Origin of the sequence: Mesorhizobium sp. B2-5-4, from assembly GCF_006441095.1 — a bacterium.
GTDB lineage: Bacteria > Pseudomonadota > Alphaproteobacteria > Rhizobiales > Rhizobiaceae > Mesorhizobium > Mesorhizobium salmacidum.
Window position 1 is genome coordinate 1 of the sequence record NZ_VFUR01000030.1, and the last position, 57,671, is coordinate 57,671.

General features: G+C 63.3%; 48 protein-coding genes and 1 pseudogene (1 of these 49 running past the window's edge). 23 read left to right on the plus strand and 26 right to left on the minus strand.

Annotated features, from left to right (window positions below; genetic code table 11):
- Positions 1 to 485 precede the first annotated feature (485 nt).
- The gene (locus tag FJ492_RS26255; RefSeq protein WP_140773058.1) at positions 486 to 4,415 is read left to right on the plus strand and encodes an Ig-like domain-containing protein; all 3,930 of its coding nucleotides are present in this window, start codon (positions 486 to 488) and stop codon (positions 4,413 to 4,415) included.
- A gap of 1,017 nt (positions 4,416 to 5,432) precedes the next feature.
- On the opposite strand, the gene FJ492_RS26260 is transcribed toward FJ492_RS26255, so the two are convergent.
- The 5 genes from FJ492_RS26260 to FJ492_RS26280 all read right to left on the minus strand — a co-directional run bounded on the left by FJ492_RS26260 (position 5,433) and on the right by FJ492_RS26280 (position 10,692).
- Entirely contained in the window at positions 5,433 to 6,260 is an 828-nt protein-coding gene (locus tag FJ492_RS26260; protein WP_140746336.1) for a dipeptide ABC transporter ATP-binding protein, read from the minus strand.
- Positions 6,257 to 7,114: an ABC transporter ATP-binding protein gene (locus FJ492_RS26265; protein WP_140773060.1), complete on the minus strand. Its 858-nt coding sequence runs from the start codon at positions 7,112 to 7,114 to the stop codon at positions 6,257 to 6,259. The genes FJ492_RS26260 and FJ492_RS26265 overlap by 4 nt, the downstream gene beginning before the upstream one ends.
- 2 nt (positions 7,115 to 7,116) lie before the next feature.
- The gene (locus tag FJ492_RS26270) at positions 7,117 to 7,971 is read right to left on the minus strand and encodes an ABC transporter permease subunit (protein WP_246672893.1); all 855 of its coding nucleotides are present in this window, start codon (positions 7,969 to 7,971) and stop codon (positions 7,117 to 7,119) included.
- Positions 7,972 to 8,041: 70 nt separating this feature from the next.
- Entirely contained in the window at positions 8,042 to 9,049 is a 1,008-nt protein-coding gene (locus FJ492_RS26275) for an ABC transporter permease subunit (protein ID WP_140716583.1), read from the minus strand.
- A 50-nt stretch (positions 9,050 to 9,099) separates the two neighbouring features.
- A complete protein-coding gene (locus FJ492_RS26280) occupies positions 9,100 to 10,692 on the minus strand; it encodes an ABC transporter substrate-binding protein (RefSeq protein ID WP_140509230.1) in 1,593 nt (530 codons plus the stop codon).
- 470 nt (positions 10,693 to 11,162) lie between these two features.
- Between FJ492_RS26280 and FJ492_RS26285 the strand changes: the two genes are divergently transcribed.
- Together FJ492_RS26285 and FJ492_RS26290 are read left to right on the plus strand one after the other, a co-directional pair.
- Positions 11,163 to 13,151, plus strand: coding sequence for a long-chain fatty acid--CoA ligase (locus FJ492_RS26285; protein WP_140773064.1), 1,989 nt, complete (start codon positions 11,163 to 11,165; stop codon positions 13,149 to 13,151).
- Between the two features lie 92 nt (positions 13,152 to 13,243).
- Positions 13,244 to 13,903 (plus strand): 50S ribosomal protein L11 methyltransferase, encoded by a 660-nt coding sequence (locus tag FJ492_RS26290; RefSeq protein WP_140509227.1) that lies wholly within the window; start codon positions 13,244 to 13,246, stop codon positions 13,901 to 13,903.
- Here FJ492_RS26290 and FJ492_RS26295 read toward each other — a convergent pair.
- Together FJ492_RS26295 and pgi are read right to left on the minus strand one after the other, a co-directional pair.
- Positions 13,887 to 14,609 carry an HAD family hydrolase gene (locus tag FJ492_RS26295; RefSeq protein ID WP_140509225.1) on the minus strand — a complete coding sequence of 241 codons (723 nt, stop codon included), beginning with the start codon at positions 14,607 to 14,609 and terminating at the stop codon, positions 13,887 to 13,889. The genes FJ492_RS26290 and FJ492_RS26295 overlap by 17 nt on opposite strands.
- Positions 14,610 to 14,614: 5 nt before the next feature.
- Positions 14,615 to 16,258, minus strand: coding sequence for a glucose-6-phosphate isomerase (pgi, locus tag FJ492_RS26300; protein ID WP_140773066.1), 1,644 nt, complete (start codon positions 16,256 to 16,258; stop codon positions 14,615 to 14,617).
- Between the two features lie 315 nt (positions 16,259 to 16,573).
- Here pgi and FJ492_RS26305 point away from each other — a divergent pair, with 315 nt between their 5' ends.
- Complete coding sequence (locus FJ492_RS26305) at positions 16,574 to 18,067, plus strand: PLP-dependent aminotransferase family protein (protein ID WP_015314107.1); 1,494 nt, start codon at positions 16,574 to 16,576, stop codon at positions 18,065 to 18,067.
- Positions 18,068 to 18,247: 180 nt separating this feature from the next.
- The gene (locus FJ492_RS26310; RefSeq protein ID WP_140773068.1) at positions 18,248 to 19,837 is read left to right on the plus strand and encodes a trimethylamine methyltransferase family protein; all 1,590 of its coding nucleotides are present in this window, start codon (positions 18,248 to 18,250) and stop codon (positions 19,835 to 19,837) included.
- 21 nt (positions 19,838 to 19,858) lie between these two features.
- On the opposite strand, the gene FJ492_RS26315 is transcribed toward FJ492_RS26310, so the two are convergent.
- The 4 genes from FJ492_RS26315 to FJ492_RS26330 form a co-directional block, all read right to left on the minus strand.
- The gene (locus tag FJ492_RS26315; protein WP_140716575.1) at positions 19,859 to 20,257 is read right to left on the minus strand and encodes a hypothetical protein; all 399 of its coding nucleotides are present in this window, start codon (positions 20,255 to 20,257) and stop codon (positions 19,859 to 19,861) included.
- A gap of 66 nt (positions 20,258 to 20,323) precedes the next feature.
- Complete coding sequence (chrA, locus tag FJ492_RS26320) at positions 20,324 to 21,715, minus strand: chromate efflux transporter (RefSeq protein WP_140773070.1); 1,392 nt, start codon at positions 21,713 to 21,715, stop codon at positions 20,324 to 20,326.
- On the minus strand, positions 21,712 to 22,530 hold the full coding sequence (locus tag FJ492_RS26325; RefSeq protein WP_140509216.1) for a sulfurtransferase/chromate resistance protein: 819 nt from the start codon (positions 22,528 to 22,530) through the stop codon (positions 21,712 to 21,714). The genes chrA and FJ492_RS26325 overlap by 4 nt, the downstream gene beginning before the upstream one ends.
- A gap of 256 nt (positions 22,531 to 22,786) precedes the next feature.
- The gene (locus FJ492_RS26330) at positions 22,787 to 24,592 is read right to left on the minus strand and encodes an IlvD/Edd family dehydratase (protein WP_140773072.1); all 1,806 of its coding nucleotides are present in this window, start codon (positions 24,590 to 24,592) and stop codon (positions 22,787 to 22,789) included.
- A gap of 151 nt (positions 24,593 to 24,743) precedes the next feature.
- On the opposite strand from FJ492_RS26330, the gene FJ492_RS26335 reads away from it, so the two are divergent.
- A complete protein-coding gene (locus FJ492_RS26335) occupies positions 24,744 to 25,193 on the plus strand; it encodes a carbon monoxide dehydrogenase subunit G (RefSeq protein ID WP_140509213.1) in 450 nt (149 codons plus the stop codon).
- A gap of 11 nt (positions 25,194 to 25,204) precedes the next feature.
- Here FJ492_RS26335 and FJ492_RS26340 read toward each other — a convergent pair whose 3' ends face one another.
- The 3 genes from FJ492_RS26340 to FJ492_RS26350 form a co-directional block, all read right to left on the minus strand.
- Positions 25,205 to 26,374, minus strand: a complete 1,170-nt coding sequence (locus tag FJ492_RS26340) for an Mrp/NBP35 family ATP-binding protein (RefSeq protein ID WP_140773074.1) — start codon at positions 26,372 to 26,374, stop codon at positions 25,205 to 25,207.
- Positions 26,375 to 26,449: 75 nt separating this feature from the next.
- On the minus strand, positions 26,450 to 27,454 hold the full coding sequence (locus FJ492_RS26345; RefSeq protein ID WP_027142150.1) for an inorganic phosphate transporter: 1,005 nt from the start codon (positions 27,452 to 27,454) through the stop codon (positions 26,450 to 26,452).
- A gap of 3 nt (positions 27,455 to 27,457) precedes the next feature.
- On the minus strand, positions 27,458 to 28,099 hold the full coding sequence (locus tag FJ492_RS26350) for a DUF47 domain-containing protein (protein ID WP_140773076.1): 642 nt from the start codon (positions 28,097 to 28,099) through the stop codon (positions 27,458 to 27,460).
- A gap of 226 nt (positions 28,100 to 28,325) precedes the next feature.
- On the opposite strand from FJ492_RS26350, the gene FJ492_RS26355 reads away from it, so the two are divergent.
- The 12 genes from FJ492_RS26355 (at position 28,326) to FJ492_RS26405 (ending at position 38,967) form a co-directional block, all read left to right on the plus strand.
- On the plus strand, positions 28,326 to 28,703 hold the full coding sequence (locus FJ492_RS26355; RefSeq protein WP_027142152.1) for a VOC family protein: 378 nt from the start codon (positions 28,326 to 28,328) through the stop codon (positions 28,701 to 28,703).
- 92 nt (positions 28,704 to 28,795) lie between these two features.
- The gene (locus FJ492_RS26360) at positions 28,796 to 29,695 is read left to right on the plus strand and encodes a LysR family transcriptional regulator (RefSeq protein WP_140509206.1); all 900 of its coding nucleotides are present in this window, start codon (positions 28,796 to 28,798) and stop codon (positions 29,693 to 29,695) included.
- Between the two features lie 132 nt (positions 29,696 to 29,827).
- A complete protein-coding gene (locus FJ492_RS26365) occupies positions 29,828 to 30,307 on the plus strand; it encodes a formate dehydrogenase subunit gamma (RefSeq protein ID WP_140509204.1) in 480 nt (159 codons plus the stop codon).
- Positions 30,304 to 31,860: an NADH-quinone oxidoreductase subunit NuoF gene (locus FJ492_RS26370; RefSeq protein ID WP_140773078.1), complete on the plus strand. Its 1,557-nt coding sequence runs from the start codon at positions 30,304 to 30,306 to the stop codon at positions 31,858 to 31,860. Before FJ492_RS26365 ends, FJ492_RS26370 begins: the two co-directional genes overlap by 4 nt.
- Before the next feature lie 10 nt (positions 31,861 to 31,870).
- Entirely contained in the window at positions 31,871 to 34,783 is a 2,913-nt protein-coding gene (fdhF, locus tag FJ492_RS26375) for a formate dehydrogenase subunit alpha (RefSeq protein WP_140773080.1), read from the plus strand.
- A gap of 2 nt (positions 34,784 to 34,785) precedes the next feature.
- Complete coding sequence (fdhD, locus tag FJ492_RS26380) at positions 34,786 to 35,616, plus strand: formate dehydrogenase accessory sulfurtransferase FdhD (protein ID WP_140509198.1); 831 nt, start codon at positions 34,786 to 34,788, stop codon at positions 35,614 to 35,616.
- Complete coding sequence (locus FJ492_RS26385) at positions 35,606 to 35,917, plus strand: formate dehydrogenase subunit delta (RefSeq protein ID WP_027142158.1); 312 nt, start codon at positions 35,606 to 35,608, stop codon at positions 35,915 to 35,917. Before fdhD ends, FJ492_RS26385 begins: the two co-directional genes overlap by 11 nt.
- Before the next feature lie 105 nt (positions 35,918 to 36,022).
- A complete protein-coding gene (locus tag FJ492_RS29345; protein WP_246676129.1) occupies positions 36,023 to 36,886 on the plus strand; it encodes an alpha/beta hydrolase in 864 nt (287 codons plus the stop codon).
- On the plus strand, positions 36,883 to 37,575 hold the full coding sequence (locus FJ492_RS29350; RefSeq protein ID WP_246676130.1) for a LuxR C-terminal-related transcriptional regulator: 693 nt from the start codon (positions 36,883 to 36,885) through the stop codon (positions 37,573 to 37,575). Before FJ492_RS29345 ends, FJ492_RS29350 begins: the two co-directional genes overlap by 4 nt.
- Positions 37,576 to 37,684: 109 nt before the next feature.
- On the plus strand, positions 37,685 to 38,164 hold the full coding sequence (locus FJ492_RS26395; protein ID WP_140716557.1) for a carboxymuconolactone decarboxylase family protein: 480 nt from the start codon (positions 37,685 to 37,687) through the stop codon (positions 38,162 to 38,164).
- 82 nt (positions 38,165 to 38,246) lie between these two features.
- Positions 38,247 to 38,609 carry a nuclear transport factor 2 family protein gene (locus FJ492_RS26400; RefSeq protein WP_140716555.1) on the plus strand — a complete coding sequence of 121 codons (363 nt, stop codon included), beginning with the start codon at positions 38,247 to 38,249 and terminating at the stop codon, positions 38,607 to 38,609.
- Positions 38,610 to 38,652: 43 nt separating this feature from the next.
- Complete coding sequence (locus FJ492_RS26405) at positions 38,653 to 38,967, plus strand: hypothetical protein (RefSeq protein WP_015314126.1); 315 nt, start codon at positions 38,653 to 38,655, stop codon at positions 38,965 to 38,967.
- A 150-nt stretch (positions 38,968 to 39,117) separates the two neighbouring features.
- Here the strand turns inward: FJ492_RS26405 and FJ492_RS26410 are convergent, their stop codons facing one another.
- The 8 genes from FJ492_RS26410 to FJ492_RS26445 form a co-directional block, all read right to left on the minus strand.
- Positions 39,118 to 40,545, minus strand: coding sequence for a gamma-aminobutyraldehyde dehydrogenase (locus FJ492_RS26410; RefSeq protein WP_140716553.1), 1,428 nt, complete (start codon positions 40,543 to 40,545; stop codon positions 39,118 to 39,120).
- 95 nt (positions 40,546 to 40,640) lie between these two features.
- Entirely contained in the window at positions 40,641 to 41,456 is an 816-nt protein-coding gene (locus FJ492_RS26415) for an ABC transporter permease (RefSeq protein ID WP_140509190.1), read from the minus strand.
- Complete coding sequence (locus FJ492_RS26420; RefSeq protein ID WP_140509240.1) at positions 41,446 to 42,405, minus strand: ABC transporter permease; 960 nt, start codon at positions 42,403 to 42,405, stop codon at positions 41,446 to 41,448. The genes FJ492_RS26415 and FJ492_RS26420 overlap by 11 nt, the downstream gene beginning before the upstream one ends.
- Positions 42,406 to 42,511: 106 nt before the next feature.
- Positions 42,512 to 43,510 (minus strand): ABC transporter ATP-binding protein, encoded by a 999-nt coding sequence (locus FJ492_RS26425; RefSeq protein ID WP_140773083.1) that lies wholly within the window; start codon positions 43,508 to 43,510, stop codon positions 42,512 to 42,514.
- 197 nt (positions 43,511 to 43,707) lie between these two features.
- The gene (locus FJ492_RS26430; protein ID WP_140773085.1) at positions 43,708 to 44,862 is read right to left on the minus strand and encodes an ABC transporter substrate-binding protein; all 1,155 of its coding nucleotides are present in this window, start codon (positions 44,860 to 44,862) and stop codon (positions 43,708 to 43,710) included.
- Positions 44,863 to 45,067: 205 nt separating this feature from the next.
- Entirely contained in the window at positions 45,068 to 45,979 is a 912-nt protein-coding gene (locus FJ492_RS26435; RefSeq protein ID WP_140509184.1) for a LysR substrate-binding domain-containing protein, read from the minus strand.
- Between the two features lie 80 nt (positions 45,980 to 46,059).
- A complete protein-coding gene (locus tag FJ492_RS26440; protein WP_140773087.1) occupies positions 46,060 to 46,677 on the minus strand; it encodes a DedA family protein in 618 nt (205 codons plus the stop codon).
- Complete coding sequence (locus tag FJ492_RS26445; protein WP_140773089.1) at positions 46,674 to 47,273, minus strand: rRNA adenine N-6-methyltransferase family protein; 600 nt, start codon at positions 47,271 to 47,273, stop codon at positions 46,674 to 46,676. The genes FJ492_RS26440 and FJ492_RS26445 overlap by 4 nt, the downstream gene beginning before the upstream one ends.
- Positions 47,274 to 47,562: 289 nt before the next feature.
- Between FJ492_RS26445 and FJ492_RS26450 the strand changes: the two genes are divergently transcribed.
- Complete coding sequence (locus FJ492_RS26450; protein ID WP_140509178.1) at positions 47,563 to 48,237, plus strand: response regulator transcription factor; 675 nt, start codon at positions 47,563 to 47,565, stop codon at positions 48,235 to 48,237.
- Positions 48,238 to 48,247: 10 nt separating this feature from the next.
- Positions 48,248 to 49,609 (plus strand): HAMP domain-containing sensor histidine kinase, encoded by a 1,362-nt coding sequence (locus FJ492_RS26455; protein WP_140773091.1) that lies wholly within the window; start codon positions 48,248 to 48,250, stop codon positions 49,607 to 49,609.
- A gap of 121 nt (positions 49,610 to 49,730) precedes the next feature.
- Here FJ492_RS26455 and FJ492_RS26465 read toward each other — a convergent pair whose 3' ends face one another.
- Positions 49,731 to 50,507, minus strand: a complete 777-nt coding sequence (locus FJ492_RS26465) for a DeoR/GlpR family DNA-binding transcription regulator (RefSeq protein ID WP_140773093.1) — start codon at positions 50,505 to 50,507, stop codon at positions 49,731 to 49,733.
- 419 nt (positions 50,508 to 50,926) lie between these two features.
- Between FJ492_RS26465 and FJ492_RS26470 the strand changes: the two genes are divergently transcribed.
- Positions 50,927 to 51,814, plus strand: a complete 888-nt coding sequence (locus FJ492_RS26470) for a phosphotransferase family protein (RefSeq protein ID WP_140773096.1) — start codon at positions 50,927 to 50,929, stop codon at positions 51,812 to 51,814.
- The gene (locus tag FJ492_RS26475) at positions 51,811 to 54,264 is read left to right on the plus strand and encodes an FAD-dependent oxidoreductase (protein ID WP_140773098.1); all 2,454 of its coding nucleotides are present in this window, start codon (positions 51,811 to 51,813) and stop codon (positions 54,262 to 54,264) included. Before FJ492_RS26470 ends, FJ492_RS26475 begins: the two co-directional genes overlap by 4 nt.
- Here FJ492_RS26475 and FJ492_RS26480 read toward each other — a convergent pair.
- Complete coding sequence (locus tag FJ492_RS26480) at positions 54,261 to 54,893, minus strand: class I SAM-dependent methyltransferase (protein ID WP_140773100.1); 633 nt, start codon at positions 54,891 to 54,893, stop codon at positions 54,261 to 54,263. The genes FJ492_RS26475 and FJ492_RS26480 overlap by 4 nt on opposite strands.
- A 94-nt stretch (positions 54,894 to 54,987) precedes the next feature.
- Here FJ492_RS26480 and FJ492_RS26485 point away from each other — a divergent pair.
- Positions 54,988 to 55,879: pseudogene (locus FJ492_RS26485) on the plus strand (phosphotransferase family protein).
- 226 nt (positions 55,880 to 56,105) lie between these two features.
- On the opposite strand, the gene FJ492_RS26495 reads toward FJ492_RS26485, so the two are convergent.
- Both FJ492_RS26495 and FJ492_RS26500 read right to left on the minus strand, forming a co-directional pair.
- The gene (locus FJ492_RS26495; protein WP_027142177.1) at positions 56,106 to 57,029 is read right to left on the minus strand and encodes a DMT family transporter; all 924 of its coding nucleotides are present in this window, start codon (positions 57,027 to 57,029) and stop codon (positions 56,106 to 56,108) included.
- An 82-nt stretch (positions 57,030 to 57,111) separates the two neighbouring features.
- Positions 57,112 to 57,671 carry the 3' end of an amidohydrolase family protein gene (locus FJ492_RS26500; RefSeq protein WP_140509164.1) on the minus strand. 721 nt of this gene lie beyond the right edge of the window, so the window shows 560 of its 1,281 coding nt (coding positions 722-1,281); its start codon lies off the right edge, out of view — the gene reads right to left on this strand; it ends in the stop codon at positions 57,112 to 57,114.

Here is a 57,671-nt window from a genome sequence, read left to right on the forward strand (position 1 = left end):
GCGTTGAAGGGCGGGCAGGTAGGAACCGACCGCTATTTCTCGTCCATCCGTGACGGCCTTCAGAATTGACCATGACGATCGATGCTCTCGTGCGGCGAATAGAATGTGTGCCGTACTCAGTTCTGGAGTCAATCATCGCCTCCTCCTCCTCCCAAGCGCGAACTCACGTCCGGTTTCTCGAGCAAGGGCACTCCGCCGTAAACACCCAAGCAAGTACAAGATAATATTAACGTTTCGGCTCGGGGTAGATTTCTGAACTGAATATTGGACTCAACGTGATAAATCAGATATTGCTAATATGAATAAAAAACAGGGGACGCTACTCAAACACGGTAGCTCCGGAGACGTGAATGCTTGGGTGGTTTGCGCCCCCCAACTGCGTGAACGCATCGCCATGGCCTGAACCATGAGTTCCCTTCGTACACGCAAACTCCGAGCTAGCGGCAGCGCCGGGTAAGCCCCACGGCTATCACCAGGGGTGTGTTATGGCGAACAAATTACCGAAGGCCGACAAAATCACCGTTAATGGTTTGGAGGATCACCTTTCCACGATCGTGTTGAGCGGGTCGGACCCGGACGGGTCGGTCACGGGATATTCCGTAAGTTCATTGCCGTCGAACGGCACACTCTACCTCGATGCCGCACACACGACCCTCGCAGCCATCAACACGGTTTACGCGAGCAAGACGTTTTATTTTTTGCCCGGATTGAATTTCAACGGTGCTGCCTCTTTCAACTACAATGTCGTCGATAACAAAGGCGGTATTTCCTCAAGTTCGGCGTCTGTCACGATCAACGTAGCGGCGGTAAATGACGCACCGATTTTAGATCTCAACGGCGCTGCTGGTGGGACTTCCACAACCCTTTCCTATTCGCCAGGCGGCTCGGCCGCACGGATCGCCCCTTCTGCAACGGTTGCCGACATTGACTCCTCCAAGTTCGGCGGCGGCTCGCTGCGGGTCTCGATTACCCAAAATAAGGCGGTGTCGGACCAGATCACTATCTCCACAGACGCGTCGGTGACGATATCGAATGGTTCTGTGTTCGTCGCGGGCATCAAGGTCGGAACGGTCTCCGGCGGCAGCAACGGTTCCGACCTCGTCGTCAGCCTGGTCAGCGGGGCGACACCCAGTTCAGTCTCCGTGCTTCTCGAGCACATTTCCTATTCGAATTCATTGGGCAGCCCACCTACGTCCGCTCGCACTGTGGCATTCACCCTGGTGGACGGCGGTGGGACCGCAAACGGCGGGACCGATACGGGACTTGCGACGGCCACGATTAACGTCGGCGCGGGCAATCACGCCCCGACTGGTGCGGTGTCGGTCGCCGGCGTGGCGACGGAAGACCATGTGCTGACTGCCTCCAACACGCTGGCCGATGCCGACGGGCTCGGTACGATCAGCTATCAGTGGCAGCGCAACAGCGGCTCGGGCTTTACCAACATCGGCGGGGCGACGAACACCACCTATACGCTTGGCGACACCGATGTCGGTGCCACGGTGCGCGTGGTGGCGAGCTACACCGACGGGCACGGCATGGCCGAGGCTGTGCCGAGTGCCGCGACCGCGGCCATCGCCAACGTCAACGATGCCCCGACCGGTTCGGTGACGGTCGCCGGCGGGGCGACGGAAGACCAGGTGCTGACGGCTTCCAACACGCTGGCCGATGCAGACGGGCTCGGCACCATCAGCTACCAGTGGCAGCGCGACACCAGCACCGGCTTTGCCAACATCGGTGGCGCGACGAACACGACCTACACGCTTGGCGACGCCGATGTCGGCGCGACGCTGCGCGTGGTGGCGACCTACACTGACGGTCATGGCACGCCGGAATCCGTGGCGAGCGCCGCGACCGCGGCTATCGCCAACGTCAACGATGCCCCGACCGGTTCGGTGACGGTCGCCGGCGTGGCGACGGAAGACCAGGTGCTGACGGCCTCCAACACCCTAGCTGATGCAGACGGGCTCGGCACGATCAGCTATCAATGGCAGCGCCACACCGGCTCCAGCTTCGTCGACATCGGCGGGGCGACGAACACGACCTATACGCTGGGGGATGCCGATGTCGGCGCGACGATCCGCGTGGTGGCGAGCTACACCGACGGCCACGGCAAGGCAGAGTCTTTGAGCAGTGCGGCGACCGAGGTGGTCGCGCCTGTTCAGGATGGATACGTCATTGATGGTTACATATCAGGCGCCACGGTGTTTGCCGACGCTAACGGCAACGGCCAATTCGACGCTGGTGAGTATTCGGCAGTTACTGACAACTTCGGGCACTTTGTACTCCAGGGGGGATCAGAAGACCTTGTTGTCGTTGGGGGAACAGATACGTCGACCGACCAAGCCCTAATTGGAAAGCTGACGGCACCATCGGGGTCAGCGGTTGTTACTCCGCTGACAACTTTGATCACGCTTCTGGTCAATGACCCAGCTTCAAATCTGGATGTCGCAGACGCCGAAGCACTGGTGCGCGGCGCTTTAGGCCTTGCGCCGGGTAGCGATCTCCTGACACTCGATCCCGTCACGGCAGCTTTCCAGAACAATGCCGATACTTTCCTTGCCGGCATTTCCGTCCTGAACACGGTCAGCATGGTCGCGGCCGCGATTGCTGGCGCCGGCGGAGATCAGGATGCCGCCGCAAGCAATGTTTTTTCGGCGATTGCAAACCAGATATTGGGTCTTGGGGCGGGGGAGATCCTTGACCTGACGAGTTCATCGACGATCGATGCCATTGCTGACGGTGCTGCGACTGTTGCTCTGGATACCGATCTCCTTCAGGCGCTTGAAGAGGTCGTGGTTGCCAGCAATCAAACATTGGCGGACGATGCCGCGACCGCTTCAACGCCTGCGCAATTGGTCACAAACGCCACTGCCACGGCTTTTGTTGCCCAAGGCAGAGCTTCCGATGCCTTGGCCACCGCGGCAGATGACCCCGGCCAAATCGGTACTGTCGTCAATTCATATACTGGCGTTGGGCTTGATGCCGCTGTCAGTTCAGCTCTGAACCAGATCGGCGACATTGCGCCCGTCGTACAGGCCCATGCCACCCTAACGGAGGGAGCCGACAATCTCGAACCATCGATCCTCAATACGAGGGTTATATCGACCGCGCCGAGCCTGAACCCCACGGACAGCATCGACCTTGGGGGTGGCTATGACGTGCTGGCGCTGTTTGGGAACGGCAGCTTCGACCTGAATGGGCCGTCGGTTCTGGCGGGCGTCGATGAGGTGCGGCTCACCTATGTGAACGGTTCCGGTCCCTCCGCGCTCACGCTGCGCGACGGGATGGACGTTTCGGTGAGTGTCAGCGGTTTCGGCAACGAGACGTCGATCTATCTGTCTTCGGGCAATGTGTCGCTCGACCTGGACGGCATCAATGGGGGCTTTTACCATTTATCGAGCGGCACTGCGATCATTGATGGATCGGATAGCGGCTTCGACGACTCATCCTATTATTTCTCGACCGGCGAGGCCACCGTCTCGGACGCCAATGCCGGCCGCAACCTCTATTATCTGTCGAGCGGGACTGCGACCATCCATGCCGGAGGAGCGTACGATTACGATGCCGACCACGGCTACAATTACTACTATCTTGCCGATGGCACCTATGCCCTGCACGGGGCCGATGCCAACCAGGATATCTTTGTCCTGAACAATGCCGCGCAGCTTCAGACGGGTAGCCTGATCGATGGTGGCACGGGCAGCTACAATGAGGATGGTTTCACCTATTCACTAAAAGACACCGTCGCGTTTAATGGCTCCTTCGACATCACGGTTCCGTTTTCGACGACGATCTCCAACATCGAGGCCTTCTCGATCGGTGGCACGCTCAAGGTCGGCCAAGCGAACCTGGCGGGCATCAGCTCCATCAGTGGCGGTACGCTCACCACCGCGGAGGCCGCGCTCGACCTGTCGGGAATGACTGTCAGCTCCCGGATCGAGAGCAGCAATGCCGACGGCACCACCTTCACCGTCGCCGACGTTGCCGCGGCGTCCCATGTCTATGGCGGAGAGGGCAACGATACCCTCGTCGCCAGCGGCTTCACGCTCTCCCCTGATCAGAGGGACAGCATTTTTTTGACAAGCTCAGTCGAAGCCATCCGTGACGATAGCGGGCTCTACGGCAACGATCTGCCCAACGTTCTGTACGCAATCGCCAATGACATCATGACCGGCCAGGGAGGTAGCGACACATTCGTATTTTCGGCAGGTTTCGGGAGCGCGGTGATCAAAGACTTCACACCGGGAAGCGATATAATTCGGATCCCCGATGAGCTTTTCGCTTCACCTCAGATCTTGGATCATGCGACGCAGCAAAATGCGGATGTCGTTTTCGAAACACTGACTGGAGATATTCTCAGTCTCTACAACGTGAACCTCGCAAGTCTAGGCTCAAATGACTTCGACTTGGTATGATGGCGAGCGGAGTCCGCTCCCCCGGACGGAAAGGCGCTTGTTCCCCTGGATAACGAATGTCTTTTGCCGCTTGCCCACCAGGGCAGCGCCTAGCGCCGAAGCGCGACTGCCGTGGGCGAGGCGCTTGCGATTGTTGGCCGAAGCATCGCAGGCGCCCTCCCCTTGGCCCACAAGGCGATAGAGGTCTTGGCCTATGTCCTATTGGCGGTACCGATTGCCGCTGCGCTGCTCGCCGTCAAGGACGTGGCACAGCTGGACCTTGCGCGAGTTGCCCGCTTGGCCACCTTAAATGGCGGTGTACTGTCCGGGGGTTGACGTTAGCACGATCGGCAACGCCCCTGCAGTTTTTCGGCGAACTTACCCGCTCAGCAAACGATTTGAGTGACTGCACTGTGCTGGCAGATCCCTCCTCCGACTCGCCCCGACAGGCTGGTGCAGCGCGGCTCAATGTCTGGACGCCGCTACAAGCTGGCATGAGGCCGCCTTCCTACGACAGCAACGAAGTGGAAGAATGCGGGTCCGATCATTTGCAGCCGGCGAAATCGGAGTTGCCGTATGTGTCGCGGCAGCTGGCACCGACGTCGCAAAGCTAAACATCGATGCTTGGCTAATCGACAAGATTGCACGCTATAATTTGCCCAAACGGTATCTGTTCTGGACCGAACTGCCAAAGTCCGGTTATGGAAAGGTGTCGAAGAAGAGGGTCAGGGAATTGCTCGCTAACCAGGTCTAACCGACGGTAGCCAACAATGTTATCTGGTAAGACAATAATCCATGCTTGTTGTGAGCGACTGCCTCGGCCAGCGAGTGTTGGTTTTAAGGTTCGCAGTTCGGGGAAGCAATTGTGGTTCAGGCGGATGCGCCTCCGTCGAGACCTCCGGCTTGTGATGTCTGCTCTCAGGCTTCGACCAGCGTATCTCAACGACCGACGTGAGCGCAAAGCGGTCGTCCAGGTCTTGGCAGACGTAAGCCGTCTTTGAGTAAAACCCGGTCGTTCAGAGCAGTTGGGCTTTGACTCTAGGCGGCCTTCTTCGCCAACCGCGCTTTAATGCTGGCGACGTCGGCGCGTGGCGTCGCGGCGAACAGCGTCCTGGTGTAGCCGTGCTTGGGGTCGGCGAAGACCTCGTCGCGCGAGCCGTATTCGACGGCCTCGCCGAAATACATCACCATCACGTCGTCGGCGATATAGCGCACCACCGAAAGGTCGTGGCTGATGAAGACATAGGTCAGCTGGAATTCATCCTGCAGGTCGGCGAGCAGGTTGAGCACCTGCGCCTGCACCGACAGGTCGAGTGCGGAGACCGGCTCGTCCAGCACCAGCAGGCTCGGGTTCAGCATCAGCGCACGGGCAATGGCGATGCGCTGGCGCTGGCCGCCCGAAAACATGTGCGGATAGCGGTTGTAGTGTTCGTGACCGAGGCCGACCTTCTTCAGCATCTTCATGGCGAGGTCGCGCCGTTCGGCGGCCGGCTTGTCGGTGTTGATCAGCAGCGGCTCGCCCAGCACGTCGCCGATCTTCTGGCGCGGATTGAGCGATCCGTAAGGGTTCTGGAAGACGATCTGCACCTTGCGGCGCATCTCCTTCGTCAATCCGCCCTTGGCGATGTCGACCTTGTTACCGTCGATGAACAATTCGCCTGACGTCGCGGGATCGATCAAGGTGATGATGCGGGCGAGCGTGGACTTGCCACAGCCGCTTTCGCCGACGATGGCCAGCGTCTTGCCCTTGTCCACCGTGAACGAGACGCCCTTGACCGCATGCACGGTGCGCGGTCCGGTGAACAGGCCGCCGCCGATATGGTAGTCGCGAACGATGTTCTTGCCTTCGAGGACCGTGGTGCTCATGCGGAGGCTCCCGCTGCCGAGGGGGCAGGCTCGAACAGCATGTCGGAAACGGTCGGCAGCCGGTCGCCGACGGCGTTTTCCGGCAACGCCGAGAGCAGCGCGCGGGTGTAATTGCTCTTCGGCGATTCAAAAAGCGACAGCACATCGGCCTCTTCCATCTTGCGGCCCTTGTACTGGACGATGACGCGGTCGGCGGTCTCGGCCACCACGCCCATATTGTGAGTGATCATGATCAGGCCCATGCCGTATTTGGCCTGCAGCGAGACGAGCAGATCGAGGATCTGCTTCTGGATGGTGACGTCGAGCGCGGTCGTCGGCTCGTCCGCGATCAAAAGCTTCGGATTGCAGGCAATGGCGATGGCGATCATGACGCGCTGGCACTGGCCGCCCGACATCTGGTGCGGAAACGAGCTAAGCCGTTCTTCCGGATCGGCAATGCCGACCAGCTTCATCAGCTCGATGGCGCGGGTCCGGCGCCGGGCGCGATCCATGCCCATGTGGAAGCGCAGCACTTCCTCGATCTGGAAGCCGACCGTGAAGCACGGGTTGAGGCTGGCGATCGGTTCCTGGAAGATCATCGAGATCTCCTTGCCGACAATCTTGCGGCGTTCGGACGGGCTGAGCTTCAACAGGTCGACGCCGTCGAAGGCCATGCGGTCGGCCTTGACGGTCGCGGTGTTTGGCAACAGCCCCATGACCGCCAGCATCGACACCGACTTGCCGGAGCCGGACTCGCCGACAATGGCCAGCACCTCGCGCGGCTCGACCGAAAGATCGATACCTTGCACGGCCATGAACGGTCCGGCGGCGGTGTCGAAGGAAACGGTAAGGTTCTTGATCTCAAGCAGGGACATGCTCACGACCTCTTCAGCTTGGGGTCGAGGGCGTCGCGCAGGCCGTCGCCGATCAGGTTAATGGCAAAGACGGTGATCAGGATGGCGAGGCCGGGAAAGGTCACCACCCACCATGCGCGCAGAATGAACTCGCGCGCTTCGGCGAGCATCGTGCCCCATTCGGGTGTCGGCGGCTGCGCGCCCATACCGAGGAAGCCGAGTGCGGCCGCCTCGAGGATGGCGTTGGAGAAGGACAGCGTCGCCTGCACGATCAGCGGGGCGATACAGTTGGGCAGGATGGTGACCAGCATCAGCCTGAGATGGCTGGCGCCGGCGACCTTGGCCGAGACGACATATTCGCGGGTCTTCTCCGCCATTACAGCGGCGCGGGTCAGCCGGGCGAAGTGTGGCTGCAGCACGAAGGCGATGGCGATCATGGCGTTGACGAGGCCAGGGCCGAGCACCGCGACCAGCACCAGTGCCAGCAGCAGCGACGGGAAGGCCAGGATGATGTCCATGATGCGCATGATCAGCGTGTCGACCCAGCCACGGCAGTAACCGGCGAGCAGGCCGAGGATGACGCCGGAGATCAGCGCCGTGGTGACGACGACGAAGCCGATGGCGAGCGAGAAGCGCGAGCCATAGATCAGGCGCGAAAGCATATCGCGGCCGACGGCGTCGGTGCCGAGCAGGAACTGCGCGTTGCCGCCCGTCTGCCAGGCCGGCGGCGTCAGGAAGAAGTCGCGGAACTGATCGTCCGGCGAATGCGGGGCGAGCAGTGGCGCGAAGATGGCGATCAGGATCAGCAGGGCGAAGACGAAGAGACCGATCACCGCGCCCTTGTTGATCGAGAAATAGTGCCAGAATTCGCCGAACATCTGCAGCCGCGCGTCCTGCGGCTTGACGATGGTCGCGGCTTCGATGGCGGCTGGGCCTTCATTGCTCATGTCAATTCGCCCGGATACGCGGGTTGATGACGGCATAGAGCACGTCAACGATAAGGTTCACCGACATGACGATCAGCGCGATCAAAAGCAACCCGCCCTGCACGGTGAAATAGTCGCGCTTGGAAATGGCGTCGATCATCCACTTGCCGATGCCCGGCCACGAAAAGATGCTCTCGGTCAGGATGGCGCCGGTGAGCAGCGTGCCGACCTGCAGGCCGATGGTGGTGACGACCGGGATCAGCGCATTGCGGAAGGCATGCAGACCGATGACACGGCGCGGCGCCAGGCCCTTGGCGCGCGCGGTGCGTACATAATCCTCGCCCAGCACTTCGAGCATGGCCGAGCGCGTCTGCCTGGCGATGACCGCCAGCGGAATGGTGCCGAGCACGATGGTGGGCAGAATGAGGTGCGACACCGCCGAGCGGAAGGCGCCCTTCTGGCCCGAGATGAGGGAATCGATGGTCATGAAGCCGGTCACCGGCTTGAAGAAGTAGAGAAGGTCGATGCGGCCCGAGACCGGTGTCCAGTGCAGCGTACCGGAGAAGACGATGATCAGCAGCAGGCCCCACCAGAAGATCGGCATGGAATAGCCGGCGAGCGCGGTGCCCATGGTCAGCTGGTCGAACCAGGAGCCGCGGCGGATTGCGGCGAAAATGCCGAAGGCGACACCGAAGATGATGGCGAAGATCATGGCGAAGATGGCGAGTTCGACAGTCGCCGGGAACCGCACGAGGAAATCCTTGAGCACCGGCGTCTTGGTGGAAAACGAGGTGCCGAAATCGCCACCGAGGATGTTGGCCAGATAGGTCAGATATTGTTGCCAGATCGGCAGGTCGAAACCGAACTGATGCATCAGCGCCGTGTGGCGTTCGGGCGACAGGCCACGTTCGCCCGCAAGCACCAGCACCGGATCACCGGGCAGGATGCGCACGAAGCCGAAAGCGAGGATGGTTATCCCGATGAAGGTCGGGATGATGAGGGCGAGCTTGCCGAGGATATAACGCAGCATGGCGGGCGAGGTGGGGCGGCGCCCTGTGGCGCCGTCCCGTTTCGCGAACCTTATTCGGCGATATCGACGCCGTCAAAGCGATGGATGCCGAGCGGATCCATCGCGAAGCCGGAGACTGTCTTCTGCATCGGCATGAACACCTTGGAGTGGGCGAGCGTCGCCCACGGTGCCTGCTCCTTGAAGATGACCTGTGCCTGTTCGTAGAGCTTGGTGCGCTCGGCCTGATCGGAAACCGTCTTGGCCTTGTTGATGAGCGCATCGAAGTCCTTGTTGCACCATTCCGCGCGGTTGTTCGAACCGACGGAAGCGCAGCTCAGGAGCACGCCGAGGAAGTTGTCCGGATCGCCATTGTCGCCGGTCCAGCCGACGATGACGGCGCCGTCGTGATCGACCGCCGAAGCGCGCTTGAGGTATTCACCCCAATCATAGCTGACGATGTTGACGGTGACGCCGACCTTGGCGAAGTCGGCCTGGATCAGCTCGGCGGTGCGGCGCGCGTTCGGCATGTACGGACGCGACACGGGCATGGCCCAGACGTTCATCTTGAGGTCCTTGACGCCGGCCTCTTCAAGCATCTTCTTGGCCGCGTCCGGATCGTACGGATCGTCCTTCACGTCCTTGTTGTAGGACCACATGGTCGGCGGGATCGGGTTGATCGCCACCTGGCCGGCGCCCTGGAACACGGCGTCGATAATGGCCTTCTTGTTGATGGCCATGTTGAGCGCCTTGCGGACGCGCACGTCGTCGAACGGCTTCTGCTGGGTGTTGTACATCAGCGCGCCGACGTTGAGGCCTTCCTGCTCCGCGACCGTCAGGTTCGGATCCGCCTGCAAGCCGGCGATGTCGGCCGGCGCCGGGTAGGACATGATGTTGCATTCGCCCGCCTTCAGCTTCTGCGCGCGCACCGCCGGATCGGTGGTGATGGCGAAGACCAGATCGTCGATCTTCTGCTTGCCGCCCCAATAGTCCGGGTTGGCCTTGTAGCGGATGGCGGCGTCGGTCTGGTAGTCGACGAAGATGAACGGGCCGGTGCCGACCGGCTTCTGGTTGAACAATTCAGGCGTCTTGTCGGCCTGCAGCTTGTCGGCATATTCCTTCGAGACGATCGAGGCGAAATCCATGCCCAGCGTCGGAATGAAGGTGATCGCCGGCTCCTTGAGGGTGAACTTCACCGTGAGGTCGTCGACCTTCTCGACCTTGGTGATGTTGTCGCCGAACTGATCATTGTAATACTGATAGGCAATGCCCGGTATGTACTGGAACCAGGGGCCGTTCTTGTCGACCTGGCGCTGGAACGAGAACACCACGTCGTCGGCGTTCAGGTCGCGCGTCGGGGTGAAGTAGTCGGTGGGCGCGAACTTGACGCCCTTGCGCAGCTTGAAAGTATATTCCTTGCCGTCGTCGGAAATCGCCCAGCTGTCAGCAAGGCCGGGCGAGACCGAGGTCTTGCCGTGATCGAATTCGACGAGGCGGTTGAAGACGGTACGCGAGGACGCATCGAACGTCTGTCCCGCAGTGTACGGCGCCGGATCGAAACCTTCCGGCGACGCCTCCGCGCAATAGACCAGAGTTTTCGCGTTGGCCACGCCGCCCAGGACGCTTGCAGCCAGCAACGCGGCTGCAAAAGTCAATTTCTTCTTCATTGAGCACTCCCTGATGTTCTTCCAAGCCCCTCTATCAGGCTCGCGAAGCGCGCATATAAGCACCGTTTTTCCGGCTTTGGAACACCCCGTTTGCTTACCCCGCGGGAAGCAGGAAAAAAATCCGCGATTCTGCTAAATGGCAGAAAAAATTAGCAGTTTTTTCTATTCACGATATTATTAACGACCGCATTTTTTTATTGATCCGACGTCCGGCACCAAGGGTGCCGCGCGCCGTCTTCATCCGGCCATAAATGCGGAAAAAATGCCGGTTCCAAGTACAGCCGGCGGGAACGATTTCCGACGGCAAATCTTTCGGGGTCTTGCCGCAAGGGCAAGACTTGCACCGTCGCCGATAGAGGCAATACATAGGTGCACATGCTGGCGGCAGCGGAGGACGTTTCCATCAATCCGGAGGCGGCGCGGCGCGGCCCAACGAGAAACAGGCGACCAGGGTTGTCGAGGAGGAACGGGTGGCAAAAGCATCGAAGGCGCCAGTGAAGGCGTCGGCCAAGGCGGTCTCGAAACCAGCCGGTGGGCAAGGCAAAGCCGCAGCCGCAAAAGCGGCGGCCAAACCCGCCAAGAGCACCCCCACGGCGAAAGCAGCGGCCACCGCCAGCAAGAAGCCGGCGACGAAAGCCGCGCCGGCAAAGGCGTTCGCGACCAAGGCCGAATCGGGCAAGGCCGGAACGACGAAGAGTTCGCCACCAGCGAAGGCTGCACCTGTATCGAAACCGGCGACCCCGGCCAGCCAGCGGCTGCCGAAGGCGCTCACCGAACTCGCCGCCGGCCTGCCGCAAAAGCCATGGCTCAACAGCTATCCCAAGAACATGCCGGCCGAGATCGGCGCCCTTCCCTACAGTTCCATCGGCGACTTCCTCGTTGGCGCCTGCAAGCAGTTCGCCGGTCAGCCGGCTTTCACCTGCATGGGCAAGTCAATCACCTACGCTGAACTCGAACAGCTATCGGCGGCCTTCGGTGCCTATCTGCAGTTCACCGGATTGCAGAAGGGGGCGCGCGTCGCCCTGATGATGCCGAACGTGCTGCAGTATCCCGTGGCGATGATGGCGGTCGCCCGCGCCGGCTTCACGGTGGTGAACGTCAATCCGCTCTACACGCCGCGCGAACTGGAGCATCAGCTCAAGGATTCCGGGGCGCAGGCCATCGTCATCCTCGAAAACTTCGCCAACACCTTGCAGGCGGTCGTCGCCAGGACCTCGGTCAAGCATGTCATAGTCGCCGCCATGGGCGACCTGCTCGGCGGCCTGAAGGGCTCGATCGTCAATCTGGTCGTGCGCCGCGTCAAGAAAATGGTGCCGGCCTGGTCATTGCCCGGCCATGTCAAGTTCAATGCGGCCCTGAAGGCTGGCCGCGGCATGGCTTTCAAGCCGGCCACGGTGGCCGCCAGTGATGTCGCCTTCCTGCAATATACCGGCGGCACCACCGGAATCTCGAAAGGCGCGACCCTCTCGCACAGCAATGTACTGGCCAATGTCGCGCAGAATGCGCTGTGGCTGCAGGACGCCTACACCGTCAAGCCAAAGCCGGGGCATCTCAACCTCGTCTGCGCACTGCCGCTCTACCATATCTTCGCGCTGACGGTGAATGCGCTGATGGGCATGCAGATGGGCGGCCAGAACATACTGATCCCCAATCCGCGTGACATTCCCGGCTTCGTCAAGGAAATGGGCAAGTATCCGATCCATATCTTTCCGGGCCTCAACACGCTGTTCAACGCGCTGCTCAACAATGAGGACTTCCGCAAGCTCGACTTCAAGCCGCTGCTCTTGACGCTGGGCGGCGGCATGGCGGTGCAGAAGGGCGTCGCCGAGCGCTGGAAGGCGCTGACCGGGTGCCCGATCAGCGAAGGCTACGGCCTTTCGGAGACCTCGCCGGTAGCGACGGCCAACAAATTCAGTTCCGGCGACTTCACCGGCACCATCGGCCTGCCGCTGCCCTCGACCGAAATCGCCATCCGCGACGACGACGGCAACAACGTGCCGCTCGGCGAGGTCGGCGAGATCTGCATCAGGGGACCGCAGGTGATGGCGGGTTACTGGAACCGGCCGGACGAGACCGCCAAGGTGATGGCCGAGGACGGCTTCTTCAAATCGGGCGACATGGGTTTCATGGACGAACGCGGCTACACCAAGATCGTCGATCGCAAGAAGGACATGATCCTCGTTTCCGGCTTCAACGTCTATCCGACCGAACTCGAGGAGGTCGTGGCGGCCCATCCCGGCGTGCTCGAAGTGGCGGCGATCGGCGTGCCGGACGAGCATTCGGGCGAAGTGCCGAAGCTGTTCATCGTCAAGAAGGATCCGGCCCTGACGGCCGAAGCCATCACCGCCTTTTGCCGTGAGAACCTGACCGGCTACAAGCGTCCCAGATACATCGAGTTCAGGACCGAATTGCCGAAGACGCCGGTCGGCAAGATCCTGCGGCGGGCTTTGCGCGAGTAGTGCGTGATAGTCCTGCCGACGGCGAGGCGCCGGACAACGATTTGCCGGGCCGGCACCTCCGCCTCGACCCGGCAGCGTTCATCAAGGCGAATATGCGCCTTGTCCCGGTACCAGCGCTTCCCGAAATCCAGCTGTACACCGCTCACCCGGGCAGCGGCTTGAGACGCCTCGTCGACCCTGAAGAGGATGGCGATGAGACGCGGGAACCGCAGCCGCCCTACTGGGCCTATGCGTGGGCCGGCGGCGCCGTGCTGGCGCGCTACATCCTCGACCATCCGAAGATCGTGGCCGGCCGCCGCGTGCTCGACCTCGGAGCCGGGTCCGGCCTTGTCGGCATCGCCGCCGCGAAAGCCGGCGCGCGTGAGGTGATGGCCGCCGAGATCGACCGCAACGGCATCGCCGCGCTGGCGCTGAACGCAGCGGCCAATAGCGTCACGATCACGATGATGGGGGACGACATCACCACCGGGGCACCGCCCGCCGTGGACCTGGTGCTCGCCGGCGACGTTTTCTACGGTCAGAGTGTCGCCCTGGGGATGATGCCTTTCCTCGACCGCTGCCTCGCCGCCGGCATCGAGGTGCTGGTCGGCGATCCGGGCCGGGCCTATCTGCCGCGCTCGCGGCTGCGGCTGCTTGCCGAATACAAGGTGCCGGATTTCGGCGAGGCGAAAGACGCCGCGCTGAAGCCGAGCGCTGTCTTTCGCCTCCAGACCGAACAGTACGCCGGCCTGCCGATCAAGCCGTCTCCTTGACCCGCGCCGAAAGGAGATCCGGCAGGTCGGCAACCGAATCCAGGACGAGGTCGGCGATCTCGGCCAGCGATTCGCGGGTGCCGGTGCCGGAAAGCACGCCGACCGCGAGGCCGCAGCCGCCGGCACGCGCCATTTCGAGATCGTGCCTGTTATCGCCGACCATGGCGATCTCCGCCGGCTTCAGCCCGGTAAGATCGCAAAAAGCCTGGATGGTGTCGGGAGCTGGCTTGGGGTTGGCCACCGCGTCATAACCATAGGCGGCGTCGAACAGTTGCGCGACGCCGAGCGTGACCAAGGTCTTCTCCGCCCCGGTGGTCGAATCGTTGGTGGCGACGCCAAGCCGGTAGGATCGCTTGTGCAGCAGAGCCAGCGTGTCGACAATGCCGGGCAGCGCCACCGCCATCGCCGAGCCCTGCACCGAGGTGATCTCGTTGAAGCGGGCGACGGCAAGCATCTGATCCTCGTTGGACAGGCGGGGAAACCACAGTTCGACAACGTCGAGATTGGTGCCGGAGGCAAAGATGGAATCGGGTTTGAAGCGCCGGTTGGCGAAATCGAAGCCGGCGGCCGCGAGCAACCTGTCGGCCTTCCAGCGGTCGCCCTCGGCTGCGTCCATGGCCATGAAATCGGCCACGCCGAGCCAGGTCGCGTTGAAATCGACAAGTGTCCCGTCCTTGTCGAACAATATGCCCTTGATGTCTGCCAAACTTTTCACTCCGAACCACGCAATTGGTGGATGTATCCCACAAGGCCAGCGGTCGACGCGTCGCGCTTGGCGGCACTTTCCGTGCCTTCCACGACAGGCAGGAGGCCGGTGGCAAGTTCCTTGCCGAGCTCGACGCCCCACTGGTCGAAGGAGTTGATGTTGAACAGCGTTCCCTCGACGAAGACGCGGTGTTCGTAGAGCGCGATCAGCCGGCCGAAGGTGCGCGGGTCGAGCTTACGGTAGAGGATGGTCACCGAGGGCCGATTGCCCGAGAAGACACGATGCGGCGCGATACGGTCGACGTCGGCCGGCTTCATGCCCTTGGCCAGCATCTGCGCGCGCGCCTCCTCCAGCGTGCGGCCCTTCATCAAGGCTTCCGACTGCGCCAGGCAGTTGGCGAGCAGCAGGTCATGCTGGTGCTTGAGATCAGGCTCGTGGCCGACGGCGGCGGCGAGGAACTCGACCGGGATCAAATCGGTGCCCTGGTGGAGCAGCTGAAAGAAGGCGTGCTGCCCGTTGGTGCCCGGCTCGCCCCAGACCAGCGGCCCGGTCGGCGTCGTCACCGCAGTGCCCTCAAGGGTGACGCTCTTGCCGTTCGATTCCATGTCGAGCTGCTGCAGATAGGCCGGCAGCCTGGACAAACGCTGGTCGTAGGGGATGACCGCGCGGGCCGGGTAGCCGCAGATCACGCGATGCCACCAGCCGACAAGCCCCAGGAGCGCCGGCAGGTTCTTCCGGAGCGGCGCGGTGCGGAAATGCTCGTCCATCTCGTGTGCGCCGTCGAGGAAGGCGCGGAAATTACGCCGGCCTATGGCGATCATGACAGGCAGGCCGATCGCGCCCCACAGCGAATAGCGGCCGCCGACCCAGTCCCAGAAGCCGAAGACGCGATCCTGCTCGATGCCGAACCTGGCCACCAGGTCGAGCGCGGTCGAGACGGCAGCGAAATGCTTGCCCACGGCCTCCTTGCCCAAAGCCTTCTCCATCCATTGCCGCGCGGTCTGCGCATTGGTCATCGTCTCGACCGTGGTGAAGGTCTTGGAGGCGATGATGAACAGCGTGGTTTCGGCGGACAATCCCTTCAGCGTGTCGTGGATATGGGCGCCGTCGATGTTGGAGACGTAGTGCGCGCGCGGGCCGTCATGATAGGGGGCGAGCGCCAGCGTCGCCATGGCCGGACCAAGGTCCGAGCCGCCGATGCCGATATTGACGATGTCGGTGATCTTCTTGCCGGTGGCGCCTGTCGCCTTGCCGGAGCGGATGGCATCGGCGAAGGCGCCCATGGCCTCGAGCACGGAAATGACATCGGCCTTGACGTCCTGGCCGTCGACCGTGACACCCTTGCCGCTGAGGTTTCGCAGTGCCGTGTGCAGAACGGCGCGGTCTTCGGTGACGTTGATCTTCTTGCCGGCGAACATGGCGGCGCGGCGGCCTTCGAGATCGGCGGCGGCGGCGAGCTTTTCCAGGATATCCATGGTCGCCGCGTCGACGGCGCATTTCGACCAGTCGAGCAGGAGATCGCCATCGGTGGTGGAGAATGTCTTGAAGCGCTGCGGATCGGCGGCGAAGACCTGGCGCATGTCGCCAGGTGCGGCGGCGCGATGATCGCGCAGGGCGGCAAGCTGTTTCTGGAAGGCTGACTGATCCACTGGCGGGGGACTCCTGGCGTTTTGGACGCACCATATCAGACCGGATGTTTCCGGCGCGTGTCGTCGCGCCGAAACTATTGAGCCGAATTCCATGCGGTCAATACGCGGCGATGACGCAGCGCATCACGATGCGATGACACAATGTATCAGCAGGTATCGAGCAGCGAGGCGCCAGCGTCCTGTGTTTCGGGCCTGAAGGATCACTGGCATAAATCCCAAAGATCAGAAAAATTGATTGGCGCAACCCCTTGTGCCACGGCTACGTTCGGCTGGTCCAGCCAAGCGAAAAAAGCTGGCCATCGAGGAACATCTTCCATGCCACAGAGAAACGACACGGCGATATGGTCCGGCCTGTTCCGGATTTCGGCTGAATCCGGCCAGACCCTGCAGGCGCAGATCCGCCAAGCCATCGTGGCCGCCATTCTCGACCGCCAGATCGCCGCTTCGATGCCGCTTCCCTCCTGCCGGATCCTGGCCGAAAAACTCGGCGTGGCGCGCGGAACGGTGGTGCTGGCCTTCCAGCAGCTCGTCGACCAGGGTTTCCTGGTGGCGCGCGAGCGGCGCGGCCATTTCGTCAATCCGGACGTGCTGGCGACACCGGCCAAGCCGCACCAGAAGGCGCCCGACCAAGCCAATGAGATCGACTGGAAGGCACGCCGGCAGATCGCCGCCAGCGACATGCCGCCGCCGGCCAAGCACGAGAACTGGATCAAGTCGTCCTACCCCTTCGTCTACGGCCAGTTCGACCCGGCGCTGTTCCCGACCGCCGAGTGGCGCGAGTGCAACCGCATGGCGCTGGCCGTGCTGGAGATCCGCAACTGGGCGTCCGACATGGTTGACCGCGACGATCCGCTGCTGATCGAGCAGATCCAGGCCCGGCTGCTGCCCAGGCGCGGCATCTTCGCCAATCCCGACGAGATCATCGTCACGCTGGGCGCCCAGAATGCGCTCTACATGCTCGCTTCGCTCTTGATGACCAAGGGCTCGAAAGTGGCGATGGAAGATCCGGGCTACCCCGACGCGCGCTCGATCTTCCGGCTCGCCGGCGCCGACATCGAGCCGGTGCCGGTCGACCAGTCCGGCATCGTAACCTCTTCTATTCCCAATGATTCCGGCTTCGTCTTCGTCACGCCGAGCCATCATTGCCCGACCATGGTGCCGTTGTCGGCGGAGCGGAGGCAGGATCTTCTGGCGCGCGCCAACCGGCACAACCAGATCATCATCGAGGACGGCTATGACAGCCAACTTCTCGACGAGGCGCCTCAGCAGGCGCTGAAGAGCCTCGACCGCTCCGGCCGTGTCGTTTATGTCGGCTCGATGTCGAAGACGCTGGCCCCCGGTCTGCGGCTTGGCTACATCGTGGCCTCGGCTGGACTGATCGCCGAGCTCAGGGCACTGCGGCGCTTCATGCTGCGCCATCCGCCGGCGAACAACCAGCGCGCCGTGGCGCTGTTCCTGTCGCTCGGCCATCACGAAGCACTGGTGCGGCGGCTGTCGAGCGCCTTCGACGAGCGGCGCAAGCGTCTGGTCCATGCGATTTCCGCCTTCTTGCCGGAGTGGCGCTCGACGGATTCGGCCGGCGGCACGTCGCTTTGGCTGGAGGGGCCACGCGGCACCGATTCGCGCGGTTTGGCCGAGGCCGCGGCCTCGCGCAGCGTCATTATCGAGCCGGGCGACCGGTTCTTCGACCGCACCGAAAAGCCTTCGCGTTTCATGCGGTTGGGCATTTCCTCGATCGCGCTGCAGCACATTGAGCCCGGAATCCGGGAACTGGCTACCGCTGCTGGCCGCAGGCCCGCAGCCGCCTGATTCCACTGACCGGAGCCGCGCAATAGCGGCTTCGGCTCCTTTAGCTCTGGCATATGCAACCGGACCGGCTGGCTCATAGGCTGTACCAATGCCGGCGGCATAGTCGTGGCACAAAGGGGAAGAAGCAGCCGATGGTGGACCAACCGCCGCGCTGTTTCTCGTGAAAGGTGGAGTGCTTCGATGTCTGTGGTTCTTGAAAAGCAGGAAGCGGCAGCGGATCAACGCTCGCGCCGCTCCGGCGGACGCGAAGCGCGCCGCGCGATGCGGGCAGCGCCATTGGCCGACGACATCAAGCCGGTGCGCGCCGGGCTTGAGGGTGGCAGCTACGGACCACTCAAGGGCAATGATCGCGAGCGCATCCACGAAGCGGTGCTGACGCTTCTGGAGACAGTCGGCTTCGCCAACGCCATTCCCTCCTGCATCGAGGCGCTGACCCAGGCCGGCGCCACCTATGGCGACGATGGCCGCATCCGGTTCCCGCGCGCGCTGGTGCTCGAGACGATCAAGAAGGCGGCACGGAATTTCACCTTGCACGGCCAGGATCCCAAACACGACATGGTGATCCAGGGCAAGCGCGTGCATTACGGAACGGCCGGCGCCGCGGTTCATCTGGTCGATGTCGAGAAGCGCGAATATCGCGAGTCGCTGCTGCAGGACATCTATGACGCCGCCCGCATCGTCGAAGGGCTCGACAACATCCATTTCTTCCAGCGGCCGATGGTGCCGCGCGACATTCCCGATCCGCTCGAAATGGACTTCAACACGCTCTACGCCTGCGTGATGGGCACGTCCAAGCATGTCGGCACCTCGTTTACGGTGCGCGAGAACGTGCAGCCGGCGCTCGAAATGCTCTATGCCATTGCCGGCGGCGAGGAGAATTTCCGCGCCCGGCCGTTCGTGTCGAACTCGAACTGCTTCGTCGTGCCGCCGATGAAATTCGCCGAGGATGCCTGCGGCGTGCTCGAGGCCTGCGTCGAGGGCGGCATTCCGATCCTTCTGCTGTCGGCGGGACAGGCCGGAGCCACGGCACCGGCGGCGATTGCCGGCGCCGTGGTACAAGCGGTCGCCGAAGTGCTGGCCGGCCTGGTCTATGTCAATGCCATCAAACCAGGACATCCGGCGATCTTCGGCACATGGCCCTTCGTATCGGACCTGCGCACAGGCGCCATGTCGGGCGGCTCCGCCGAGCAGGCCGTGCTGACCGCGGCCTGCGCTCAGATGGCGCAATTCTACGATTTGCCGGGCGGTTCAGCCGCCGGCATGACGGATTCGAAACTGCCCGACATCCAATCCGGCTATGAAAAGGGCATCACCGACGTGATGGCGGGCCTTGCCGGGCTTAACCTGGTCTACGAATCGGCCGGCATGCATGCCTCGCTGCTCGGCTTCTGCCTTGAAAGCCTGATCATCGACAACGACATGCTCGGCCATTGCCTGCGCTGCGTGCGCGGCATCGAGGTGACCGACGAAGCGCTGTCGATCGACACCATCGCCGATGTCTGCCTGAAAGGCCCGGGGCACTATCTCGGCAACGAACAGACGCTGCGACTGATGCAGACCGAGTATTTCTATCCTGCCGTCGGCGACCGCTTTTCGCCGAAGGAGTGGAACGAGAAGGGTCGGCCCGACATCCTGCAGCGCGCGATCATCGAGAAGAAGCGCGTCCTTGCCGAACGCTTTCCGCGCCATGTGCCGAAGCTGCTCGACGACAAATTACGTGCCCGCTTCGGCGACATGATCAAGCTGCCGCGCGGCGGCATGGGCGGTTAAGCCCGCTCCCCGTCAAACAATCTAGTCGGCAGCCAGCCCGTAGCGTTCGACGACTTCGGCGTTGATCAGCTTGGCGTGCAGTGCCATCAGCACGATCCGCGCATCGAAGCTGTCGCCAGTTTCGAGAGCCGCCTCGATCCGGCGCTCCGCGTCGAGCCGCTGTTGCGGACCTTGCGCACGCTCGAAGGTTTCCGGTCCGGCGATGCAATAGCTGAACAGGTTCGCCACCTGCGGATAGGCCTGTGGTGGCGGCTCCTCGGGCCAGTGGTCCTTCATCAGATTGACGATGGTGAGTTTCACCCCTTCGGAGACGAGGGCGGGATGCAGGTCGGCACCACGCAAGGCGGCATCGAGCTGCCGCAAATCACCCGAGCGGCCGAACATGCCGAGAAAGCCGAGGGAGGAGCGTCGTCCCGCCATTGATGGTCCAATCCGTTTTCCACCAGTTAGGTGGTTCGGAAGCGGAATACAAAGGAAGCGGAATATCTAGTTGCCCGCCGCCAACAGCAACACGCCGGCAAGAGCACACCCCGCAAGCGTCGGCAGCACACCGGTTTTCAACTTCAGGATGGCGACCATGGCGGCCAGGGAAAGCAGCGCGGCTCGCCAGTCGATCGACGAAAGCACCGGCACATTCATGCCAAGGCCCCTCATCTGCACCTCGCGGAAGACGACGTGCAAGGCAAACCACAGAGCAAGGTTCATGATGACGCCGACAACAGCGGCGGTGATCGCGCCTAGTGCGGCCGACAACACCTTGTTGCCGCGCAGAGCCTCGATATAGGGCGCGCCGAGGAATATCCAGAAGAAGCAGGGCGCGAACGTAACCCACAAGGTCAGCAGCGCTCCAAGCGATCCGCCGAGCAACGGGTTCAGCGAGCCGGCGTGGCGAAACGCGGCGATGAAGCCGACAAACTGCAAAACCAGAATGAGCGGCCCCGGCGTGGTTTCGGCAAGCCCGAGGCCATCGACCATCTCGCCGGGCGCCAGCCAGCCGAACGATTCGACGGCGGCCTGTGCGACATAGGCAAGAACCGCATAGGCGCCGCCGAAGGTGACGACCGCCATGAGGCTGAAGAACCCGCCGATCTGCGTCCACACGCTGCTTGTACCGGTGAGCGCCCAGAGCAACAGAACCGGCCCGAGCCAGATCGGCAGCCAGATCGCGACGGTGCGCGGCGCATGCCATCGTGTCGGCCGGGTGTGAGCCAGTTCGCCGCGTTCGAACATCAGGTCGACCGCGCCCCTGATATCGGGAGTGTCGTTCTTGCCGTTCGCCGCACCGGAAAACCGGGCCGGCGCGACGCGGTTTCCCAGCCATCCCACCAGACCTGCAATCAGCACGATGAGCGGGAACGGGATGCTGAGCACATAGATGCCAAGAAATGCGCAAACCGCGATCGCCACCATCACCCGGTTCTTCAAGGCGCGGCGGCCGATGCGGATCACCGCCTCCACGACAACGGCGAGCACTGCCGCCTTAACACCGAAGAACAGCGCCGCGACGAGCGGCACATCGCCATAGAGCGCATAGAAGATGCTCAAGGCGAGCATGACGAGTGCGCCGGGCACCACGAACAGGACACCGGCGACAAGGCCGCCGATCGTCCTGTGCAGCAGCCAACCGATATAGATGGCGAGCTGCTGGGCCTCGGGACCGGGCAGCAGCATGCAGTAGTTCAAGGCATGCAGGAAACGCTGTTCGCCGATCCACCGCCTCTCCTCGACCAGCTCCTTGTGCATGAGCGCGATCTGCCCCGCTGGCCCGCCGAAGCTCAGCAATCCGATCTTTGCCCAGAGTTTCGTGGCTTCGCGGAAGCTCGGGACCGCCGGCGCCACGACGATGTCGAGCTCTTTCCCCGATATGAGGCTGCTCATGACGGCTTCACCCCACCCGGCCAGTTGTGCGTCTCGTCGGTGGCGTCGCGGCACCAGCGGAAGAACGCGTCATAGAGCATCATGCCGGCGTCCAGCTGCTCCAGATCGTCGCGGAACATGCGTGACAGACCAAGCGAGGCGGCGAGAAATCCGGCGGCCTGGGGAGCCAGGTCAAGGCGGGCGGTGTCGGCCGCGCGCACGATCGTGGCAAGGCGATCGAGCGCCTGGGATTCCAGCCCGAACTCCTCGATCATCGCGTCGAACGTGCAGCGTTCGCCACGATGGCTCCAGAATACATTGTCGATGTCGAAGGGCACGGCCTGAAAGCGGTCGGCGACAGCAGGCACTTCGGCCGCCTCGACAAAGAGAAAGACCGCATGCGGATCGATGAAACGCCGGATCAGCCAGGGGCAGGCGATGCGGTCGATCTTGGGGCGAGCCCTCGTCACCCAGACGGTGCGGCCTTTTTCATCGCGGGACGGTATCTTGTCGGAGCGGACCAGAAGGCCGCCGGCATCGCGCCAGGCCTCGAAACCGCCTTCGAGGGATTCGGCGGCAACGCCTTGGTGCCGCAGCCAGGCGGCCACGCCCTGCGAGAGCTTTTGCCCCTTCTGGCAGACGACGGCCACTTGGCTGCCGGCAAGGTCGGCTGCCCAGGCCGAGACGGTTTTGAAGTTGCGCCGGTGCGAGGCCGGCAGCAGGCGCGGATCGGCGTCGTAATCGTCATCGATGCGGACATCGACGACCACAGGTGCGCCGGGCAGACCAATCAGACGGGATAGTTGCTGTACGGTGATAGCGGTTGTTGACGGCATGGCGTCCACCTCCTGAACAGAGAAGCCTGGACGCGAACATTGGGCTGACGCCTCACGGGGTCGTCGCGATGCACCCCTTGGCATGATCGTGGAATTGTTGGGCAGGCTTGTCAAGGACCGAGCGTTCCCGGCCTATGGCGGGGGACCGGTGGCCTGATCGATCAAACCGCCGGTGTTCGCCCATTCATCATCTGTGACCAGCCAGGAATAATCGATGACTATTCCGAGGAATAATCGATGATTATTCCGGGAATAATCAGTGATTGTCGCGAGGCACACCCATGGTGTGCGCGACATCCTGGTATTTCACCGCCGGCTTCAGCACCATGCCGGCCGAGAACTGGTCGACCATACCGCGCTGGATCTCCTGCCATGGCGTCTGGTGCTGGGGATAATGGTAGCCGCCATCTTTCTGCAGCCCGGCGCGCCGCCGCGTGATCTCGTCGTCGCTGACGAGGATGTTCGCGGTGCCTTTCCGCAGGTCGATGCGGACGCGGTCGCCGGTCTTGAGCAACGCCAAACCGCCACCGACCGCGGCTTCCGGCGAGGCATTCAGGATCGACGGCGAGCCCGACGTGCCGGACTGGCGGCCGTCGCCGATGCAGGCGAGCGCGTGGATACCCTTCTTGATAAGGTAAGCCGGCGGCTGCATGTTGACGACCTCGGCGCCGCCGGGATAGCCGACGGGACCGGCGCCGCGCATGAACAGGATGGTGTGCTCGTCGATGCCTTGCGCCGGGTCGTCGATGCGGGCGTGGTAATCCTCCGGGCCATCGAAGACCATGGCGTTGCCCTCGAAGGCTTCCGGATCATTCGGGTTCGACAGATAGCGCTCGCGGAATTCCGGCGAGATGCCGCTCATCTTCATGATCGCCGAATCGAACAGATTGCCCTTGAAGTTGATAAAGCCGGCATTGGCCTTCAGCGGCTCGGCCATGGTGCGGATGACGTCGGTGTTCTCGTTGGCGACGCCCTCACAGTTGGCGCCGATCGACTTGCCGTTGACGGTCAGGGCATCGGGATGCGGCAGCATTCCGGCCTTCATCAGTTCGGCCACGACCGCCGGCACGCCACCGGCGTGGTGATAATCTTCGCCGAGATATTCGCCCGACGGCTGCAGGTTGACGATGAGCGGCACGTTGAGGCCGACCTTCTGCCAGTCGTCATTGTCGAGCGGTACGCCGAGATGGCGGGCGATCGCGTTGAGATGGATCGGCGCGTTGGTGGAGCCGCCGATCGCCGAATTGACGACGATTGCGTTTTCGAAGGCCGCGCGGGTCATGATGTCGGACGGTTTCAGGTCCTCGTGCACCATGTCGACGATGCGCTTTCCCGTCTCATAGGCGATCTGGCCGCGCTCGCGGTACGGCGCCGGGATGGCGGCCGAACCGGGCAGCTGCATGCCGAGCGCCTCGGCCAGCGAATTCATCGTGGTGGCGGTGCCCATCGTGTTGCAGTAGCCCGTGGACGGCGCCGAGGAGGCGACAATGTCCATGAACTCGTCATAGTCGATCTCGCCGGCCGACAGGCGCTGGCGCGATTCCCAGACGATGGTGCCCGAGCCCGTGCGCTTGCCCTTATGCCAGCCATTGAGCATCGGGCCGACCGACAGCGCGATGGCCGGGATGTTGACGGTCGCCGCCGCCATCAGCAAGGCAGGCGTGGTCTTGTCGCAGCCGATGGTCAGCACGACACCGTCGAGCGGATAGCCGTAGAGCACTTCGACAAGGCTGAGATAGGCAAGGTTGCGGTCAAGGGCCGCGGTCGGCCGCTTGCCGGTCTCCTGGATCGGGTGACAGGGGAATTCGAAAGGAATGCCGCCCATCGAGACGATGCCTTCGCGCACGCGCTTGGCGAGCTCGATGTGGTGCCGGTTGCAAGGCGAGAGATCAGAGCCGGTCTGGGCGATGCCGATCAGCGGTTTGCCCGACGTCAGCTCGGCGCGCGTCAGCCCGTAATTCAGGTAACGCTCGAGATAGAGCGCCGTCATACCCGGATTGTCGGGATTGTCGAACCACTCCTGCGAGCGGAACTTTTTCTTTTTCGTGGGGGCGCCGGCCATCATGGTCTCCGTATTTGTATGACAAATCGATATGACAACGCGCGGATGCAGGCAAGGGGCACGCGTGATCTGAATCCGGACTTTGGTGCGATAGACAGCTATCGAACCGCGCGCTACGACCAATCCGACATTGGCGATGGGGGAGGTTTAGATGGCTTTGGTGATCGAGGGCGAGGAACGTATCGCCGCACCCGTGCAGAAAGTGTGGGAAGCGCTGAATGACCCAATCGTCCTGAAGGACGCCATTCCGGGCTGTCAGAGCCTGGAAATGAAATCGGCGACCGAGATGGCGGCAACGGTGGTGCTGAAGATCGGTCCGATCAAGGCGACCTTCAACGGCGAAGTGACGCTCAGGAATCTCAAGCCGCCGCATGCCTATACCATCCAGGGCGAAGGCAAGGGTGGCATTGCCGGCTTCGCCAAGGGCGGTGCCGACGTCACCCTCACCGCCGACGGGCCGGACGCGACGGTCCTCAAATATGCGGCCAAGGCAGAAGTCGGCGGCAAGATCGCGCAGCTCGGCAGCCGGCTGATCGAATCGACCTCGAAGAAACTGGCCGGACAGTTCTTTTCGGCATTCGGCGAAAAAGTGGGCGGCTGATCCTTGAGGGGTCACTCAAACACGATGTTTGGCACCGCCGCTTCGGCCGCGCCGCGTTCGTCATTGACCCTGTCCCAAACCTTGGAAGCGATATCGCGATAGATTTTCGCTTCGGCGCCATCCGGTTTCGAGACGACCACCGGCGTGCCGGCGTCCGAGCTTTCGCGAATGCCCATTTCCAGCGGCACCTCGCCGAGGAAGGTGACGCCCAGCCTCTCGGCCTCGCGGCGCGCGCCGCCATGGCCGAAAATATCGTAGCGCTTGCCGGTGTCAGGGGCGAGGAAGTAGCTCATGTTCTCGACAATGCCGAGCAGCGGCACATCGACTTTTTTGAACATATTGAGACCTTTGCGGGCGTCGATCAGCGCCAGGTCCTGTGGCGTCGAGACGATGACCGCGCCGGCCAGCGGCACCTGCTGGGCCATGGTGAGCTGGGCATCGCCGGTGCCGGGCGGCATGTCGACGACAAGCACGTCGAGCCGCCCCCATTCGACTTCGCGCAGCATCTGGGTGAGCGCCGACATCACCATCGGCCCGCGCCAGATCATCGGCGTCTCCTCATCGACGAGGAACCCCATCGACATCACCTTGAGGCCGTAATTCTCCATGGGTTTCAGGATCTTGCCGTCGACCGTCTGCGGCCGGCCATGGATGTTGAGCAGCCTGGGCATCGACGGGCCATAGATGTCGGCATCGAGCACGCCGACCCGCAAGCCGTTGGCGGCAAGGCCGAGCGCCAGATTGACGGCCGTGGTCGACTTGCCGACGCCGCCCTTGCCCGAAGCAACCGCGATGATCGCCTCGATGCCGGGGACGCCGCGCTTGCCATGGCTCTGAGAAGCAGGAGCATGCGGAGCCGCCCGCGGTGCGGCGGCGGGCGGAGCCGGCCTGGGTGCGGGACGCGATGGAACCGGCGCCTCCATGCCGCCGCCTTTCTTTTCAGCCGTCAGCGCGACGACCGCACCGGCGACGCCGGGAATGGCCTTCACCACCCGCTCGGCGGCGGCGCGCAACGGCTCCATCTCCTGGGCCCGCGCGGCGGGAACGGTGATTGAGAAGAAGACTTTCGAATCGGCGATGAAAATCTCCGAAACCATGCCGAGATCGACGATGTTGCCGGTGAAGTCCGGCCCGTTGACGGTCTTCAGGCGCTCGACGACGATTTCCTTGGTGACGGCCATAACAATTCTTCCTCGGCTTAAGGTGCTGCTCACATAGTGCAGATCGGCGGCTGGTCCAAGCGCCACGCCGCGACATCACCGGGCCAGGCTGAGCGCCAGGTAGGTGAGAGCGGAAATCGCCGCCGTCGCGGGCAAGGTCACGACCCAGGCGACGACGATGTTGCCGGCGATGCCCCAGCGGACTGCGGAAACCCGGCGGGCAGCGCCGACTCCGATGATGGCACCGGTGATGGTGTGCGTGGTCGAAACCGGGATGCCGAGCCAGGTGGCGGCGAACAGGGTGATCGCGCCGCCGGTCTCGGCGCAGAAGCCCTGCATCGGATTGAGGCGGGTGATCTTCGAGCCCATCGTGTGGACGATGCGCCAGCCGCCCAAAAGCGTGCCCAGCGCCAGCGCCGACTGGCAGGTGAGGACGACCCACAGCGGCACATAGAACGAGGTGCCGAGCATGCCTTGCGAATAGAGCAGCACGGCAATGATGCCCATGGTTTTCTGGGCGTCGTTGCCGCCATGGCCGAGCGAATAGAGCGAGGCCGAAAAGAACTGCAGGACGCGAAATGTGCTGTCGACGGCGAATGGCGTCTGGCGCACGAACAGCCATGAAACCACCAGGACCAGGAGAAGCGCCAGGACGAAACCGGTTGCTGGCGACAGCACGATCGCGGCGACAGTCTTGCCGAGGCCCGACCAGACGATGGCGCCAAAGCCCGCCTTGGCGACCCCCGCCCCGACCAGCCCGCCGATCAGCGCGTGCGAGCTGCTCGACGGAATACCGGCGATCCAAGTTACGATGTTCCAGACAATGGCGCCGACCAGGGCCGAGAAGATCACCGCCGGCGTGACGACGCCGACGTCGACGATGCCCTTGCCGACGGTCTCGGCGACATGAAGGCCGAAGAACAGGAAGGCGATGAAATTGAAGAAGGCTGCCCACAGCACCGCATAATGAGGCCGCAGCACCCGCGTGGAGACGATGGTGGCGATGGAGTTGGCAGCGTCGTGCAGGCCATTGAGAAAATCGAAGAACAGCGCCACGGCAACGAGGCCGGCGAGCAGGGGAAAGGCGATGGTCGCTTCCATCGCCTAGACGTTCTCGATGACGATGCCGCTGATCTCGTTGGCGACATCCTCGAAACGGTCGACCACCTTCTCGAGCTGGCCATAGATCTCCGAGCCGATCAAATAGGCCATCGCGTCACCGCCATTGTGGCGCTTGAACAGGTCCTTCAAACCCTGCTCATGCAGGTCGTCGGCCCGGTCCTCGGCACGCATGACCTCCTCGGCGAGTTCATTGAGGCGTGCGCTGTTGGCGCCGACCTTGGCGAGCAGCGGGATCGCCTCGGCGACCAGCTTGGCAGCATCGACGATGACGCCACCCATTTCCTGCATCAGCGGATCGAATTCGCGCTTTTCGAACAGCCGCACCGTCTTGACGGTCTTGTGCATCGTGTCGATGGCATCATCCATCGACTGGATCAGATCCTTGATGTCGCCGCGGTCGAAAGGCGTGATGAAAGACCGCCGCACCGCAAGCAGCACCTGCGCGGTTATGTCGTCCGCCTCGTTTTCGAGATCGATGATCTCCCGGCACCTGCGTTCGATATCCTTGCCCTGGAGAAGCAGCTGGAGTGCCTCGGCGCCGGCGACCACGGTACGGGAATGCTGTTCGAACAGGTCGAAGAAGCGATCTTCGCGCGGCAACAGCTTGCGGAACCAGCCCAGCATGTTCGTCCCTCCCTGCGCACCAGTTGCATCCACATAGCGCCGCACGCGCCCGCAGGAAACAGTAAGCCGGCTGAAAGATGTAGATCGGCGCCGTTTGAAGTCACAACTTGGAGCAACGCGCATGTCATTGACGCTCGTCAAGCGGCTGGGCGACCCTACTTCAGCAATGGCACGTTCGACGCGGACAGGTTCAATGACGAGGGAACAATCAGGAAAGGAGACGATCATGCTTGAAAACAGCAACGCAACGGCCAATCTCGCGGTCAGGGACCTGGCCAAGGCAAAGGCTTTCTATGCGGGAACGCTCGGCCTGAAACAGGTGCACGATGAGGGCGGCGAACTGATCGTGTACAAAAGCGGCAACACCACCATCAATGTCTATCGCTCCCAGTTCGCCGGAACCAACAAGGCGACAGCGGTGACGTGGACGGTCGGCGACGCGATCGGCACTGTCGTCGCCGCGCTGAAATCGAAGGGCGTCGTCTTTGAACACTACGAGATGCCGGGTTTGACGCTGGAAGGCGATGTCCATGTCGGGCAGGGTATGAAGGTCGCTTGGTTCAAGGATCCGGACGGCAACATCCTGAATCTCGTCGACAGGTAGTTTTTTGCGATTGCGCAACGGTTGGGGGGCACGATTGTTAGCTGTAGCAGCAACCATCTGGCGCGGTGCGGCTGCGCCGGTTAGCTTCACCTATGATCGACAAGCTGGAATTCTTCATCGCACTGGCCAAGGAGGAGCATTTCGGCCGGGCGGCTGAAGCGTGCGGGGTTACGCAGCCGACCCTGTCGGCCGGGATCAAACAGCTCGAGGGCCAGCTCGGCGTCATGCTGGTCAATCGCGGCTCGCGCTTTCAGGGGCTGACGCCGGAGGGCAAGCAGGTGTTGGTCTGGGCGCGCCGCATCGTCGGCGACTCCAGGACCATGCGCGAGGAGATGCGCGCCGCCCGCCACGGCCTTTCCGGCCGCATCCGCATTGCCGCTATCCCGACAGCGTTGGCCATGGTGGCCCGATTGACGACGCCCTTTCGAGACAAGCACCCCGGTGTCACTTTTTCGGTGCTGTCGCGAACCTCGATCGAAGTGCTGTCGCTGCTCGGCAATTTCGATGTCGATGCCGGCATCACCTATCTTGACAACGAGCCGCTCGGGCGGGTGACCAGCGTGCCGCTTTATGACGAGCGCTACCAGTTGATCACCGCTATCGGCAATCCCTATTCGGACCGCGACAAAGTGACATGGGCGGAGATCAGTCATTTGCCGCTGTGCCTGTTGACGCCGGACATGCAGAACCGCCGCATCATCGACCAGCACCTGGCGGAAGCCGGCGTGCAGGTGCGGCCGACGCTGGAATCGAACTCGATGATCGTGCTGTTCTCGCACATCCGGACCGGCAAATGGTCGTCGATCATGCCGCTCAACCTTGCGGAAACATTCGGTTTTTCCGAACCGATCCGTGCCATTCCGATCGTCGAGCCCGATGCCAGCCACACGGTAGGGCTGGTCGCCGCGCCGCGTGAGCCGCACACGCCGCTGGTGCAGGCGCTGCTGGACGAGGCGATGGCGCTGGCAGACGATTTCCGCGCCCACCGCTAGGCTAGAGAATTGAGGCGGAAGAGCTTGATAGAAAATTTCTATCGAGCAACGGATCAGCTTTATTGATTTCAGGGGTTTCCTCTGATTTTGTAAAGACTTAGCGACAAAGCCATCGACCAGGGAGGGCGCTGCGTGACGATGCAGCCAGCAAGTACCGAGATCGCATCCCGCACGGCGGCGATTGTCCAGGAGTTGAAGGATCTCGAAGGTCCGCTGCTGCCGATCCTCCACAATATCCAGGAAGAATTCGGCCACGTCCCGCAGGACGCCGTGCCGGTCATCGCCGATGGGCTGAACCTCTCCAGGGCCGAGGTGCACGGCGTCGTCACCTTCTATCACGATTTCCGTTCGCGACCGGCCGGCCGGCACGTGCTCAAGCTCTGCCAGGCGGAAGCCTGCCAGTCGATGGGTTCGGACGCGGTCGCCGCCAGAGTCAAGCAGTTGCTCGGCATCGATTTCCATGAGACCACGCGTGACGGATCGGTTACGCTTGAGCCAGTCTATTGTCTCGGCCTGTGCGCCTGTTCGCCGTCGGCGATGCTGGACGGCGAGGTGATCGGACGGCTCGATGATGACAAGATCGACGAGCTCGTCGCCGAGGTGCGCTCATGACCCCCCGCATCTACATTCCCGGCGATTCCGGCGCGCTGGCGCTGGGCGCGGAAAAGGTCGCCAAAGCGATCGCAAATGAACTTGCCGAGCGCGGCATCGAGGCCAAGATCGTGCGCAACGGCTCGCGCGGCGCCTATTTCCTCGAACCGATGGTCGAAGTGGCGACAGCCAATGGCCGCGTCGCCTACGGGCCGGTGAAGCCGTCGGACGTGAAGAGCCTGTTCGACAGCGGCTTCCTCAAGGGCGGGCATCACAAGCGCTGGCTCGGCGCGCCCGACAAGATCCCGTTCCTCGCCAAGCAGACACGGCTGACCTTCGCGCGCTGCGGCATCAACGACCCGCTGTCGCTTGACGCCTACAAATCGCTCGGCGGATTGAAGGGCCTGCAGAATGCGGTGGCCATGGCGCCCGCCGACATCGTCAAGCAGGTGACCGACTCCGGCCTGCGCGGCCGCGGCGGCGCGGGCTTTCCGACCGGCATCAAATGGAAGACGGTGCTCGATACGACATCGGAGCGCAAATACATCGTCTGCAACGCCGATGAGGGCGACAGCGCCACCTTCGCCGACCGCATGATCATGGAAGGCGACCCCTTCGTGCTCATCGAAGGGATGGCAATCGCCGGCATCGCCACCGGCGCGACCAAGGGTTTCGTCTACATCCGCTCGGAATATCCGCACGCGGTGGCTGTCATGAACAAGGCCGTCGAGATCGCCCGCAAGGCCGGTATGCTCGGCGTCAATGTGCTGGGTTCGCCCAACGCCTTCGACATGGAAATCCGCGTCGGCGCCGGTGCGTATGTCTGCGGCGAGGAAACCTCGTTGCTCAACAGCCTGGAAGGCAAGCGCGGGGTGGTGCGCGCCAAGCCGCCGCTGCCCGCGATACAAGGGTTGTTCGGCAAGCCGACGGTTATCAACAACGTCATCTCGCTGGCTTCCGTTCCTGTTATCATGGACAAGGGTGCCGCCTTCTACAAGGATTTCGGCATGGGCCGCTCACGCGGCACGATCCCGATCCAGATCGCCGGCAACGTCAAGCAAGGCGGCCTGTTCGAAACCGCTTTCGGCCTGACGCTGGGCGAGATCGTCGACGAGATCGGCGGCGGCACGTCCACCGGACGCCCGGTGAAGGCGGTGCAGGTCGGCGGCCCGCTCGGCGCCTATTTCCCGCGCGCCTTGTTCGACACGCCGTTCGACTACGAAGAATTCGCCAAGCGCGATGGACTGATTGGCCATGCCGGCATCACGGTTTTCGACGATACCGCCGACATGCTGAAGCAGGCACGCTTCGCCATGGAATTCTGCGCCATTGAAAGCTGCGGCAAGTGCACGCCTTGCCGCATCGGCTCGACGCGGGGCGTGGAAACCATCGACAGGCTCGCCGCCGGCATCGAGCCGGAGAAGAACCTCGCTCTGGTCACGGACCTCTGCAACACGATGAAATTCGGTTCGCTCTGCGCGCTGGGCGGCTTCACGCCCTACCCGGTGATGAGCTCGATCACGCACTTCCCCGAGGATTTCAAGCCCGCGCCAGCGCGCGTGGCTGCTGAATAGGAGCTGGCAGATGAACATCAAGGCCGACTTCCCGACGCTCATCGAAGAACTCGATTACGGAACTCCGGAGTCGAAGGCGCAAAAACAGGTCACGCTGACCGTCGATGGCCGCAGCATCAGCGTGCCGGAAGGCACGTCGATCATGCGGGCGGCGATGGAGGGTGGGGTGGAGATCCCAAAACTCTGCGCCACCGACATGCTGGATTCGTTCGGTTCCTGCCGCGTCTGCCTCGTCGAGATTGACGGGCGCGGCGGCACGCCGGCTTCCTGCACGACGCCTGTCGGCGAAGGCATGGTGGTGCGCACGCAGTCGGACAGGCTCGACGCCATCCGCCGCGGCGTCATGGAACTCTACGTCTCCGATCATCCGACCGGCTGGAACGAGAAGGCCGGAACCGGCGCCAGCGAGTTCGATGTGGTGGCGAAGTCCGTCGGCCTGACCGAAAATCGCTACGGCGTCGAGGGCCGCAACCACGTCAAGGAAGAAAGCGGCGTCGCGCCGGGCCATGGCTCGCTCGCGGTCGATTACATCGCCCGCGATGAATCCAACCCCTATTTCACCTACGATCCGGCGCAGTGCATCGTCTGCTCGCGCTGCGTGCGCGCCTGCGAGGAGGTGCAAGGCACTTTTGCGCTGACCATAGAGGGCCGCGGCTTCGAATCGCGCATGGTCGCCGGCATGCACGAGGATTTCATCGCTTCCGAATGCGTGTCCTGCGGCGCCTGCGTGCAGGCCTGCCCGACCGATGCGCTGCGCGAGAAGACCGTGCTCGAAAAGGGCCTGCCGGAGCGCTCCGCCGTCACCACCTGCGCTTATTGCGGCGTCGGCTGCTCGTTCAAGGCCGAAGTGAAGGGCGACGAGGTCATCCGCATGATGCCCTACAAGGAAGGCATGGCCAACCACGGCCATTCCTGCGTGAAGGGCCGCTTCGCCTATGGCTACGCCACCCACAAGGACCGCATCCTGTCGCCGATGATCCGCGAAAAGGTCAGCGATCCCTGGCGCGAGGTGAGCTGGGAAGAGGCGATCGCCCACACGGCCAAGGAATTCCGCCGCATCCAGTACCAGTACGGCCGTACCGCGATCGGCGGCATCACCTCCTCGCGCTGCACGAATGAGGAAACCTATCTCGTCCAGAAGCTGGTGCGGCAGGGCTTCCGCAACAACAATGTCGACACCTGCGCGCGCGTCTGCCATTCGCCGACCGGCTATGGGCTCGGCCAGACCTACGGCACCTCGGCCGGCACGCAGGATTTCGATTCCGTCGAATTCACCGACGTCGCCGTCATCATCGGCGCCAATCCGGCGTCCGCGCACCCGGTGTTCGCCTCGCGGCTGAAGAAGCGGCTGCGCCAGGGCGCCAAGCTGATCGTGCTCGATCCGCGCCGCACCGAGATGGTCAAGTCGGCCCATGTCGAGGCGGACTACCATTTGCCGCTGAAGCCCGGCACCAATGTCGCCGTGCTGACGTCGCTGGCACATGTCATCGTGACCGAGGGTCTTTTCGACGAAGCCTTTATCCGCGAGCGCTGCGACTGGGCGGAATTCCAGGACTGGGCGTCCTTCGTCGCCCTGCCGGAGAACAGCCCCGAAACCGTCGGCAAGTTGTCCGGCGTCGATCCCGAGCTGATCCGCGGTGCCGCGCGCCTCTACGCCAAGGGCGGCAATGGCGCGATCTACTACGGCCTCGGCGTCACCGAGCACAGCCAGGGCTCGACCACGGTGATGGCGATCGCCAATCTCGCGATGGCCACCGGCAATATCGGCCGCCCGGGCGTCGGCGTGAACCCGCTGCGCGGCCAGAACAACGTGCAGGGCTCGTGCGACATGGGCTCGTTCCCGCATGAACTGCCGGGCTACCGGCACATTTCGGGCGACGCGGTGCGCGACATCTATGAGAACCTGTGGGGCGTGAAACTCGACGACGAACCCGGCCTGCGTATTCCCAACATGCTGGATGCGGCAGTCGACGGATCGTTCAAGGGCATCTACATCCAGGGCGAGGACATCCTGCAGTCCGATCCCGACACCAAGCATGTCGCCGCCGGCCTTGCCGCGATGGAATGCGTGGTCGTGCACGACCTTTTCCTCAACGAGACGGCGAACTACGCGCACGTCTTCCTGCCGGGCTCGACCTTCCTCGAGAAGGACGGCACCTTCACCAATGCCGAGCGCCGCATCAACATGGTGCGCAAGGTGCTGGAGCCGAAGGCGCGCTACGCCGATTGGGAGGCGACGCAGGAGCTCGCCCGCGCGATCGGTCTCGACTGGAACTATACGCATCCGTCCGAAATCATGGACGAGATCGCCAAGACGACGCCAAGCTTCGCCAACGTCTCCTTCGACCTGCTCGACCGCGTCGGCTCCGTGCAATGGCCCTGCAACGACAAGGCACCGCTCGGCACGCCGATCATGCATGTCGACGGCTTCGTGCGCGGCAAGGGCAAGTTCATCCGCACCGAATATGTGGCGACGGACGAAAGGACCGGACCGCGCTTCCCGCTGCTGCTGACCACCGGCCGGATCTTGTCGCAGTACAATGTCGGCGCGCAGACACGGCGTACCGAAAATGTCATGTGGCACTCCGAGGACCGGCTGGAAATCCATCCGCATGACGCCGAAAACCGCGGCCTGCGCGATGGCGACTGGGTCCGGCTGACCAGCCGTTCGGGCGAGACGACGCTGCGCGCGCTGATCACCGACCGGGTGTCGCCGGGCGTGGTCTACACCACCTTCCACCATCCCGACACGCAGGCCAACGTCATCACCACCGACTTCTCCGACTGGGCGACCAATTGTCCGGAATACAAGGTGACCGCGGTGCAGGTCGGCGCGTCCAACGGCCCGTCCGAATGGCAGCGCGACTATGACGAGCAGGCCAAGCAGAGCCGCCGCATCGCTCCGCTGCAGGCGGCGGAGTAGTCTTGGCCGCGCGCCGCAAAGCGACGACGCAGATATCGCGACTGGCGCACCGCGCCGGCGGCACGGCTGCGGCCGACCGCATGGTGCCGGAGGAGACGCCGGTGGCGTTCTCGTTTGCCGGCACCACGCATGCGGTGATGATGGCGAGCCCCGCCGATTTCGAGGATTTCGCGCTCGGCTTCTCGCTGACCGAAGGCATCATCGCCGCGCCTGACGAGATCGAAGCCATCGAAGTGGAAGATCATGGCGCCGGCATCGATATTCAGATCCGGCTGAAGGACCGGGCCAATACGCGCTTCGAAGCGCGGCGGCGGCGGCTTGCCGGACCGGTCGGCTGCGGGCTCTGCGGCATCGAATCCATCGAGGAAGCGATGCGCTCGGTCGATGCGGTCGGTGCGTCGAAACTTACGCTTGAGGCCGACGACATCATCCGCTCGGTCAAGTTGCTGTCGAAGGTGCAGCCGCTGCATACCGAGACGGGCGCCGTGCATGCAGCCGGCTTCTACGTGCCTGGCAAGGGCGTCGTCATGGCGCGCGAGGATGTCGGCCGCCACAATGCGCTCGACAAGCTGGCGGGGGCGCTGGCCAAGGCCAATATCGATGGCGCATCGGGCGCGGTCGTGGTGACCAGCCGTGTTTCGGTCGAGATGGTGCAGAAGACGGCAGCGATCGGTTCGGCCTTCATCATCGCCGTTTCCGCTCCCACCGCCCTTGCCATCCGCACGGCGCAGGAAGCCGGCATGACGCTAGTGGCGTTGGTGCGCGGCGATGATTTCGATGTTTTTACGCACCCTGACCGGGTGATCTCCGGAGTTACCCAGCATGTCGCATGACGAAGAGCACATCATGAGCACACGGGAAAAGCTGGTGCGCATGGCCAACCAGATCGCCGCCTTTTTCCACTCCAGGCCACGCGAGGAAGGCGTTGCCGGCGTCGCCGAACATATCAACAAGTTTTGGGAGCCTAGGATGCGGCGCCAGTTTTTCGAGATGCTGGACAGCGGCGGCGAAGGCTTCGACGAACTGGTTGTGGTCGCTTCGGCCAGGATCAAGCGGCCGATCACGCCGGCGGAGGCCGATCTCAAGCTCGGACTCGAGGCTTTTCCGGGCGACGTCGCGGCACCGCAAGAATAGCCGCGGCGGCCGCACATTCACTTCCGCTAAAATATAAACTGCCGCAACCGGCGCGGCTCTGCTATGGTTGGCGAACAGAAATCGTCAGGCCGGGCGGACACCCTCGTGAGGCCGATCGAGACCCGATACGCCCTTAGCGGCGAGGTGCGGATCGCCTATCAGGTGATCGGCCAGGGGTCGTTCGATCTCATCTTCGTGCCGGGCTTCATCTCCAATCTCGACCTGCACTGGGAAGACGAGGGCTATACCAGGCTCCTGAGGCGGCTTTCGGCGTTCTCACGGCTGATCCTGTTCGACAAGCGCGGCACGGGTCTCTCCGACCGCGTCGACGTCCATCACCTGCCCAGCCTCGAGACCCGCATGGACGATGTGCGCGCGGTGATGGATGCGGCCGGCAGCGGCCGTGCCGCCCTGCTTGGCGCTTCCGAAGGCGCGCCGATGGCGATGCTGTTCGCCGCCAGCTATCCGGAGCGCGCGCGGGCGCTGGCGCTCTATGGCGGCTATGCGCATTTCCACAAATGGGTGATGCCGCCGGAGCGTCTGGAAGCCTTCATCGCGACGGCCGAGACGGCCTGGGGGACAGGCGCCACCTTGCCCAATTTCGCGCCGGGCAGGGTCGATGACGCCCGATTTTCAACCTGGTGGGCGCGGTTCGAACGGCTCTCGGCCAGCCCGACGGCAGCGGCGGCGCTGGCGCGGATGAACGCGGAGATCGACGTACGCGGTATCCTGGCGGCGATCGACGCGCCGACGCTGCTGATCCATCGCCGCAACGACGTGCGGGTCGATCCCGACGCCAGCCGCTTTCTGGCCAGGAAGATCCCCAACGCGCGGCTGGTCGAAATCCCGGGGCGCGACCATCCGATCTGGACCGGCGATGTCGACCGGGTGGCCGACCTGATCGAGGAATTCCTGACCGGCGAGCGCGCCGTGGCCGAAGCCGAACGCGTTCTGGCGCACTTCTGGTGACACGCATCTACGACACGGCACCGCTTGGCGACAGGATGTGGAGCGAACGCAGCGAGCATTTCCACGAAACATGGCGGACACTTGTGGTGCGCCATGGCGGGCGCTGCGCGGATATGCATGGCGAAATGATGATTTCGCGTTTCGATGGCCCGGGACGGGCCTTACGCTGCGCGGCGGCGTTGCGCGACGCGGCGCAGCAAATCGGGGTGGCGAGCGCGCAAGGGGCGCATGTCGGCGAGATCGAGTTGCGCGGGCCCCCTGCAGGATTGACGAGCCGCGTGACGATACAACTCGCCGCTCTCGCCGGGCGCGGCGAGATACTGGCATCGAGGCTGGTCGCCGATCTGGCAGTCGGCTCGGGACTTCATTTCGTCGATCGCGGGCGTATCGCCATCGACGAGCTGGACGAGCCGCTGGCGCTTCTGCTTGCGATGTCCGAACAGCACCTGGAACCGGCTTGCCGGCCCAAGACCAGGGCGACCGAACCGGCCTGCCTGAGAACGCGCGAGAGCGAAGTCGTGAATTTGATCGCCGATGGCAAGAGCAATGCGGCGATCGCCGCGGAACTCAGGCTGAGCGAGCACACGGTCAAGCGCCACGTCGCCAACATACTGCTCAAGCTCGACCTGCCATCGCGAGCGGCGGCGGCGGCATTTTCCGCCAGGCAGACTGGCCCGGACGGGCCATGAGAGCCATGGCGCTTTCGGGCGAAGCGGGGACACCGATGTAGGCGCTATCAATTCCCCATGCAGGCCAAGGCGGATATCGCCGGGAAAGGCGCTGCGAACGGAGGATGAAATGCCCAAGTCAAAACTGAATGTCAGGTCACTTATGATCGCGGCGGGCATTGGCGCGCTGTTCACGATCACTCCGGCGAAGGCCGAGGATGCGTCGGCGACAGCGGCCTACAAGGACATCGAGGCGACGCTCGGCTCGGTGCCGGATATGTTCAAGACACTGCCTGACGTCGCCATCGCCGGCGCCTGGGCCGAGATCAAGGGCGTCCAGCTCAACCCCAAGACCGCGCTCGACGGCAAGACCAAGGAGTTGATGGGGCTCGCGGTCGCGTCACAGATCCCGTGCCAGTATTGCATCTATTTCCACACCGAGGCCGCCAAGCTCAACGGCGCGAGCGACGAGGAGATCAAGGAGACGATCGCGATGGCGGCAATCGTTCGCCATTGGTCGACGATCCTCAACGGCAGCCAGGTCGATCTCGCGACCTTCAAGAAACAGACCGACGGCGTATTCGCTGCCGTAAAGGCGAAGTCGCAGTGAAGACCCCGGCCCGGCGATGAGTGCCGGGCGGCACCTCAAAGCATCAACCGCCCGATCGTGAAGACGGGCATATGGAGGATAAATGCTGACCAAGACCCAAACAGTGGACGGCGCGGCGATCAAGAAGGCGATCGAAGGGCGTGATGGAAAGATGCTGTCGAGCTTCTATGCCGACGATGCGCTGGTGCGGGTAATCGACCGCAACAACCCGCCGAGCAAGCCGCGCGAAATCCGCGGGCGCGCGGCGATCACGACGTTCTGGGACGACATCTGCAGCCGGGCGATGACCCACAAGATCGACACCACCATCGCCGACGGCGACAGCCTGGCATTCACCCAGGCATGCGCCTACCCGGACGGCACCAAGGTGTTCTGCGCGGCGATGCTGGAGTTGAAGAACGGCCTGATCGCGCGCCAGACCGTCGTGCAGGCCTGGGACGAGTAGATCAACCCGCGGCCCGAGCCGCAAATGATGGAGGAGAATCAACATGTTCAGCGCCAGATGGCAGATCGACGCCAAGTTCGGGCACAAGCAGACGGTGCTCGAGTTGATGCGGAAATGGGAACGCGAGATCGGCTCGCAGGTCGGCCTCACGGAACTCAAATTCCAGATCATGACCGGATCGATCGGTGCCCGTGAAGCGACGGTCGAGTCGCATCACCAGGTCGAGAGCCTGGCCCAGTTGGAGGCGATGTTTGCCAAGATCGGCAAGATCGACGCGCACGCCAAATGGGGTAAGGAGATGGAGCCCTATGTCGTGTCGGGCACCAGCCTGTGGAACATCTATCGCATCGTGGAGTAGCGGCTGTGCAACTATCTCTCCCCTTGTGGCCCGCCCTTCGGGCCCACAAGGGGAGAAGGACGGGCGGCGTCCCGGCTCTTCGCAGGCTCAGGGCGTTAGACGCTCGAAAAGCCAAGCAATTGGCTTTTCGTCCGCTTCGCGCACCGCTTCTCACCCATGCGCAACCATCACGTGGCGCACGGCGGTGTAGTCCTCCAGCGCGTAGAGCGACATGTCCTTGCCGTAGCCGGACTGTTTCAGCCCGCCATGCGGCATCTCGTTGGTCAGCATGAAGTGGGTGTTGATCCAGGTGCAGCCATATTGCAGGCGGGCGGCAGTCGCCATGGCGCGTGAGACGTCCCTGGTCCATACCGATGACGCCAGACCGTAGTCGCTGTCGTTGGCCCAGCTCACCGCCTCGTCGACTTCCGCGAAACGAGTGATCGAGACGACCGGGCCGAACACTTCGCGGCGCACGATCTCGTCCTCCTGCAGCGCACCGGCGACGACGGTCGGCTGGTAGTAGAAGCCGGTGCCCTCGCCCGGCTTGCCGCCGGTGGTGATCTCGATGTGCTTCAGCTCCGAGGCACGCTCGACAAAGCTCGAGACGCGATCGCGCTGGCGGCGCGAGATCAATGGCCCGATTTCGTTCTCGGTGTCGTCGGGCTGGTTGTATTTGATGGTCGAGACGGCGGAGGACAGATCGGCGACCAGCTTGTCGTAGATCTTCTTGCCGGCATAGATGCGGCAGGCGGCGGTGCAGTCCTGGCCGGCATTGTAGTAGCCGAAGGCGCGCAAGCCCTTGACGACGGCGCCGAGATCGGCGTCGTCGAAGACGATGACCGGCGCCTTGCCACCAAGTTCGAGATGCGTGCGCTTGACCGATTTGGCGGCGGCCTGCAGCACCTTCTTGCCGGTGGCGACGTCACCGGTGATCGAGATCATATTGACCTTGGGATGGTTGATCAGCGTGTTGCCGACGCTGTCGCCCCGGCCAAGCACGACATTGACGACGCCCTCGGGCAGCACTTCGGCCAGAATCCTTGCCAGCTTCAGCGCCGTCAGCGGCGTCTGCTCCGACGGCTTGAAGACGACGGTGTTGCCGCCGGCGATCGCCGGCGCCAGCTTCCAGGCCATCATCATCAGCGGATAATTCCATGGCGCGATCGAAGCGACGATGCCGATCGGATCGCGCCGCACCATCGAGGTGTGGCCGGGCAGGTATTCGCCCGCGACCACACCCGGCATGGAGCGGACCGCGCCGGCGAAGAAGCGGTAGCAGTCGACGATGGCCGGGATTTCGTCATTGAGCACTGCGTTGATAGGCTTGCCGCAGTTCAGCGCCTCGAGCGTGGCAAATTCCTTGGCCTCGGCCTCGATGCGGTCGGCAATTTTGAGCAGGTAGCCGGAGCGTTGCGCCGGCGTGGTGCGAGACCACAAGACGAACGCTTGTCCCGCTGCCGCAACGGCGGCCTCGATCTGTGCCTGACTGGCTTCGGGCAGGTTGAGAATGGTCGCCCCGGTCTTCGGATTGAGGATCGGCTCCTCGGTCTCGGCGCCCTTCTCGAATTTGGAGCCGATCAGCATCTGGGTGTCCATTGGGGTCTCCTTGGGCAGAGGTGAGTAGTGAGTAGTGGATGAGCTTCCACCGTGGATTCGGCTATTCCCTGCTCACTACTCACCACTCACTTTTTTCATTTCCCGCTTCCGGCGATCTGGTCGCCGTCGCGGGTCAGGTAATAGGCAAACAGGATCGGCAGCAGCGTCACCAGGACGACGACCATGGCCACGACGTTGGTGACCGGACGCTGGCGCGGACGGATCAGTTCCTCCAGCATCCAGATCGGCACCGTCTGCTGCTGGCCGGCGGTGAAGGTGGTGACGATGACCTCGTCGAAGGAAAGGGCAAAGGCGAGCATGCCGCCGGCGAGCAATGCGGTGGCGATATTGGGCAGCACGACGTGGCGAAAAGTCTGGAAGCCGTCGGCGCCGAGATCCATAGAGGCCTCGATCATCGAGCCCGAGGTGCGACGGAAACGAGCGACGGCGTTGTTGTAGACCACGACCACGCAGAAAGTGGCGTGGCCAAGCACGATCGTCCAGAACGAGAAGGGGATGTCTGCCAGCGCGAAGGCCGAACGCAGCGCGATGCCGGTGATGATGCCGGGCAACGCGATCGGCAGGATAACCAGCAGCGAGATGGTTTCGCGGCCGAAGAATTTCGTCCGCGACACGGCGGCGGCGCACAGCGTGCCGAGCACCAGCGCAATCGTGGTCGAGATGGCGGCGACGCGGACCGACAGCGACAGCGCTTCCCAGACATCGGGCCGGTTCCAGGTGACGGCGAACCATTGCGTGGTCAGCCCGGGCGGCGGCCAGACGAAACTCTTCTCCTCGGTGGTGAAGGCGTAGACGAAGATCAGCAGGATCGGCAAATGCAGGAAGAGCAGGCCGCAGGCAGCGGCGGCCTTCAGGCCGAGCGGAGCGGATTGACCAGGGTCAGAGCGCATCGAAGGCCCCCATGCGCTTGGCGCCCCAGAGATAGAAGCCCATGATGACGATGGGCACCACGGTGAAGGCGGCGGCCAGCGGAATGTTGCCGGCCGTGCCTTGCTGCGAATAGACGGCCTGGCCGATGAACAGGCGCGACGTCCCGATGATCTGCGGGATGATGTAATCGCCCAATGTCAGCGAGAAGGTGAAGATCGAGCCGGCGACGATGCCAGGCAGCGCCAGCGGAAACAGCACGTTGCGGAAGGTCTGGCCGGGCGAGGCGCCGAGATCGGACGACGCCTCGACCACATTGCCGGGCACGCGCTCGAGGGCCGCCTGAACGGGCAGGATCATGAAAGGCAGCCAGACATAGACGAAGACGATGAAAGTGCCGGTGAACGATACCGACAGCGAATTGCCACCGACCACGGGCAGCGACAGCCAGGCGTCGAGCAGCCACAACAAGTGCAGCTTGGTGAGCAGCCAGGTCAAAATGCCTTCCTTGGCCAGGATCAGCTTCCAGGCATAGATCTTGACCAGATAGCTCGACCACAGCGGCAGCATGACGCCGAGATAGAACAGTGCCTTCCAGCGGCCGCGTGCATAGCGCGCCGCGTAGTAGGCAATGGGGAAGGCGACGATGGCCGAAGCCAGCGTGACCAGGGCCGCCATCGTCACCGTGCGCAGGATGATGTCGAGATTGGCGGCCTGTAACAGGTCGCCATAGGTCTTCAGCGTGAACTGGCGGTTGATGAGGCCGGAGAACTCGTCGATGGAGAAAAAGCTCTGCGCCAAAAGCGCGAACAGCGAGCCGATATAGACGATGCCGAGCCACAAAACCGGCGGCAGCAGCATGAGGAGCAGCAGGACTTTTGGCCGGCGCCAGAAAAGGTCGGAGAGCGCACCGCGCGGACCGCCGCTGCCGGGCAGGATGGCGGGTACGGGATTGGCGTTGAGGGCGACGATGCTCACGGCGCCACCACGTCGATTGGATCAATGGCGGCAAGGCCGAGATCCTTCACACCCCCCTCTGTCCTGCAGGACAGAGGGGAGTGCTTCACGCAAACGTCAATCATACCGGCTCGTCCATAAGATGCAGGTGCTCGCGGTTGAAGGTGAGCACCACCGCCTCGCCCTCCGCCGGCAGGGCAGTGCCGGCCGGCACCACCGCGTGCAGTTTCAATCCGTCGGCATCGAGCGCCAGCCGGGTGGTGGCGCCGAGATAATTGGTCGAGACGAGGCGCGCGGCGACGCCCTCGCCGCTTGCGGCACGGCCGACGCGAATGGATTCAGGCCGCAGGCTGCCCCAGCGGCTCTGGCCTGAATAACGCTGGACGAAATCCGGCGGCAGCACGTTCGAGGAACCGACGAAATCAGCGACAAAGCGCGTGCTTGGCCGCTGATAGATGTCCTCCGGCGTGCCGATCTGCATGATCTTGCCATCGTTGAAGACTGCAACGCGGTCGGCCATCGACAGTGCCTCGCCCTGGTCGTGGGTGACGAAGACGAAGGTGATGCCGAGCGCCTTCTGCAGCGATTTCAGCTCCTCCTGCATGTTTTCACGCAGCTTGAGGTCGAGCGCGCCGAGCGGCTCGTCGAGCAGCAGCACCTTGGGCTGGTTGACCAGCGCGCGGGCGAGCGCGACACGCTGGCGCTGGCCCCCGGAGAGCTGGCCGGGCCGCCGGGCGCCGTAGCCGGGCAGTCGCACCAGCGAGAGCGCTTCTTCCGCCGCCTTGTGCCGCTCGGCCTTGCTCACGCGCTTGACCATCAGCCCGTAGGCGACGTTGTCGAGCACATTGAGATGCGGGAACAGCGCGTAGTCCTGGAACACGGTGTTGACGTTCCGGCGGTAGGGCGGCACGCCTTCGGCACGCTCGCCGAAGATCGAGATCGAACCCGCCGTCGGCTGCTCGAAGCCGGCGATCAGGCGCAGACACGTGGTCTTGCCGGACCCGGACGGCCCGAGCATGGCGAAGAATTCGCCCGGCACGATGTCGAGGTCGACCGCGTCGACGGCGCGAACGCTGCCGAAATGGCGCGAGACTCTTTGAAAGGAAACGGCTGGGGTCATGGGGTCCCGATCTGTTAGGCTCGTCAAAATCTCGGGCGTTGGCGCTGCCCCTCATCCGCCTGCCGGCACCTTCTCCCCGTATAGAGACGAGGAGAAGGGACGTGCTTCAACGCTGACGATCCCCTCTCCCCGTTCTTGACGGGGAGAAGGGAAGGGTGAAGGGGCGGCGCCGAGCTATCGGCGAAGCGAGGCGAAAATTACCGTCCACCGATGACGCCGATATAATCCGACACCCAGCGATAGTAGGGCACGCACTGGTCGTTCTGGGTGACGCATTTCGAGATCGGCGTCTTCCAGAACTTGATCTTGTCGAATTTGTCGTAGCCGTTGGTCTTGCAGCCTTCCTCGCCGAGCAGCTCGTTGCCCTTGCACGCGGCGGGCACGACCGGCAGCGAGCCGAACCAGGCGGAGACATCGCCCTGCACCTTCGGCGCCAGCGAATGCTCGAGCCACATGTAGGCGCAGTTCGGGTGCGCCGCGTCGGCTTCCATCATGGTGGTGTCGGCCCAGCCGGTGACGCCTTCTTCCGGTACGGTCGAGGCGACCGGCTTCTTGGCGGCGACCAGCGTGTTGACCTGATAGGGCCACGAGCCCGAAGCAACCACGCCTTCATTCTGGAAATCGTCGACCTGGATGGCGGCATCATGCCAGTAGCGGCCAACCAGCGTGCGCTGGACGCGCAGCAATTCGAGCGCCGCCTTGTACTGGTCCTCGTTCAATTCGTATGGGTCCTTGATGCCGAGTTCCGGCTTGTGGAACATCAGGTAGTTGGCGGCGTCGGCGATGTGGATCGGTCCGTCATAGGCCTGGACGCGACCCTTGTTGGACTTGCCGTCCGGCAGCTTCATCTCCTCGAAGACGACGTTCCAGCTCTTCGGCGCTTCCTTGAACACCTCGGTGTTGTACATCAGGATGTTCGGTCCCCACTGATAGGGCACGCCGTAATGAACGCCGCCGACAGTAAACCAGGGCGCGTCCTTCAGCCGGTCGTCGACCGTCTTCCAGCCCGGGATGAGATCGGTGTTGATCGGCTGCACGCGCTTGCCGGCGACGAGGCGCAGCGAGGCATCGCCCGACGCGGTGACGAGGTCGAAGCCGCCCTCGTTCATCAGCGAGACCATCTCATCCGAGGTGTTGGCGGTCTTGACGTTGACCTTGCAGCCGCTCTCTTTCTCGAAGGCGGTGACCCAGTCATAGCCCTTGTCGGTCTCGCCGCGCTCGATATAGCCCGGCCAGGCGACGATGTTGACCTCGCCCTCGCCCTTGCCGAGTTCCTTGACCTGGGCGATGGCCTGACCGGAGAGGGTCAGCGCGACCGCCAAAGCAGTGCACGACTTCAGGAATGAATTCATTATCGACTCCCATTTTGGCGCGTAATCCTGAAACCGCTCCGGTTTTCGCTGGATCACGCGCGGACTGAAAAACTTGTCAGCTCGTCCGTTGGACTGACGCCGCTCTGATGGCAGCTTGGGTCCCTGAAACGGAAGGTGCTTTGAAAATTCCGGTTTCGCAAATTCATTTATCAGAAGGCCGATATCGGTTTTTCCGATATCTCTATCACAGACGCTGGCGCACCGTCCGCTGCGACTGGGCAAGGCCGATGAAGTCGCGCGCCGCGGCGGCCAAGCCAGATCCCCGCCGCCAGACCATGCCGACCTGCACCACCGGCAAGGAACCGGAAATGTCGCGCGATTCAATGCGATCGCCTTCCAGCGACCAGGGCCGGTAGACAAGGTCGGGCAGCAGTGCCACGCCGGCGCCGGTGGCGACGAGGCTGCGCACGGCTTCCACGGAACGGGTGCGGAAGGCGACATGCGGCCTGGCGCCGATCGCCGTCAGCAGTTTGCCGGTGTTCTCCTCGATCTCGTCGACGGTCAGCATGATCAGCGGCTCGGAGGCGATATCGCCGATGCCGATAATGTCGGCGCCAGCCAAGGGATGGCCGAGCGGCAGCCACAGCCGGTAGGCCGAGACTTCGAGGATCTCCGATTGCAGGGCAGTGCGGTCGCGCAAATTGGAGGTGACCATGACGGCAATGTCGAGTTTGCCGCCGATCAGCAGGTGTTCGAGGTAGTCGCCATTGTCCTCTATGGCCGAGACCTCGACGCCCGGATAGGCGCGGCGGTAGCGTGAAAGCAGATCCGACAGCACATAGCCGGCGACCAGCGAGGTGACGCCGAGTTGCAGCCGCCCGCCCGCCACGGCCTGTTCGCCGGAAAAAGAGCGGCGCGCGTCGGACACATCGGCGAGAATCTTTGTCGCATGACGCAGGAACTGGTGGCCCTTGTGGGTGATGTTGAGGCCGCGCGGATGGCGCTCGAACAGTTCGACGCCAAGATCGCTTTCAAGTTCCTTGATCGCCTCGGTGACCGACGATTGCGAAATGGAGAGGTTTTGCGCGGCGCGCGACACCGTACCTTGTTCGGCAACGGCGATGAAGAACTGCAACTGACGGATGGTGAAGGCCATGGCCGACTAAACACCGGCAGGCAAGCGAAGGAAAGCCGGCTGCGGAGCTTATCCCGTGACCGGAGATTGGTGCAGCGCGGTCAGCCGAGCATCAGCCTAATGCGGCGTCGCCATGTCGGGCCATAGCGCAACGCAAGCATGAAGGCCGTCTCAAGCGCCACGACGATGACGATGATGCGCAGGCCAACCGCGAAGGAATCCTGGCCACTGCCGCGCATGAGGTAACCGGTCAGGAGAAAGCCCGCATTCCATATGGTGGCGCCAAGCAGTGTCGCGGCCGCGAAAGGCAAGGCAGGCAGACAAAGCGCGCCAGCAGCGATCGGCAGGTAATTGCGCACCGTCGGGATGAACTGTGCCAGCAAGGACACCCTGACATGATTGCGGCGATAGGCCTGGCCAAGCTTGCGATAGGTTTCGGGGCGCAGGAAGACATATCTGCCGGCTCGTCCGATCAGCCTGTCGGCACGGTCGAAGCCGATCCGGCGGCCGACCGCATACCAGACAAGGCAGCCGGCGAAGGAGGCGGAAGTTGTCATCGCCAGCAGGATCGCCAGCGTCGCATGGTCAGGCGCCGCCGTCATACCGAGGAACAGCAGCAGCACATGCGAGGGCGGAATCGGCAGGATCTTTTCGGTGAAGGCGAGGCAGAAGACGCCGAACAGGCCGAAGCCGAGAATGGCCGACAACGGTTCGGTCATGCGAAGCGCCAGTCGTATGTTTCTGACGTCTTGATCCTGGCGATGCGATAGACCGTCGCCGGCGGGAAGTTGCGAAAGGTATGGCCAACCCGCGTGACCTCGAGATCGAGCCTGTCGAGCAGCGACTGGTCGAACGGGCAGCGCCGTCCAAGCGTGAACTGATAGAGTGCTCCGTCCGGGCGAAGGTTGGCGAAAACACCTTCGAGAATGGCGAGCGTCCTGCGCGGCGAGATCAGCCGGAAAGGCAAGCCGCTGACGGCAGCACCAATCACCGGCCGGTGAAAGAGCGACAGATGGCGCAGGCCGACAGCATCCATCTCGAATATCCGGGCGGCCGGAAAGCGACGCTTGAGCAGTGCGGCAAAATCCGCATCGGATTCGATCAGCGTCAAATCTTCCTCCTTAACCCCGCGCGACAGCAGCGCTCGCGTGAACGGGCCGGTTCCTGGACCGAGCTCCAGCACGGGACCCGTCTCGGGTCCGATGTTGCGCGTCATCAATGCCGCTAGGCTGGAGCTGGACGGCGTGACGGAGCCGACCCTGAACGGCGCCACGGTCCACGCCACAAGGAAAGACAGAGCATCATTTGCAGGCATGGTAACCTCAATCCCGGACAACAGCACGCCAGATTGTGTGGCCAACTGATTCGTTTCAGCGCCATTTCGTTTCAACGTTGGGCCCGACCTGTTGCATATTCGGGCCCGACGCCTTCACGCCGGCATGGGCGATTCGTGCCGACCGGTGCTGTTTGCCGCGACTGGGTTGCATAGACATTGCGCGATCTCGAAGGCACAGAAAGCGTTTGTCGACCCGGGCCGTTCGGCTTTGCCATGTTTGCGCAATGTTGGCGCGGTAGCGCCCGAAGCTGCTGCTGGAGAATTGTCGATGCGAATCTTGCTGGTCGAGGACGAGCCTGAAATGGTCTCTGCCTTGCGTGCCGCGCTGAAGCGCCACGACATGGTGGTCGATCACGCCGGCTCGCTCATCGAGGCGGAAGGCTTCGTTGCCGCCGACAGCTATGACGCGATCCTGCTCGACCGCCAGTTGCCGGATGGCGACGGGTTGTCGCTGGTGCCCAGATTGCGTTCGGCCAAGAACACCACGCCAGTGCTGATGCTGACGGCGAGAGGCGACACATCGGACAAGGTCGATGGGCTGGACATGGGCGCGGACGACTATCTGGCGAAACCATTCGCCTTCGAGGAACTGCTGGCTCGCCTGCGCGCGCTGCTCAGGCGCCCGGCGCCGATGCAATCGCAATTCATCCGTGCCGGCGATCTGGTGCTCGATGTCGGGCATCGCGAAGCGTCGATCCGTGCCGAACCGCTCAGCCTGCCGCGCCGCGAACTCCTGGTGCTGGAGGCGCTGATGCGGCGCACCGGCCGCATGGTGCAACGCGAGGCGCTGATGGACGCGGTGTTCGGCCTCGATGACGAGATCCAGTCCAACGCCCTCGACACACATGTCTCGCGCCTGCGCCGCAAGCTCGCCGATGCCGATGCCGGCGTGACGATCAACGGCATTCGCGGCGTCGGCTATCTCCTGCGCGAGACGACATGAGCGCCAAGCAATGAGCCTCAAGCGCCCGCGTTCGCTGAAATGGAGCCTGGTGCTGCGCATCGCCTTGCTGCAATGCGCGATGCTGACGCTGATCATCGTCGGCATTCTCGTCGCATTGCTCGCCACCGGGCTCATTCCGCACGATTATGAGGACGGCACAATGGACGTGCTGGCGGATGCGGTGGCGCGTGACGCAGGCGGGAAGCTCATCCTGCGCGAGACCTCGGACCTGACGAAGCTGCGATCCGAGGTCCCCGATCTCTGGTTCATCATCCGAGACAAGCAGGGCCAGCGGCTGCAGGAGGGCACCATGCCGCCCATCTTCCAGCCTTTCGCCGGATTGCTGGACACTATCAGCGACGCCCGTATCGACCACGCAATCGGGCAAACCGCGCCGCCGGAGGGGAAGATTCGCTGGACCGATACGGCGGCCGGCAATGTCCAGATCTTCACCGGCACCAAGGGCGGGCTTTCGCTGTTGCGCCTGCTCGACCAGGCGCCGCAATTCTTCCTGCAAGGCATATTGCCGCTCGCCGGGCTGATGGCGCTGGCCACGCTGTTCGCGACACCCTGGGTGGTGCGTGGCGCCCTTTCGGGCCTGGGCCATGCAGCCGCCGAGGCTGAGCGCATCGACATCGACCAACGGGGTGTCCAGCTACCGCTGAAGGACGTACCGACAGAGGTGACACCGCTGGTCAAGGCGGTGAATGCGGCCCTTGCGCGGCTCGACAAGGGCTATGAGCGCCACAAACGTTTCCTCACCGACGCCGCCCATGAGCTCAGGACACCGGTCGCCATCCTCAACACGCGCCTCGCCTCGCTGCCGGCGACACCGGAACGGGCACGGCTGCTGCAGGATGCAGCACGGCTCTCGACGCTGACCGACCAGTTGCTCGACCTGCAGCGTCTCGACCGGCAGACATCGCCTTTCGAAAAGGTCGATCTCGTGGCGATTGCGCGAGGCGTCATCGTCGACCTCGCGCCGATGGCATTCTCGGCCGGATACGAGATGTCCTTCGAGCCGGAGAGGGACACGCTTTTTGCCACCGGCGACCGCACCGCGATTGAACGTGCGGTGACCAACATCGTGCAGAACGCCATCGAGCATGGCGGCCGCGCCGGCAAGATCACCGTCAGCGTCACAACGCCCGCCATCATCGAGGTGCGGGACGAAGGCGACGGCGTGCCACCGGGCGAGCGGGAGCGCATTTTCGAGCCCTTCTACCGATTGCGCCCGCAGGATCATGGCGCCGGCCTCGGCCTCAACCTCGTGCAGGAGATCATGCATCTACATGGCGGACGCATCGAAATCCTCGACGGCAAGCCCAGCGGCGCCTGCTTCAGGATGAGTTTTCGCGCGTTGGCGGCATAGCGTCGCCGCGAGTTCACACGGACGCCCGCGATGACATCAGTCGATGACAGACAGCAGACAACGAATTCCGGCGTCTATGCCGCCGGAGACGCGGCACGCCGATGCACAACATCGCCTTCGGCTAAATTCCCGCTTCGCCGCCGGCAATGCTGAGCCGCGCGCCGGCCTGTGCGAGGGCGGCGGCAATGTCATGCGGCGGCGCGCGATCGGTGGCGAGTTCGGAAAAGCCGTCGAAGCCGCAGACCTGAACCAAGCCCTGGCGGCCGAACTTCGTGTGGTCGGTGACGACGAGCGAGCGCTGGCCGCGCGACAGCACCATGCGGGCGAATTCCGCCTCGTCCAGATCAAAGTCCATGACACCCGTCGCCGCATCCACGGCGCCGGTGGAAATGATGGCGTGGCTGACCGAGAAGCGGCTGACGAACTCGATCGCCGACGTCCCGAACGCGGCTCCTGAATCGCTGCGCAGCTCGCCGCCGGCCATATAGACCTTGTTGCCGTTGATGGTGGCCAGCGTGCGGGCAATATCAGACGAGTTGGTGACGACCGTCAGGCGCCGGTGGCCGAGCAGTTCGCGCGCCAGGAACGAAGTCGTGGTGCCGGTGTCGAGCATGATCGATTCGCCGTCACGGATGGTGGCGGCAACCATGCGTGCGATGACCCGCTTGGCATCGGCATGCTCGCGCATGCGCCGTTCGAACGGCGCTTCGCCGATCATCGACGGCAAGCCAATGGCGCCATGCATCTTCAGAACCGAGCCGTCGCCGGTGAGCGGCTTGACGTCCCGCCGCACGGTTTCAAGGGAAACGCCCAACCGGCCGGCCAGGCTGGCGATGGTGACGGTTCCCTCTTCCTGCAGCAGCCGCAGGATCTCGCCATGCCGTTTCGAGTGGATCATATGTGCGCGTCCCGGAGTTTGCCCGTTCCCAAGGCATTCCTAACGCTTTTAAAGGAATTGCCCATGCTTTCGGGCAAAATACCCAAAAAAAGTCACATCTTTTTATTGACAGAAGAGCAACCCTGGCGTGAAATCCAACCTTAACAGGGGTTCGGAGCTGCAGCGGGAGGGTGATTGGCAGAGCCGCAACTCATTGACCAGGCAGTCTGCAACGTGTCTGGCGCAAGGAATTTTCAGATCCGCGGGGGCGGATGCCGGGCTCAAAAACCTGGCCAAGGGGCTCGTCGGTGCGGTGCGGGATACCGATCCTGGCGTCCCGCACCGACGAGATCGTTTGCGTTTCTCCCCGCCGTCATTGCGTTGCCCAGGGCGCCTTGGCGAAACCCGGCAAACCAGCCCAGCAAACCAGGGATGATCCCGTGATTGCCGAAGACCGCATCCGCGCCCTGCCCTGCTGGACGGGCGCCATCGAGATCGCGCCGCTGCCCGGCGGCTTGAGCAACGCGAATTATGTGGTCACCGACACGGCCGGCAAACATGTCGTGCGCTTCGGCCAGGATTATCCGTTCCACCATGTCTTCCGCGAACGCGAGGTGATGACCGCGCGGGCGGCTCACGCCGCCGGGTTCGCGCCGGCGGTCCATTATGCCGAACCAGGAATCCTGGTGACGGCGTTTCTTGGCGCCAAAACCTATCTGGCCGAGGACGTGCGCGCCAATCTCGGCCGCGTCGCGGCGCTGATGCGCGGCTTCCACCGGGAGATGCCCAACCATATCTCCGGCGCCGGCTTCATGTTCTGGGTGTTCCATGTCATCCGCGACTATGCGCGCACGCTTGAAGAAGGCGACAGCCGCAAGCGTGGTGACCTGCCGCGCTTCCTGGCGCTGGCCGACGAACTGGAGCGCGCCCAGAAATTGCTGCCGATCGTCTTTGGCCACAATGATCTTCTGCCTGCCAATATTCTCGACGACGGCAGCAGGCTGTGGCTGATTGATTTCGAATATGCCGGCTTCAACACGGCGATGTTCGACCTCGCCGGCGTCGCTTCGAACGCGGGCATGAGCAATGAGGAATCCTTCGCTTTCCTGACCGCCTATTTCATGAAGGAACCAGATGAGGCGATCCGCCGCTCGCACGCCGCCATGCAATGCGCCTCGCTGCTGCGCGAGGCGATGTGGAGCATGGTGTCGGAACTCTATCTCGACGCGCCCGGCATCGACTACGTCGCCTACACCGAGGAAAACCTGGTGAGGCTCGACGCGGCGCTGGAAAGCTACCGGACAAAATACGGGATCCTGAAATCATGACCTTGCCTAGCCAGGCCGCGATCGTCGTCATCGGCGGCGGCATCATCGGCTGTTCGACGGCCTATCATCTGGCGCGCGACCACAAGGCCGACGTGGTGCTGCTCGAACAGGGCAAGCTGACCTCGGGCTCGACCTGGCATGCGGCCGGCCTGGTCGGGCAATTGCGCTCGTCGGCCTCGATCACGCGGGTACTGAAATACTCCGTCGACCTCTACAAGGGGCTGGAAGCCGAGACCGGACTCGCCACCGGCTGGAAAATGACCGGCTGCCTCAGGCTCGCCACCAATGCCGACCGCTGGACCGAGTACAAAAGGCTGGCGACGACGGCGAGAAGCTTCGGGATGGACATGCAGCTTCTGTCGCCCGCGGAGGTCAAGGCGATGTGGCCGCTGATGGAGACCGGCGATCTGGTCGGCGCGTCCTGGCTGCCGACCGACGGCCAGGCGAGCCCTTCCGACATCACGCAGTCGCTGGCCAAGGGCGCGCGCATGCATGGCGCCAAGCTCTACGAGGGGGTGCGTGTCACCGGCTTCGAGATGAAGGGCGACCGCATCACGGCGGTGAAGACCAATCAAGGCGACATTGCCTGTGACAAGGTGGTGAACTGCGCTGGGCAATGGGCGCGGCAGGTCGGCGCCATGGCCGGCATCAACGTGCCGCTGCAGCCGGTGAAGCACCAGTACATCATCACCGAGAAAATCGCGGGGCTGGCGACCGACGCGCCGACGCTGCGCGACCCCGATCGGCGCACCTATTTCAAGGAAGAGGTTGGCGGGCTGGTGATGGGCGGCTATGAGCCGAACCCGCAGGCCTGGACAACCGGTCTCCCCCGAGGCGACGTGCCCGACGACTGGGAGTTCCGGCTGTTCGACGACGATTACGATCATTTCGAGCAGCACATGGCTCAGGCGATCGCGCGCGTGCCGGCGCTGGAGACGGTCGGCGTCAAGCAGATGATCAACGGGCCGGAAAGCTTCACGCCCGACGGCAATTTCATCCTCGGCGTGGCGCCCGAATGCGCCAACATGTTCGTCGGTGCCGGCTTCAACGCTTTCGGTATCGCCTCGGGCGGCGGCGCCGGCTGGGTGCTGGCGCAATGGGTGGTCGACGGCGAGGCGCCGCTCGACCTGTGGGTGGTCGACATCAGGCGCTTTTCCAACCTGCACCGCGACCGGCAATGGGTGTGCGAGCGCACGCTGGAAGCCTACGGCAAGCACTACACGATCGGCTTCCCGCACGAAGAATACGTCAGCGGCCGGCCGCGCATCGTCTCGCCGCTGTATGAGCGGTTGAAGCAGCAACGCGCCGTGTTCGGCTCGAAGCTCGGTTGGGAGCGGCCGAACTGGTTCGCGCCGAAGGGCGTCGAGCCAAAGGACCTCTATTCGATGGGCCGGCAGAACTGGTTTGCCGCCGTCGGCGACGAGCACCGGCACGTGCGCGAGCATGTCGGCATCTTCGACCAGTCGTCCTTCGCCAAATATGAGCTGAGCGGCCCCGACGCGGCCAAGGCCCTTGACTGGATCTGCGCCAACGACGTCAGCAAGCCGGTCGGCCGGCTGACCTACACGCAACTCCTCAATACGCGCGGCGGCATCGAGGCCGACCTGACCGTGTCGCGGCTGGCCGAGGAAAAATTCTACATCGTCACCGGCACCGGTTTCCGCACCCATGACGCCTCGTGGATCAGCGACCATATTGGCGGAGGCCTCGATGCCCAGCTCGCCGATGTCACCGAGGATTTCGGCACGCTGTCGCTGATGGGGCCGCGCGCCCGCGATGTGCTTTCGGCCGTGACCAATGCGGATGTGTCGAATGCCGGCTTCCCGTTCGGCCATGTGCGGGAAATCGTCATCGCGGGTCACACGGTCCGGGCGCTGCGTGTCACCTATGTCGGCGAACTGGGCTGGGAGCTGCATGTGCCGATCGCCGCCACCGGCGAAGTCTTCGACGCGCTGATGGCGGCCGGCGGGAAGCACGACATCCGGCCGATCGGCTACCGCGCGCTGGAATCGCTGCGGCTGGAAAAGGGCTATCGCGCCTGGGGCTCCGACATCACGCCCAATGACACACCGCTGGAGGCCGGGCTGGGCTGGGCCGTAAAGCTGCGTAAGAACACCGACTTCGTCGGACGACGCGCACTTGAGAAAGTTGGCGGCGCGTCCCTGACGAAGCGCTTTGCCGGCTTTACGGTCGACGATCCGGAGATCGTGCTCGTGGGGCGCGAGACCATACTGCGCAATGGCGAGCCGGTCGGCTATTTGACCAGCGGCGGCTACGGCTACACGGTCGGCAAGAACATCGGTTACGGCTATGTGCGCAACGCCGAGGGGGTGAACGATGATTTCCTCGCCTCGGGCAGCTATGAACTGGTGGTCGCGATGCAGCGGACGCCGGCTCAAATCTGTCTTGAGCCGCTATACGACCCGGCAATGGAGCGCGTGAAGGCTTAACTCACGCGCAAAGCGAGGCCACGGCTGGGGACGGTATCGGCCTCGCCAGGCATCGAGACGTAGGGACGTGTTTCCTCAATGCGGACGACTAGGCCCTGCGCCTCGAGTTCGGCGATGCGCGCGGCAAAGCCCTGATCCCACAACGTGTTCTTGACCGTCAGCACGATCACTCCGCCCGGCCGGCAGATGCGGATCAGTTCGTCCAAACCGTCGGCGCCGACATGACCCGAGGTGAACACACCGGCCGAGATGATGCCGGCATAGGTGTCGTTGGCAAAAGGCAGGTCACCGCCGAGTGCCAGGCAATGCAGCGCCGAATAGACGCCCTTGCGCGCGGCCTGATCCAGCATGCCCTGTGAGATGTCGAGCGCCTCGACCTGGGGATAGCCGGCAATGTCGAGCCATTCGCCGATCAGCCCGGTACCTGCCCCGGCGTCGAGCAGCGGGGCTGAACCGCGCGGCAGATGGCGGGCCAGCAAGGCAAGGCAGATCGTCGGGTGGCGGTAGCCGGCGGCCGACATGTCGGCGTCATAGGTTTGCGACCACCTGTCATAGAGTGTCGCTACCTCTTCCGGGCGCTTGGCCGCGTAGGCCTCGCCGAGCGCGCCTTGATGTTTGCCGTCCGTCACGTGTCGACCAATCCCTCGTCTTGCCGGGATGATAGCCAAACGGCGAAAATTGTGGAACCGTTGTCTCAAAGAAATAGCGCGTGGGGACGCAGGCATGGTGACAGACGAGGCGCGGGCAAAACTTGCCGCCATTCCGGTGCTGGCCGGCTACACCGGGCCGCTGGAACGGCTTGGCGGCCTCACCAACCTCGTCTTCAAGGCCGGCGATTACTGCCTGCGCGTTCCGGGCAAAGGCACCGAGGAATACATCAACCGCGCCAACGAAGCGGTGGCGGCACGCGAGGCGGCAAAGGCCGGCGTCAGTCCCGAGGTGCTGCATGCCGATGCCGCCACCGGCCTGATGGTGACGCGCTACATCGCCGATGCCGAGACGATGTCGCCGGAGAAATTCAGGGAGCGGCAGGGCAGTCCGGCCCGGGCGGCCGAGGCCTTCCACAAGCTGCACGCGTCCGGCGCGGTATTCCCCTTCCGCTTCGAGCTGTTTTCGATGATCGACGACTATCTCAAGGTGCTGTCGACCAGGGATGTCGCCCTGCCCGCCCGTGGTGCGCGCGGCCGGCAGCGTGCGCTCGGCCCTGGCCGTCCACGCCTTGCCCCTCGTCGCCTGCCATTGCGATCCGCTGTGCGAAAATTTTCTCGATACGGGCGAGCGGATGTGGATCGTCGACTGGGAATATTCCGGGATGAACGACCCTCTCTGGGATCTCGGCGATCTCAGCGTCGAAGGCAAGTTCGACGCGGCCCAGGACGAGGAGCTGATGCGCGCCTATTTCGGTGGCGAGGCGAAGCCGGCGGAGCGCGGCCGCGTCGTCATCTACAAGGCGATGTGCGACTTGTTGTGGACGCTGTGGGGGCTGATCCAGCTTGCCAACAACAATCCGGCCGACGATTTCCGCGCCTATGCGGACGGCCGCTTCGCGCGCTGCAAGACGCTGATGGAGACAGAAGAATTTTTGCGGCACCTTGCTGCGGTACGCCAGGGCTAAAGCGCGTCGCGGTGAAGCGTATTCATGCGACGCGCTTTAGATTTTTGTTTTGATGCATGTCGTTCTCCCAGAACCGAGGCCACTTTTGAGCGACATGCATTGGGGCACCCGAAATCCGGGCCCTACAGCATGTCGCGGCGAACAGGATTCGCCGCGACATGCTGTAAGCTTCTGATTTAATGCATGTCGTTGTCCCGGAACCGAGTACACTTCCGGGCGACATGCATTAGTTCACACCCTTCGGCACGTTCTCCGGCGGCACCGTGGTGTCGACCACTTTCTGGCGATGGAAGATGAACAGGCCGGCCAGAACGATGATGCCGGAGCCGATCAGGATACGCGGGCCGGGAACGTCGCCGAAGAACACCAGCCCGAACACCACCGCCCACAGGAGCAGCGTGTAGTGCAGCGGCGCCAGTGTCGAGGCCGGCGCCAGTTTCAGCGCCCGCGTGATCATCAGATGCGCACCGCAGGAGACGATGCCGAGCAGCAGCATGGCGCCGAGATCGAGCGCCGACGGCGTCTTCCAGGCACCGATGGTCAGCACGCCGCCAACCAACAGCGTGCCGATCGTCTGCCATGTCACCAGATTGGTGTCGCTGGTGCCGCGCAGGCGCCGGTTGAGGATGATGGCGAATGCGAAGGCAAGGCTGCCGACAAGCGCGAAACCCGATGACAGCGAAAACGCGGCAGAGGACGGTTTCAGCATGATCACCACGCCGCAGAAGCCAAGCAGGATCGCCACCCAGCGGCGCCAGCCGACCTTTTCGCCAAGCAGGAAATGCGATAGCGCCGCCACATATATCGGGCCAGCCATGTAGAAGCTCATCACATCGGCAAGCGGCAGAAAGACGACGGCGGCGTAGAACAAAGCGGTGTCCAGCGTCGTCGCCACCACGCGCAGGACCTGCAGCCCGGGCCGTTCCATCTGGAACAGTCTGCCAGCGCCCTGGTTGGCGATCATCGGGCCGAGCACGATGAAGGCGCCGATAGAGCGGATCAGCACCACCTGGCCGACGGAAAAGCTGGTGACCAGCCATTTGCCCATCGCGTCGTTCAGCGCAAACAGAAAGTCGCCCGCCAGCATCAGCAGGATGCCGGCCAGAAGCACATTCTTGACCATCGAATTCCGGGCGACGGGCTCAACCATGCCCGGCTCCTAGACTCAAGCGCCAACTTTGACGAGTGGGAATCGAAGAAACGGTAAGACCAGCCGCGGAAATCGGCTGTATCTACCCGGATTTGTGCCGCCGGTTCACCTGCGACGGCCTGCCGGAGATCGAAAGCCTGGTATCCTGCCTTGTCCGCTCCGCCACCACCTTGCCCCTGGCGATGACGCAGATGCGCTCGGCGCGCAGGCGCAGGGCCTCGATCGGATTGCCGGCATCGAGGATCACCAGGCTGGCGCGCTTGCCGACAGCCAGGCCAAGATGATCGAGGCCCATGATCGCGGCGTTGACGTTGGTGACCATGTCGAAGCAGCGCGCCATGTCGGCGGGGCTCGACATCTGGGCGACATGCAGGCCCATGAAGGCGACGTCGAGCATGTCGGCGGTGCCCAGCGAATACCAGGGATCGAGCACGCAATCCTGACCCCAGCCGACACGGATGCCCAGCGCCTGCATTTCCTTGACCCGCGTCATGCCACGCCGCTTCGGGAACGTGTCTTGACGGCCCTGCAGCATGATGTTGATCAGCGGGTTGGGGATCGCGGAAACACCGGCCTCGGCGATCAGCGGCAACAGTTTCGAGACGTAGTAATTGTCCATCGAATGCATGGAGGTTAGGTGCG

Coding starts and splice junctions, on each gene's coding strand:
- FJ492_RS26315 (WP_140716575.1), bottom strand. CDS start 20,257: ATGGCGGGACGACGCTCCTCCCTCGGCTTTCTCGGCATGTTCGGCCGC.
- FJ492_RS26410 (WP_140716553.1), bottom strand. CDS start 40,545: ATGGACACCCAGATGCTGATCGGCTCCAAATTCGAGAAGGGCGCCGAG.
- FJ492_RS26310 (WP_140773068.1), top strand. CDS start 18,248: ATGTCTGTGGTTCTTGAAAAGCAGGAAGCGGCAGCGGATCAACGCTCG.
- FJ492_RS26275 (WP_140716583.1), bottom strand. CDS start 9,049: ATGCTGCGTTATATCCTCGGCAAGCTCGCCCTCATCATCCCGACCTTC.
- FJ492_RS26450 (WP_140509178.1), top strand. CDS start 47,563: ATGCGAATCTTGCTGGTCGAGGACGAGCCTGAAATGGTCTCTGCCTTG.
- FJ492_RS26335 (WP_140509213.1), top strand. CDS start 24,744: ATGGCTTTGGTGATCGAGGGCGAGGAACGTATCGCCGCACCCGTGCAG.
- FJ492_RS26415 (WP_140509190.1), bottom strand. CDS start 41,456: ATGCGCTCTGACCCTGGTCAATCCGCTCCGCTCGGCCTGAAGGCCGCC.
- FJ492_RS26265 (WP_140773060.1), bottom strand. CDS start 7,114: ATGTCCCTGCTTGAGATCAAGAACCTTACCGTTTCCTTCGACACCGCC.
- FJ492_RS26355 (WP_027142152.1), top strand. CDS start 28,326: ATGCTTGAAAACAGCAACGCAACGGCCAATCTCGCGGTCAGGGACCTG.
- FJ492_RS26290 (WP_140509227.1), top strand. CDS start 13,244: ATGCGCCTTGTCCCGGTACCAGCGCTTCCCGAAATCCAGCTGTACACC.
- FJ492_RS26385 (WP_027142158.1), top strand. CDS start 35,606: ATGTCGCATGACGAAGAGCACATCATGAGCACACGGGAAAAGCTGGTG.
- FJ492_RS26330 (WP_140773072.1), bottom strand. CDS start 24,592: ATGGCCGGCGCCCCCACGAAAAAGAAAAAGTTCCGCTCGCAGGAGTGG.
- FJ492_RS26280 (WP_140509230.1), bottom strand. CDS start 10,692: ATGAAGAAGAAATTGACTTTTGCAGCCGCGTTGCTGGCTGCAAGCGTC.
- FJ492_RS26445 (WP_140773089.1), bottom strand. CDS start 47,273: ATGCCTGCAAATGATGCTCTGTCTTTCCTTGTGGCGTGGACCGTGGCG.
- FJ492_RS26360 (WP_140509206.1), top strand. CDS start 28,796: ATGATCGACAAGCTGGAATTCTTCATCGCACTGGCCAAGGAGGAGCAT.
- FJ492_RS26345 (WP_027142150.1), bottom strand. CDS start 27,454: ATGGAAGCGACCATCGCCTTTCCCCTGCTCGCCGGCCTCGTTGCCGTG.
- FJ492_RS26395 (WP_140716557.1), top strand. CDS start 37,685: ATGCCCAAGTCAAAACTGAATGTCAGGTCACTTATGATCGCGGCGGGC.
- FJ492_RS26350 (WP_140773076.1), bottom strand. CDS start 28,099: ATGCTGGGCTGGTTCCGCAAGCTGTTGCCGCGCGAAGATCGCTTCTTC.
- FJ492_RS26400 (WP_140716555.1), top strand. CDS start 38,247: ATGCTGACCAAGACCCAAACAGTGGACGGCGCGGCGATCAAGAAGGCG.
- chrA (WP_140773070.1), bottom strand. CDS start 21,715: ATGAGCAGCCTCATATCGGGGAAAGAGCTCGACATCGTCGTGGCGCCG.
- fdhF (WP_140773080.1), top strand. CDS start 31,871: ATGAACATCAAGGCCGACTTCCCGACGCTCATCGAAGAACTCGATTAC.
- FJ492_RS26305 (WP_015314107.1), top strand. CDS start 16,574: ATGCCACAGAGAAACGACACGGCGATATGGTCCGGCCTGTTCCGGATT.
- FJ492_RS26425 (WP_140773083.1), bottom strand. CDS start 43,510: ATGACCCCAGCCGTTTCCTTTCAAAGAGTCTCGCGCCATTTCGGCAGC.
- FJ492_RS26465 (WP_140773093.1), bottom strand. CDS start 50,507: ATGATCCACTCGAAACGGCATGGCGAGATCCTGCGGCTGCTGCAGGAA.
- FJ492_RS26260 (WP_140746336.1), bottom strand. CDS start 6,260: ATGAGCACCACGGTCCTCGAAGGCAAGAACATCGTTCGCGACTACCAT.
- FJ492_RS26405 (WP_015314126.1), top strand. CDS start 38,653: ATGTTCAGCGCCAGATGGCAGATCGACGCCAAGTTCGGGCACAAGCAG.
- FJ492_RS26495 (WP_027142177.1), bottom strand. CDS start 57,029: ATGGTTGAGCCCGTCGCCCGGAATTCGATGGTCAAGAATGTGCTTCTG.
- FJ492_RS26430 (WP_140773085.1), bottom strand. CDS start 44,862: ATGAATTCATTCCTGAAGTCGTGCACTGCTTTGGCGGTCGCGCTGACC.
- FJ492_RS26270 (WP_246672893.1), bottom strand. CDS start 7,971: ATGTTCGGCGAATTCTGGCACTATTTCTCGATCAACAAGGGCGCGGTG.
- FJ492_RS26255 (WP_140773058.1), top strand. CDS start 486: ATGGCGAACAAATTACCGAAGGCCGACAAAATCACCGTTAATGGTTTG.
- FJ492_RS26475 (WP_140773098.1), top strand. CDS start 51,811: ATGACCTTGCCTAGCCAGGCCGCGATCGTCGTCATCGGCGGCGGCATC.
- FJ492_RS26435 (WP_140509184.1), bottom strand. CDS start 45,979: ATGGCCTTCACCATCCGTCAGTTGCAGTTCTTCATCGCCGTTGCCGAA.
- FJ492_RS26325 (WP_140509216.1), bottom strand. CDS start 22,530: ATGCCGTCAACAACCGCTATCACCGTACAGCAACTATCCCGTCTGATT.
- FJ492_RS26340 (WP_140773074.1), bottom strand. CDS start 26,374: ATGGCCGTCACCAAGGAAATCGTCGTCGAGCGCCTGAAGACCGTCAAC.
- FJ492_RS26440 (WP_140773087.1), bottom strand. CDS start 46,677: ATGACCGAACCGTTGTCGGCCATTCTCGGCTTCGGCCTGTTCGGCGTC.
- FJ492_RS26455 (WP_140773091.1), top strand. CDS start 48,248: ATGAGCCTCAAGCGCCCGCGTTCGCTGAAATGGAGCCTGGTGCTGCGC.
- FJ492_RS26370 (WP_140773078.1), top strand. CDS start 30,304: ATGACCCCCCGCATCTACATTCCCGGCGATTCCGGCGCGCTGGCGCTG.